This is a genomic window from Paenibacillus sp. VTT E-133291 (assembly GCF_002264395.1).
GTDB classification, from domain to species: Bacteria; Bacillota; Bacilli; order Paenibacillales; family Paenibacillaceae; genus Paenibacillus_AQ; species Paenibacillus_AQ nitricinens.
Genome location: NZ_NFVA01000052.1, coordinates 1 through 49,140, shown reverse-complemented (window position 1 = coordinate 49,140; position 49,140 = coordinate 1). Strand labels below are relative to the sequence as shown.

Here is a 49,140-nt window from a genome sequence, read left to right as displayed (position 1 = left end):
ACACTGTACACTTGACAGGGAGCACTTCACCCACCCTGCGTCTTTAAAAAGATTCAATTATTTTCCGGGAAGTTGTCGTTAATTCGCTTTTAAAGCACAGTGATTGCATCCTACCCGTAACTTGCACTAAAGAATACTCCTTCATCTAGTTTGCCACTTCCGGCAATGGAATCCCTATACTTCTGTACCATCTACTCATAAGCAAATCTCTTGCATCTAAATCAATAAAATATCTGTAATTATTGCTGTTATCTTTAGTGGGCCTAACAATATCATGTTACTCGTATAACCTCAGTGTATCTGCAGTTACACCGAGAATAGAAGCAAATTCTTTTTTTACAATTCAATAGTATGCAAAAAATCACGCCAGTCCAAACCAGTGAACTAGGGTAAATCCAACGAAAGACAATAAGACTGAACCTATAAGCCCTGCTGCAAAAGACTTCATCCCTAGTCGTCTAAATGCCGCCAAATCAACGTTTAAACCAAGTCCAGCCATCGCCATAGCGATTAGCATATAAGCAATCGTTACAATTCCATTTGCCACTGATGCTGATACGACCCCTAATGAGTTCACACCACTGACAAGTAAGAAACCGAGGATAAACCAAGGAATAGGAATGCTTTTCCATGAGGCTTTGGATTGGCCGCCCTGCACCTTTCTTTCCGCACGATTCGTCCAAATCCCAATTATTATGGCAACCGGAACGAGTAAGGCTACCCGAGTCAATTTAACGATAACCGCCATATCTACTGCTGCATTCCCACCAGCATCTGCTGCTGCGATGACGTGAGCAATTTCATGTAAGGTAGCTCCTGAGAATACACCGTAGCCTAGATCTGACAAGCCTAGAAAAGGATACAAAAAAGTGTATAGCAACGTGAATATTGTACCTAAAATAGCAACTATAGCTGCGCCAATAGCAGTTTCGTCGTCTTTGGCTTTGATTTGTGGAGCAATCGCCACCACCGCCGCCGCACCGCAGATCGCTGTCCCGCAAGCCGTTAAGATACCAAGTCGTTTATCTACCTTGAACAGTCGGGTAAGTCCGTATACAACTGGGATCGTAAAGCCGATTACAATAAGCGCCAGTAGAAATACCCGCGGACCTGCAGCAACAATATCCATTAAATTCAGCCGCATACCCAGTAGGATAATTCCTAGACGTAGCAGCTTTTTGCTGGAAAAATCAGTGCCCTGGGTGATCGTACCCGGCACTCCTACGGTTGCCCGCCAAATAATTCCGATTAAGATGGCAATGACCAATTGGCCCATAATAGAGAGAAATGGAAAGCCTGCTAAATATTTTGCGATTAATGCAATGATTAAGGTTAATCCAATCCCAAGTGCAAAACCAACTTGTTTCTTATTGTTTGATTGGTATAATCCCTGTGAATCCCCCATGTCGTATACACCCCTTGTATGAATCTCTAGATGACGGAGGTATGTAATTCCCTTCCCCCATGAATCAACAATAATACGCCATGGCTCGAAAGTTAAATACCAATATACTATCCGTAAGATTAGGAATCCTTATGCTTGAATTTACATAAAAAAAACTCCTTCGAGAAGCAGCATGCCGGAGCATCCACCTCACCAAAAGAGCGATTGTGTTCCTATATTAAATTTTTAAATTTACACTTCAAGCTTCTGAAGCTTAGTTCCCTTCGGGAGTACAGAAGTTATATACTCGTGAACGGGATGTTGTCCTTCAGCTTCCGCAAGTACCGTCACAATTCCTTGGTCCGTACCCGTTCTGATCAGACGTCCCATTCCTTGTTTAAGTCTTAGCAGCATGTAAGGTAAATCCACATCTTCAAAAGGATTGGAAGTCTCCACACGTTTTGCCATAAATACAGGGTCAAGCGGAGGATAAGGTAGCGACCAAATGATCACATTAGATAGTGAAGGTCCTGGAATATCTAATCCTTCCCACAGTGTCACCGCACAAAGAACACTATGCTCATCCCGTTGAAAAGCTGAGATCAGATAGCTGATCTCCTGATCCCCTTCATAGAGGAAAGAATACTTGCTGGATTCTGCACTCTGCGAGTTGAGCTGCTTGAACTGCAGAAGTTCTTCGCGAGTACGGAATAATAGCAGAGCCCTTCCTTCTGTCTGCTGGATAAGCTTCATAGAGATCTCCATTTTCTCAGCAAAATCACCGCTCTGAAGCTCTGGTACATAGATATTCATCTGGTGCTCATAATCATAAGGTGAGTCTACAGAGAAAGACAGGAAGTCGTGTATTCCAAGACTATCCTTCAAGTATTGGAATGATTTATCCACGGATAATGTAGCCGAAGAGAAAACGATCGGCATTTTTTGCGTGAACAAGCTATCTTGGAGTACTTCCTTAACATTACGCGGCATGACCGACAGTGTTAAGCCATCGCTATCTTCCGTCGCCCAGCAGATTAACGCACCTGAATCCTCAAACAATCTCAACGCGATTTCTATGGTCTCCAAACGTTCTTCGACTATTCGTAACTGATATTCATCAATCGTGTACAGTCCACTTTCGAATACTAATTCTTCTTCGATAGCAGCAATTACACTACGCATGCGATGTACCTCACGGATTAGCGATGCATTTAGCTCAATGCTTTTTCGATCCGATCCAGGAATGGTGCGGCATTGACGACGAATGTGTTTAAACATTTGCTCACTTTGCATAATCGCTTCATCGATAAGAACAGCAAGCGTTTCACGAATCTCATTCTGTAGCAGACGAGAGATTAGTTCTTCAAAGACAACATGCTTCATTTTATAGCCTAACGCCTTCATGGCGGCAGATTCTAACAAATGCCCTTCATCAAATACAACTGCACAATGCTCTGGAAGTAAAGGAATTTGCCCTTCTCGCTTACGCGCTTCATAAGTCCAGACATGCTCCATGTAATAATCGTGGGAACAAATGATCAGGTCGCTTGATTTCCGGTAATGATCACGGGACAACGTTTGTCCACAGCGATGACGCATATCACAAGTAAAACAATCCTGAAACGTATCCCAGTTAATCTTATTCCATTGTTCGTCGTTCAGATCTGGATAATCCCTACGGTCGCCATAGGCATGGAACTGCTGCATCGGTGCATGAGAATGTACAAAATCAGGTAAAGTACCATACAAACTCTCCAGCGGCAAGCTCCCATCATCATTGTTGCGAGCATGATCCAGCTTTTTCAGACACATATATTTATCTGGAGATTTCGCCAGCCTGGCATCGATATTCATATTCAGATGCATCGCAAGCTTGGCAATATCACCCTCTGGCTTCACCAACTGCTCAATTAAGGACTCGTCCGCACAGGCGATAATCGCAGGTTTACCCATATACCGCGCATAGCAAATGCTATATAACAAATACACTAAAGTCTTACCCGTACCGACCCCTGCCTCAGCAAAAATCGTCTTCTTCTCAGCAAAAGCTCGCTCCACCTGAAACGCCATGTAAATCTGTTCATCACGAACTTCAAATCCTGCCTCAGGAAGAATTTCATAGAATACATCGCCGACCCATTCCCCTACTTGCTCCATAAAAGGTCTGGTCCGATCGTATTCAAAAGGATACTGTGTCGCCAACAAGCCTACCTCCAATATTTGATCAGGCATAGCTCGTATGCCATGAAAAATAGAATCAACGGAAAAACTCTATTATCTCATAACTTTGGAGGAATTACAAAGTAGTTCAATTGGAAACGTATTAAATGTCGAGTTTACTTAGACAAAATAAAAACTCCCCTTCAAGTAACGGTTATTTATCAAACCCCTGTCTACTTGAAGAGGTGCTTATCAAAATCAGCAGCCTGTTACGTAATTTATAATAGTGAGGTTACGAACTTCACCTCCGGAAAGCGGCTATTCGGTCCTTTCATTAAGATTCCGCCTTGATTTTTCAGATACAAATCGAAGAAATCAAGCATATAGGCATTGATAACGGAGTTTGCTCTTTCGGGAGCAATCTTTCCGGTAATGCCCAGTATTTTGAATATTGGAGAAATGAACTGTATGTCGGTAAAATTCAAATGCTCCGTATTTTCGATATAGAGGACCTGTCCCCCTTCGTCGACTGTTTGGCGCATCCGTTCAAGCTCCAACTTTTTATCTTCCGTTACTTTATCCTCCCACTCTCTTGTTGAGCCCATACGGTTAAGCTCTGAATCCGTGTAGACCCGGTTATCCATCACCATTTTTAATTTTTCAAATTCGCTTTCCGAGTTGATGAACAAAAACGGCTTACGCAGACCCTCTCTGTCACGCAAACGATAAAGCCCACCATCAAAGTCTATTCCAACCGCGATTCGCGGATCGTAAGAAGCGTCATAGGCCGTCGCTCCGCCGATGGAATGACCGAATACACCGACATTATCGAGATCTATTCTCCCTTTTAGATGACTTGGAATCTTCCCCGATTGGATGAGCTCCAATTGATCCAGTACAAACGCCACATCGTCGGTTAAAACTTTACCTAACTTGTCGCGATTCCCTCTTTCCGTCTGGTAATCATGGTCAGGCGAGAATAAATCGTTGGTTGTGCTGGTCGTGATTCTACCGTCCGGAAACTCGGTTGCAAATGTATTGTAGGTGTGGTCAATCACTGCCACGATATATCCGTGACTTGCGAGATATTCAGCTTGCGCCGTGTGGAGGAACCTGGAAGAGCCGAAGCCGGGATTCGCAAGGATCAGTGGGTATGAAGTTTGTGCAGAAGAGACTTCAGCCCCCGAATACGCATGACTGGATACGTACTTTAGGTGTTGTAAAGTAAACCCGGGAAGGCCATAGTTCGTAGCCATATAACGTAAAATCTGGGTATCTGGAATAAAGGGAGCGTACTTGCCTGTGCCATCTTGAGCCGGATACCATACCTGAACCATCAATTCTCTCTTGCCTGTCGCGGTTTTACTAAATGTTTCCTCCCGGTTTTGGTCTATGAAATGAAAGATTTTCGTGCCTACCTGCAACTCGCCGGATGGTGCCGGAATGTCGGATACAGGAAACACATATAGGAAGCACCCCGTTGCAATTAGCCCAATCACGATAAAAAAGCGGCCCAACACCCTACGAATTCGCGAGGCAGTCCGAGCGACTTTCCGCTTTATGAAAACGTCTGTAAGCGAAAGCATAAGCATCAGGATCGTAAATCCGTATAAAAATACAAGCTGAACCCTGTATCCTTCGACAAGCAAATGTATCACTAAAAAAATGGAGCCTGCTCCGCTTGTCAGGAGCAAAGCAGGTCTTCGAATACGTTGATTTAAAATGAACTGGAGTGCCAAAAAACTAACACTTGAAAAGAATAACAGCATTTCAAAAAACCTCACGACCAACTCCCCCTTTAAATTAATCCTATCAATGGATTAGTATAGAGAAGCTGCTAGGTTGATGCCATTGATCTAGATGACAGTCACCTAACACTTTTGTAAGGTTTCATGACGAGGGCATTAACATTTAAAGCAAGCAAGATATTTTTAGTATTAGGCAAAAGGGAGGGGATAATCATGCATTGGAAAAAGTATTTTATTCTATTGCTGCCAACGATATTAATTGGGCTTTTTTTATTTTACATTCTTCCAGCAATCCAAAGACCTTATGTTTTAATAGTTCCTATGGTATTTTGGTTGATCTATTACTCTTGGACATATTTCAAAAGAAAACAAAAGAATAAACGATAAAGAGCTCATTCATTAAAAACGGCAGCCTAGGACTTTGGTTCACTCGTCCAAGACTGCCTCTCTTTATAGACTAGTCAATTACAGTATCTGCTTCCAAAAATCCGTTCCAGCAAAAACAAACTCTTTATCCAGCGCTTCTTCCCCTTCCTCAAAGCAATCCGACCAGGGAACACGTTGCTTTCGCACATTAGCAGCATCCTTCACGCCAAATTCCTGATAACTTACGGTTAGCTCATTAGCAACATTATTCCAGTTGTCCCAGCCCAAAGGATGAATATGCGAACCCATCTTGCAACCCACAAATGCAGTCTTAGCGTACTCACGCCAAGGACGTCCTAGGAACACTGGAGCAATATCAGGGATGGCTGTTAAGAAGCAATTCTTGAAAATATAACCATGTGCCTGTCCCTCGGGTGTGGAGGCAGCTGTTATATACCCTGTATTGTTTTCATAATGACGTAAACTACGGATTTCACATTGGTCAAAATAAGCCGTTGCACCGCCAAAAATAAAATCGATCGTTCCTTCTATATAGCAATGCTGATACAACTGGCGATACTGGGCATGATGTTCTCTCAGCGGAACGCCTCCGAATGCCCCTCGCTCTCGTGGAGTAGGTGGCAAAGGCCCTGTGAACAACGTGTCTTGATGCCCTTTGAAGGTACAATGTCTGAACACGATTTGGTCACAATGCACATAAACGGCTACCCCCTGACCAATATGTTCTCCCTGCCCAGCACTGTTTGTAATCACCAGGTTCTCTAATTCCAAATGGCTGCCGCCCAGAAATAACGTTGGTGTAGCAAACGTATTGATTTCTTCGCCCGCTTCATCACGCTCTTTGGCATAACGATTCATGGTGATTTCCACGGAGCCAATCCCTATAATCGTTAAATAAGAACGATAAATCCAAACTGTCTCATTATAGATGCCTGACAAAATATAAAGCGTATCTGCTTGGCCCGATGGCTCGCGCTCTAGCGAATCTATCGCCTCTTGAATCGTGTGATAGTCGCAAAAGGATTCTTTGCCTACTACTAGCATCGTTGGTTCAGTTCCCTTCTTTGGATTTTATAGATGCTTCGTCAAAAATTTCTGCCATAAAGTCCGCATTTCCACAGTCTCCATATGCCCGCCACTTGAAATGACAGGTTGCCAATGTTCTGACTTCCCTGCCGTTTGATAAGCTTCGGACAGCCCCCTATCCAAGAGTTCTACTCCTTCAGTGGGACATAGCCGATCATTTCTGCCTACGAGGCTCATTCGCGGGCGGGGAACGATCCGCTTTTGAATATCGAGCGTTGTGAAATGCTTCAATAACCCGGGTACATAAGAATAGTAACCATGGTGATCTAGTCCTCTTACAGCCATTAGGGTATGCGCATCTACTTGACTACAAATATCGACAATCACCCCGACTCGTTCGTCTAATGCAGCCAGCCACCAGGCCATCAAACCACCCATGGACATGCCGACTGTTGCGATTCGAGCTGCATCAATATCCTTACGCTGGCCCATGTAATCTATCATACGAATATTGTCATAGAGCATCATGCCCCACATGACCTGACCCTGCCACAGCATTTCCTTCACTAACTCACTCTCCGTTTTGCCACCACGCTCATTAAACCCCCACATGTCGATGCAGCAAGCCGCATACCCCAACTCCGTTAGCGCTTTAGCAAAAGAGGGCTGTTGTAAATAGGGACTACTCCGAATAAACTCATTGCGTCCATTCGCGTAATTCCCTCCATGAGAATGATTAAAGACAACCAGCGGAAACGGCCCTTCTTTATGTAAAGGGATTGCTACGTAAGCAGGCACCTGTTCAATCCCATTAAGATCCAGTAAAAGGGATTCCAGACTATATCCGTCCCGCTCCTCTTGGTTCATCACAGTTACGGCAATCGGCTTATCCGCCGGAAGATCACCTAACAGTTCCTTCAGTTTATCAGGCTCCATGGTTCCCTCCCTTACGGACACACATTCTGTTCTGAGGGCGAAACCGTAACTTGTTCTACTAGTTTTTCTGGCTTGCTCGTGTTCTTCGAATGACAATTTATGATCTTTATAGCTTCGCCATTTTCAATATAAAAAGCAGGTCCTTCATGATTCTCGATGGTCACCTGATGAAATTGCACATCCCTTGTATTGCCCAGAAAAAATCCGCGATTGTTCATGTTCTCGATCCCTGTCATCATATCCGGTTGCCCGGGAACTGCATTGCGTGCCATGGAGATATCAATATTTGTAAAAGTAATCTCCGATACATACTGCTCTGCAAGTCCATATAAGAATCCCGCAGATGCATGGACATTACGTGCGGTAATATTGGCGAAATGAATTCGTCTAAAGCATGGCGTTTCATCTGTAATCGGATAAGGGTTTTTGTCCCACACATACTTCTCTTTCCCGCGAGGTCCACAGAAATAGTATAGATTTAGTGTGAACGGACAAATGACGTCTTCCATTACAATATTACTGATCCGAATATCTTCAATCGTCCCTCCGCGTCCACGTCTTGATTTCATACGTATGCCCCGATCGGTTTGTTTAAAGACACAGTTACTGATGGTTACATTACGAATATCTCCGCTCATTTCACTTCCGAGTACAACTCCCCCATGCCCATGAACCATGGTACAATTGGTGATCGTGATATTCTCGCATGGAATGCGCTCTTTCGTATCTTCAGTTCCCGCTTTGATAGCAATGCAGTCATCACCCACATCAATATTGCAGTTACTAATCCGAACATTCATACAAGATTCTGGATTAATACCATCTGTATTCGGAGAATCAGCCGGGTTATTAATGGACAGATTATCAAGCGTCACATTGTAGCAGCCCACAGGATTAACGGTCCAGCTTGGAGAATTCACTAGCGAGACATCCTTAATCGTTACACGCTGACAGCTATCAAATCCAATCAAAGTCGGACGGGGGTACTTCAGCTCTTCAGGGCGGTTCCGAAATACATCCCACCATGCATTGCCATTACCATTAATAGTTCCGCTTCCGGTAATCGATACATTGACTAAACCTTTGCCATGAATACAAGGCGTATGAACCTGCTGCTTCACTCCTTCCCATCTACATTCCACAGCTGGGTAATTCACCGGATTCGTACTGAATGAAAGGATCGCTCCTGGATTTAAATTTAATTCAATATTGCTTTTCATAACAATCGCACCCGTATAGTAAGTACCTGCTGGCACATACACAGTTCCTCCACCAGCCTCACTTGCCGCTTCAATCGCACGCGTAATTGCTTCTGTCGCTAACATCCCGCTATTCTTAAGCGCTCCAAAATCCTCAATATTATATACGGACATTCTATAGCCCTCCTATTCTATATCAGATCCAGCCTCTTAATTGCTCGTACTCCACACAAGCTTGCAAGAAAGCACCGACACCCTTTTGGTCGTTAGTGACAATAGGCTCGCTAATGTAATAAGCAAAAGTGCCGTCGCGTTGATCTGCTCCACCTAACCCTGCTACTTGGCAATTCTTATTTAGATTGACCCAGCCTTCTTTGGTTTCGAGTACAAATTCGGCGATAAGTCCTTGGAAAGCGCAATCTAACGGTTCGTACCAACTAGCCTCTAATACGCCTAATCGAATACCTTTTGCCATAGCGTACACGATCATACTGGAGGCGGAAGCCTCTAGATAGTTCCCTTTGCGTTCTCCCAGATTCATCACTTGATACCAGACTCCGGACTCAGTATCCTGATATTTCTTCACAGCAGATAAAGTATCGTTTAGAATACGCACCAGCTCTGGATAATCGGAGTGCCCACTCGGCAATAATTCTAGAACATCTACTAGTGCCATAAGATACCAACCCAGTGATCGCGCCCAAAAGTTAGGGGAGCAGCCTGTTTCGGGGTCACACCAAGGCTGAATACGCTGTTCATCCCATGCATGGTATAGCAGGCCTGTTTCCCAATCCTTCGTATGCTTCTCACACAAGATAAACTGTTTCGTCACGTCTTCAAGCCCCTGCCCTTCTTCAAAAGCTTGCAAGTAGGCTAAATAGAAAGGCGCACCCATATAAAGACCATCTAACCAAATTTGATAGGGATAAATATTTTTATGCCAAAAAGCACCTTCCGAGGTTCGTGGATGTGTTTCTAGCTGCTTTCTAAATAACACAGCCGCTTGTTTATATTTTTCCAGCTTGGTTTCTTTATATAGCGTAAATAATAATTTCCCGTTATTGATGTGATCGATATTGTACTCATCCAAATGGTAGCCCTTAACACTGCCATCCTCCTGAATAAAGTAATCCAGCTGACCTTGAATGAATTGCAGATACTTCGTATCCCCGGTTAGCTTCCACAGCCATTCAAATCCATTCAATACAACACCATAGTCATAGGTCCAGCTTCTGTTGTAGCCTTTATCTTCATAGAGCTTTGGTGTCCTTGCCATGATAGAGTCTGCTGTACGGATTGCCCAATGTGATCTCTTCATCCCAACCCCCTGAATATCATTAAATTTAAGGATACACATGAATCACTCTTGGATTAAGCTCTCCATCTCAACACAAGCCATCACCAACGCGCCTACGCCATGTAAATCATTTTTAACTTTAGGCCGCGTGACGTAACTCTCGTAATCCCCGGCCGAAGTACCAATACAAATGTCTGGCAAGATTAATCTATCTTGCTCATCCCACTGAATGGTTCGGATTAACCCTTCATAACCTTTTCTAGCCGCGGCTGTAGCAACTTCCACATCGCTTACAACGCCATGCTTCACTGCTTTGGCAATTGTGTAGACGAATAAACATGAACCTGAGCTCTCCAGCCAATTATCCGGCTCATGCCCCTTATCTACGACCTGATACCAAAGCCCACTTACCGGATCTTGATAACGAATAAGGGCATCTACGAATTCCCGTAAAGTAGAAGATAATTCAGCTCGTGCTGGATCTTGGACGGCCAACAGATCAAGAAATTGTGATAAGGCGAGACCATACCAGCCCAGCGATCTGCTCCAGAATTCCGGTGAGCACCCTGTCTCCGGGTTTGACCATGGCATCCGGCGGCTCTCGTCCCAAGCATGATACAATAACCCGGTTGCCTCATCTTTCATATACTTACGCATTAACATCTCTTGATGGAGAACCGTATCACGCAAGCTAGGATCACCATAGACATTCGCATATTTTAACGAGAATACGCCTGCCATATAAAGCCCATCTAACCACATTTGGTTAGCATATTTATCCTTATGCCAATACCCACCTTCAGAGGTTTTGTTTAACGTAAGCAATAAATTCTTCAGCTTCTCGGCAGCAATGCGATACTTGAGTTTACCTGTCCGTTTATGAAGATTAAACAGCAGTTGTCCAGCTTGAACAGCATCCAGCTCATCGCGGGCGAAATAAAAGTTACCATATTCATCTACCAAATCATCCACGTATTCCTGAATATAGTTAATATAGCGATCTTCATGATAAGCCTTCCACATAAGCTCCATACCACACAGAAATACACCTTGATGGTAATGCCAACGATGTGCTGGAGGAAGCTCTCCCGCTCTGTAAGTATCCATTAAAGAATCGCATGCCTTTTTGGCCCAATCCATTGGTGTTGTTGGTATCCTGCCAGTCATCTCCAAGCTCCTTCCAAAGAATAATCTCTCTCTTCCTCTTATTAGCCCTTCATAGAACCTAACATGGCACCTTTGGCAAAATGCTTCTGCAGGAACGGATACACCATGAGAATGGGCAGGGTAGCTACCACGATGACAGCCATCTTAATCGTTTGATCCGGTGGTGGAACGGTTGCATCAAGCGTAGCGCTATGGTCCATACCACTTGCAAGGACAACGATTTGTCTGAGCAGCACTTGAATTGGCCATTTCGCACTATCATCCAGATACAGAATAGCGCTCATGTACGTATTCCAATACGTAACCGAATAGAACAATCCAATAGTCGCTAAGGCTGGCAGGGATAAGGGCAGGACAATCCGGAACAAAATGCCGAAGTCGTTGCAGCCATCGATTTTTGCGGATTCCTCCAAGCCCTCAGGGATATTTTGAAAAAAGTTCTTTAAGATAATCATGTTAAAAGCACTAATGGCTGAAGGTAGAATGAGTGCTGCATAAGAGTCGATAAGACCTAATTCCTTTACTACCAAGAACGTTGGAATCATTCCTCCATGAAATAGCATCGTGAATACGACCAGGAAGTTAACCACCTTACGTCCATCCAGATCTTTTCTAGCCAGCGCGTAAGCCATCAGAGAGGTAATAAACATACTGAAGATTGTTCCGATTACTGTGACCCCGATGGAAACTCCCATCGCTTTAAATAATGTGTTCGTAGAAAAAATGAACTTGTACGCTTCGAGACTCCATACTTTTGGAATTAGCACAAATTTATTCGCTGCAATCTCGGCACTAGTTGTGAAAGATCCTGCTACAACGTGCACAAAAGGGAGCACCGTCACCAAAGCAATAATGGCTAACAGCGTAAAATTTATTGCTGCAAAAATTCTACCACCGATTGTTTTATCCTCTACCATTTCGATTCCTCCTACAACGTATCAATAAACGCCTTCTTCTCCCATTTTCTTGGAGATTTTATTCACCGTCATGACCATGATCAAACCAACAATAGATTTAAAGAATCCGATAGCTGTGCTATAACTAAACTGTCCTTGTCTTAGCCCTGCGGTGTATACATACGTATCAATAATTTCCGCGACCTCTCGATTCATGGAGTTAAGCAGCAGATAGACATGTTCAAATCCAAGATCCAGAACGGAACCGATTTTCAAAATAAACAAGGTGATAATTACGCCTCGAATCGCTGGAAGTGTAATATGCCAGACTTGTCTGAGCCGGCCAGCTCCATCCATACGTGCTGCTTCATATAGTCCTGGATCAATTGCAGCAATAGCAGCCAAATAAATAATCGTTCCCCAGCCCGCTTCTCTCCAAATGACCTGAATAATGTACATCGGTCTGAACCAGCTTGGGTTAAGCAGGAAGTTGATTTTTTCAAAGCCAAAATAAGCCAGCAGTTCGTTGACAATGCCTCCGTCCATCGTAACCATAACGAAGGAGATGGAGACGACGATAACCCACGACATAAAATGGGGTAAATAGAATAGGGTCTGAAACGTTCTTTTGAAAAATGTACCTCGAAGCTCATTCAGCATCAGGGCTAATATAATCGGTATTGGAAAATAAATAAGAATATTCAATCCAAACAGGATCAGTGTGTTCACTAAAATATTTAAGAAGTCCGGTTCTGTGAACAACCTGCTAAAATGCTTCATCCCTACCCAATTGCTGCCCGTGATTCCTTGGTAGGGCTTGTAATCTTGAAAGGCGATAATTAATCCATACATAGGTAAATATTTAAAGATAATAAAGTACAGTACACCCGGCGTTAGCATGACATAGAGCCATTTATTTCTCCACAGCCGCTTTTTTAGTTCACTGTTACTCTTATATATACGCTTTGGTTGTGGGGCTGGCTGTGTGGTGAGTTCCTGCATGGTTCTCTTCCTTTCTCCTTCTTTATTCAAACTTTTCATTTCACCATGTGGTTAAAAAAAGGTTGTTGAAACAGGATCAACAACCTTTTTCTGCGAGAATCTATTTCTTGTACAATGCGTTATACTCTTCAATGATTTTAGCTCCGCCACGGCTCTTCCAATTCTCCACTTCTTTCTCAAATCCAGCCTTATCGATCTGTCCATAGATATACTTGTAGGTCGCATCGGTAATGATTTGTTGGAGTTCAACACCTTTTTCTGTATAAGTAGGAGAGTCCATAGCAGCAGTTGGGTCAGGTACACCCACCTTCACATTCTCAAGAACTAATTCTTCGGCGTGGATTCGACCTGGCAGCACGTTATAGCTTTGGTACATGCCATTCGTTTCATATTCTCCAATAACGCTATCCTTAAAGCCCTTTACCTCACGCTCAATCAGCTCTTTATCATCGCCAGGCTTCGCTTTACCGTCTTCAACGGTATAATGAACGCCTTCAATGCCCCAATACATCAAGTTTGCAACTTCAGGGGTCATCATCTGATCAAAGAAAGCAAGAATCTTCTTCAGCTCTGCTTCATCTTTTACAGCAGATTTAGGGAACAAGACGACGTTGTTATACCCAGGAATCATCCATTGCGCAAACTTTCCATCCGGTCCTGCAACCATACTATGTGTGTCCAGAACTGCATCCGGGAAATTCTTGATAGTATCTTTATTCAGAGAATCGATATCCTGCATGGAGCCCCCGATATAAAGGCCGCCTTTACCACTGGTGAACATATTCACCGCATCTGTTTTACTTGTAGCCGCGAAATCTTGGTTCATGTAGCCGCCATCACGTACTTTTTTGAAAAAATCCATCGTATCGATATACTGCGGGAACGTAAAGTCAGGTGCTAATTTGCCATACACTTCGCCCCATGTGTTCGGTGTACCAAACCAGGAGGATACTGTTTTGAAAGCACCGTAGGTTAATTCATTCCGGTCAATAATACCAGTGGTGTCCTTCTTGCCATTACCATCTGGATCTTGTTCTGTGAATGCTTTAGCCATAGCCAGTAATTCATCTACATTAGCCGGTGCTTTAAGTCCCAGCTTATCTGCCCAGTCCTTACGGTAAATGATCCCTTGGCGTGCTAGTGGGCGGCCGATATACAAGGTGTACAGCTTGCCATCCACTTTCGTGTTATTCAGAATTTCCGGTTTCAATTTACTCAAATTAGGGAACTCGCTTAAAAGAGGACCTATTTCCCAGAACTGACCGTCTTTAATCGCGTCTTTCATTTGAATAAAGGTGGTTTGATTCTTCAAATAGGTTACTTGTGGCAGTGAACCCGTAGCAAAGGATGAATTCAGCTTTTCTTCATACGTATCTGCCGGATAGAATTGATAAGTTAACTTGGTATTAGTCAATTTTTCAAGCTCAATTTTTATTCTGTCGGGTGGTGTTTCTGTAGTATTTAATGGAAGCATAATCTTAATTTCTGCCGGTCCTGCTTTCACTTCTTCTTTAGGTACTTCTGTCTCAACCGGCTTAGCAGTGCTCTCACCACTTGCAGTTTCAGAACTTGCTTGATTGTTGTTACCACCACATCCAGCTAACAATGTGCTGAACGCTAACAGTGCTGTCAACAACATGGTGAAGGATTTCTTCTTCATACCATTTTGACCTCCATAATTTGTATTGGTTACGAGTTACACGTTACATCGCCCGCAAGGTTACGAAAACAATCATTTCCCCATAAAGCCCTGTTCTTAAAGGGATCTGAGCAAATGATTATGGTGATAACACAAAAAAATCCACCGCGTCATCCGCAGTGGATCAAACTAACCCATTTATTTTTCTATCCCAAGCTCAGCCTCACCATATTCCTTAATAATCAGATCTCCTCCGCTAGCTCTCCACTTCTCAACTTCCTTCTGAAATCCCTCAGCGGTTATATTGCCTAATATGTAATTGTACGTAGCATCCACAATAATGGTAGACAATTCTACATTCTTCTCATCATAGGTAGATGAACTTAGAGAAACTGTCGGATCATCGACCAAAAAAGATTCATTATCTTTACTTAGCTGATCCGCAAGTGAGGTCAATTGCTCCTTCTGAGCCACCTCCATAATGTTCTTATTACTAATGTCTGCAATCATCAAAGAATATAACGGATTCACTTCCTTCACCCGCAGCTCTGAGGTCTCCTCGGGAAGAATGATTTTTCTCTCCTCAAGCTTATAATGGCGTCCTTCAAACCCATACATCATTATATTCGCTACATCTTTATCCATGGTTCGATCAAAGAATTCGAGTACCTGGCGGAGTTCATCCTCCGTCGCAATGGCTTTTTTGGAAAAGAGATAGAGTCCGTTATAATTGGGAATCGACCACACTTTATATCCTTCAGGCCCTTTGATCCGATTGATTAACGTAAGTTCTGCTTTCGGATTCAAATTCTGAGCTTCAATAGAAAGCCGCTGAACATCTGTCATACTGCCAATAAATACGCCAGCAATGCCATTTATGAACTTATCACGTTGCACTTCTTTGCTCGTTAGGGCAAAATCCTGATTTATGATTTTCTCATCATATAATTTCTTCATGAAATTCATGGTGTTCTTATACTGGGCGGTCACAAATTCAGGAACGAATTGATGGTTCTCTAGTTTCCAATTATTCGGTGTACCAAAATACGAACTTAACGTCTTGAATACCCCATACACAAGATCATTTCGATCGACTAGTCCAAGGGTATCCTGTTTGCCATTCTGATCTGGATCGTTGTATGTAAATTGCCTCATGACCTCATACAGTTCATCCAGTGTTTGTGGATTATTTAAATGGAGATTGTCGAGCCAATCCTTACGAATAATGACTCCCTGTCTGGAAGAGGGGCGTTCCGTATATAGGCCATAGATCTTACTATCTACAGAAGTCTGCTTAAGAATGGCGGGGTTCAGTTGTTTAAGATTGGAGAACTCCTGAAGATAAGGTCCAATCTCCCAAAAGGCATCCGAACGAATAGCATTTTTCACCAGATTATAGTCTGAAAATTTTACAAATGTGACCTTTCCGAGGGAATTAGTCGTCAAAGCAGTGTTCATCTTATCCGTGTAGACCCCCTCTGGAACCCATCTTATATCGAGCTTCACGCCTGTCAATTTTTCAATCTCCGCCATAATCTCTTTCGAAGGCTGTTGTGGAAAATGAAGGGGTGCCAAAATTGAGATACTCGGCCGAGCCGCATCTTGAGCGGATCCGGTAGACTCTTTATCGTTGCAAGCGCTTAAAAAAGAGAAGACGAGCATGGTAAATAAGCAGAAATACAGTGTTGCCCTTTTACCCATAGATACTATAGACATTTCTGTGGCCTCCTAGGTATTGTAAGGATTATCACTCTATATCTTGAAAATTTTACAATTTATAAGCATAATTAGAGCTAATGATTATCACAGAACGAGATGATTATTGTTATTTCCTACCAAGTTACATACACTTAGATCAAGTGTCTACTTCTACATAAGTAAAGGTGCTGAGTCCCGTGAGACCATTAAGCTTTCTAAGTAAGCTAACGATATTTGCCTTTGTAATTAGCACACTGCCTGTGTTGTTCATCGGTTCTTTTTCATACTTCACATCATCAAAAGAAATTCAAAAAAACGTTAACAACAGCAAAATGGAATTAATCTTACAAATCACCTCAAATGTAGAACATAAGTTAACAACTGTCAATCAAACATTAAACCAAGTGATCAACTCTAGTGTATTAAAAAAAGCACTAAACAACCCTTTAAATGAAACCGATTTCATTTTATACAATGATTTAAGAAACGAAATTCGCAATATGCAGTCCTTCGATACGAAGCTGGAAGATGTCATCTTATTAAATCAGCAGCAAAATTGGATGATCAAAAATTCTGGTGTTTATCGCTTAAATGAGTACAAGGACCATGCGCAGCTCACAAACTTAATGAATATTGCCGAAGATACCTCTTGGATCCTGAACCCGTCCTCCATATTTTACAGTGAGGAAAGTATTAACGTCACAGGCTGTAACTACAGCATTAGTCTCATCAAGAAACTCCCAACCAATAAGCTGCAAAAATATGGGCTCGCCTTAGCTAATATTCCTGTCTGCAGTCTTCAGGATTTCATTAACTCGGATGTACAGCTCCTCGACGATATTATCGTTCTGGATAAGACAGGTCGATTCCTGCTCCATCCGGACCGCAACTTGATCGGAAAACCAATGAAAGAAGGCGGATTCACTGAAGATTCTTTCATTTCTAATCCATCTAAACTTTCAGGTCAGTTTAAGACCATGATCCACAAGAAGGATTACTCTGTCACTTACATGCGCTCTCAGATGAATGGCTGGGTCTATCTTTCGGTCACATCCATGGAAAGTTTAACGAAAGAATCCAAAAAAATTAGCCTGTTTACGATATTCGTGTGTACCTTTATGCTTCTATTGTCTATTCTCTTGGCATGGATCGGATCAAGACGGATGTACACCCCCATTGAAAGACTGCTCAATCAAATGGGCCAACGCAAACCCGACATCAAATCCAGACATACGAATGAGTTTCAGATTATCGGAGAACAAGTTCATTCTTTATTCCAATCCAAATCACAGCTGGAAAAAGAAGTCCGTCAGCATATCCAACAGGTTCGTACCTTCTTCCTAATCAATGCTTTCCATGGCAACGTCAAGAAGCGTGATCTGCTTGAAGAACTGGAACAATTCGGCTATCATAAGCAGCTTGAAGAATGGAAGACGATGGCTGTGATTACGTTGTCGATCGATTTTGCCGATGATTCCAGCTATGAGAAAAAAGATCTTAATCTCTTATTATTCGCTGCCCACAATATAATTGAAGAGTTAGTCTGCCCTGAACAACGACTGGCTCCTGTAATTATGGATCATGCAGTTGTCGTCTTATTAGGAAGTCCAGACAGTGATACTGAGTCTTTTCACAAGACATTATATTCGTTAACTGAGAAGCTGCAGCAGGAGATAAACAACTACCTAAAGCTTCAGGTGAGCATCGGTCTAAGCCTTCCCTTCAACACCTTTGACAAATTATCCACGGCTTACAGAGAGGGACTCGAAGCACTGAAGCACCGGATCAAACTTGGTAAAGGTGTCATTATCCAGTATGAAAATATTAACTCTGGCAAGCACTATCTGAATTTGAACTACCCTACTCATAAAGAAAATGACTTACTGGACGCTATCAAATTAGCTGAAACAGATAAAGCAAAGGAACTCATTCATTTGCTCTTCAAATCTATCTTTGCTCATGAGCTTTCACCACAGGAATACCAGATTCCGTTGACGCGCTTACTCAATAATTTACTCATAATGATGCAGGAATCCGGTATTAGCTTAAATCAGATTTATCATGCCAATGGTTCCATATTTGAGGAGCTGCATGACCTTCATACTGTAACGGAAATTGAAGATTGGTTCTGGAGCATGGTCATTTATCCGATGATCAAGATTTTTAACAGTAGACAAAATGCTCAATATCACAACATCTCCGAGAAGATCATTGATTTGATACAACATGATTACGATACAGATCTTACTTTAGAAGAATGTGCTTCACGTCTGCATTATAATGCCAACTATATCAGCAGTGTCTTCCGCAAGGAGACCCAGTACTATTTCAGTGAATATTTAACGATGTACCGATTTAAAATGGCGAAAAAATGGCTGAAGGAAACTGATATGCCCATTAAAGATATTGCAGCCAAACTAAGATACAACAATTCTCAGAACTTCATACGCTCTTTCCGAAAGCAGGAAGGCATGACACCCGGACAATACCGGGATCACAACGCTGGCACAAAACTTAAATCCACCTTCGACGAATCAATGTAAAAAGAGATGAATATGGTTCAGGTGGAATCCAAAAAAAGAGTCTCTCTTTTTTTCTCAAAATATGTTAACGTGTGCATATAACCTTTTAAGGAGGCAAGGAGTATACCTATGACACCCACATTATTTATCGCAGGGGATTCCACTGCGGCTATCAAAGGTGCTGGAGAGAAACCTATGACTGGCTGGGGAGAATACCTGCAAGGCTATTTTGGGACTTCTGTTCGAATCGATAATCGCGCCATCAATGGCCGCAGTACCAAATCTTTTATAACTGATGGTCGCCTGGATGCCATCCTTAAAGACTTCAAAGCCGGTGACTACCTCTTCATTCAATTTGGACACAACGATGAGAAAAAAGAAGATCCTTTGCGTTACACTGATCCCGACACTGAATATCGCCGCAACCTAATTCAATATATTGAAGCTGCTCGGCAATTAGGTGGGACTCCGGTTCTACTAACCTCTGTAAGTCGCCGCCGCTTCAACTCCGATGGAGAGCTTGACCCGCTTGCTGTAGGCGCTTATCCCGAGGCTATGAAGCAGGTAGCTGAAGAAACGCATACACCGCTGCTTGATATTTTCGCAGCTTCGCAAGTGCTCTATCATTCATTAGGCGAAGAAGAATCCAAGAAATTATTCATGCATTTGCCTGAAAAAGCACATCCGAATTACCCAAATGGAGTTATGGATGATACTCATTTCTCTGATCAAGGTGCTCAGCACATCGCCAGACTTGTGGTTCAGGCTATTGAACAATCTACTGCCTTACCATTAACAGACTTACAACAACTAATAAAAGGAGTGATCACATCACATGGGCATTCCCCTGCATCTGGGTGTTCGAGCACATGATTTCACACAAGTTCCATTGAAGGATTTAATTGAAAAGATTCAGTTTTATAATTTCGCTCATATTCAGTTTGCACTTAAAAAGTCTTTTCCTGACAGTACTCCGAGTCTGACTGCTATAAGCCCTGGAACAGCTAGTTATTACGGAAATGCCTTTAGACAGGCTGGTATTCAGATGGCGGTGCTTGGCTGTTACGTTAATATTATAGACACTGATCCATTCAAACGGGCACAAGCGTTAGCCGAATTCAATACGCATCTTCGCTTGGCCAGGGATTTCGGCGCTAGCCTGGTAGGAACAGAGACCGGAAGTGTAGGCCGGGGCTATACCACAGCTAATTTTACAGAAGAGGCTTTTCAGGAGGTCGTTACTTCGGTAAAGGTAATGGTTGCAGAGGCCGAACGTTTTGGTGTGACGGTAGGTATTGAAGCAGGACTTCATCATCCGCTGTATTCCGCTTCCTTAACTCGCCGACTGCTGGATGAGATTCCTTCTAATAATCTTCAGGTCATATTGGATTGCGCAAATCTAATGTCACCTACAAATTACTTACATCAGGAAGCTATTATTATGGAAGCTTTGAAGCTCTTAGAAAATCGAATAGCCATCATTCATTTAAAAGATTTTATCGTGCAAGATGGAGCCATCAAAATTGTTCCTGTAGGTCAGGGCTGGCTTGAGTTTGAGCCGATTCTTCGTTATATGAAGTACGAGCGTCCGCATATTCAGGGCATTTTAGAGAGCACTCCTGAATCGCATCTAAGAGAAAGCATCGCTTTTTTACAGCGGATATATGAAGACGTGTAAATATAAGATCTCATACAAAAAAAATCCACGGTACACCTCATTACCTTGTACAGTGGATTTTTATATTCTGTTTAACATCCGTTTGACCTCCATGAAATAATAGGCTGTTATGATCAAGACATCAAGAGTACCTGGGAGGGGTTCTATGCGTCTTGCTTTATTTACAGACACATTTCTTCCGCAAACGAATGGTGTCTCACTTACGCTTCAGCGCTTAACCACTCATTTGAACCGGCGGGGTATCGAGCATCTGCTATTTTCGCCGAAATCTGCTCCTGAAGACAGTTATGCCGATCCCATACGTCCCATTACCAGTATCCCCTTTTTCTTATACCCAGAATGTAGACTCGCGCTGCCGAATATGTCCTCCATCCAGTCAGAGCTAAAAGCTTTTCGACCCGATCTGCTGCATTTGGCTACTCCGTTCAATATCGGTCTATGCGGCCTTCGCTATGCGAGAAAGCTTGGCCTGCCTCATGTCGCCTCCTACCATACCCATTTTGACCGCTATCTTGAATATTATCGGATGAAAAAAATTGTTCCTCTTTATTGGAAGTACATGAAGTGGTTTCATCGGTCCTGCGATGCTACCTTCGCGCCCTCCAACGAGACACTTGATTCCCTCCAAGCTCAAGGTTTTCAACGTTTGAAGCTTTGGTCTAGAGGCATCGACTGCAATCTCTACACTCCGAAAAAACGCAGCCATCAGGTCCGTGATCGTTACGGAATTACCGCGCCTATATTACTTCTGTATGTGGGAAGGATTGCTCCTGAAAAAGATATCAACACCCTTGCTCTCGCCATGCAGCAATTGCCCGAGTCTATGCAAGCTCAGGTGCATTGGTTAGTTGTTGGAGACGGTCCCTTATTATCAGAAATGCGGGCACAGGCGCCGCAAAATGTCACGTTTACGGGCTACAAACACGGTGAAGAGCTTGCCCAATTGTATGCCTCAGCTGATCTATTCGTCTTCCCTTCCAGTACGGAAACCTTCGGTAATGTTGTCCTTGAAGCCATGGCCTCTGGACTGCCTGTCCTCGCCGTAAATGAAGGCGGGGTGAAGGATCTGGTTACACCCGGCCGCACCGGAATCATCGCCCCACCTCGTTCCCCTGTTGCTTTTATTCGTGAGATTTGTGCCTGTATAGAGCAACCCCAAAAGCTGGCTGCTATGGGTTATGAGGGGCGACAGCTGGCGCTCGGCCGCTCGTGGGAGAGCATTTTTGATGGACTCATTCGCGATTATGAAGAGATCATTGAGAATAGGCGCTTCGATCTTATACCGGCTTTACTACCATTAATATAATAATGACGATAGTGAGCACATGTACAGCTGCTTCTAACGGAGCGATCTTGTTCATTGCGGCGTTGTAGCCTACAGGGATTTCGTCGCCTTCACTCGCCATCACGAGCTGGGTCAGCTTTTTCAATCGGGGCTCAACAAATCCAATAATAATGACTTCTATCACGATAAAAAATAATAACGAAAGATTGATCCACAACACCGACAAGCCCATTTTATCAATGATCATTAACAAAATGCCTGTAACGATCAGGGTAATCCCACCCGTTTTAGGGAATCTGTTTATTGTCTTCATCATGCCAAATACAAAACGAAGCTGGCTGCCTGTCTTGGCAGAGCTTGTCAGTATTGGCAGCACAAAAGCTGGTCCAATTCCCACAATGGCCGCTATAACATGTATGACTACCACAATCTTAGAGATAATCTCCGTCAATTCCATGATTACAATCCTCCCTATCATTCGTTGTTTAGATTCATATGACGATGATAGTGAAAATAGTCTTGCAGAATCCTTTAATTCTTAGATAATCTCGAAAAAGCGCCTAGCCGGATATTACCGACGTAGGCGCATTTTTAACTATTGCTTAGTTATTTTACCGTGACTTTCATAACTGTACTTTCACTTACGCCTTGATTATTCATCAGTTCTACACGGTATTCATAAACACCTGGAGATCGATTCGTGATCGAAGTAGAAGCCATTTGGGCATTCGGAGTATTTGCTGTTAAAGTTTGTGTATCGATAAGCACTCCATTCTCATACAAGCGATACACTTTGCCGTTCATCCCCCACCATAGATTCATGGTCACTTTATACTCTCCATCACCATCCCAGTTGTCATTAGATAACACTGGCTTACCTGGTGCAGCATCCTTCACAATAACCATATGAGAAGTAGATACCGTTGTTCCAAATGAATTAGTTAGCTCAGCCGTGTAGGTGTAGGTACCGTTTTCTTTTCCAGTAACACTAGTCACTGCGGTCTGTGCGGTTGGGGAGTCATCGCGTAAGGTTTGCGTGTCTATTAAAGTACCGTTCTCATATAGCTTGTAGACCGTACCATTATTGCCCCACCACATGTTCATTGTGATTTTGTAATCACCATCCAAGAGTCCTGTATCCTGCCCATTGTTATTGGATAGGACCGGTCGCCCCGGAATTCCTGTAGCCTTCTGCGACCCATTTACGACTATAATTACTTGTTCTGTCGTCGAGAGTCCAGCGTTATTCACAGCTGTTGCGATGAACGTATGTGATCCCGTAAGTCCTGTTAGGGCAATCTCATCACCATAGGCAACTTCTTTTCCATCAAAGGTGATATCCAAACTACGAACACCCGATTCAGGATCTTCTGCTACGACCTGTATTTTCAAAACCTCCGATTCACTCATTTGAGTAGAAGGTAAACCCGTAATTGCAGGTGGTGTAGTATCTTCTGTTTCCCCCGGTGAACCAACATATTGAATTTTTGGCGCCGCAGGTTGTTCCATGCCTTCGCCAAGAAAGAATCCAGGATGCGGAGGTTGATTATAACCCACGTTCTGCCAAGCCACTCCCAGTCGGTAGATCGGATCATGCATCAAAGTGCGAATACGATAATCTGTCATATCCGTTGTTGTATAGATTCGTAATTCAGAACTGTCCGTTGCGCGCCAGATCACTTCTTCACGCCAATCCCCGAACAGATCCGCCTGTAAGCTTGGGTTCGCCTTAGTGCCATTATTAGAAGAAGCTCCAGTAGCCGTCAACAAATTAGCTGTTGTCTGGTTGGTGTAATCCCACTTATCCACTCGATTAGAATCCAGCAATTCCCGTAAAAGATCACCATCCCACCAAATGCCGAAATTCGTAGAGGAAGGCAGCTTATTCGTAATTAGCTCTCCCTGAGCACTGTATACGCCTGTAACAGGGATCTGCACTTCATTGGTGATCGTTGCAGCCCATACCTCTTCCCCAGCATAACGCGGGTCAATATCTGCTGACATTCCGCGTCCAGTATCAATTCCTGTGAACACACCCCATAAGGTTTCCCCTGTAGCTGCATCACGCATTTCAATACCATACTTGGAATCGGTATGCTCATGTACATCAAAGACCTCCAGCCCCGGTCTGGTTGGATCAAGATCTCCGAAATGGATCGCATCCCCATGACCAAGCTTTGTATTGTACAGCGGCAATCCATCATCATCGATGGCCATCGCGCCGAAGGTTATTTCGTCCTTACCGTCACCATCTACATCTCCTACTGAAAGATTATGGTTCCCTTGCCCTGCGTAATCGCCATACCCTTCTTCATTACTATCAAATCGCCATACCTTCTCTAGCTTACCTACGCGATAGTTATACGCTGCAAGTACAGTTCTAGTGTAATAACCACGACTGAAAATCACGCTTGGCTGTTCACCGTCTAAATAAGCTATAGCTGCCAAAAAGCGGTCCACCCGATTACCATAGGCATCGCCCCAAGCGCCCACATCACCACGCGGCGGATCATAACTAACCGTATCCATTGCCCGGCCTGTTGCCCCTTCGAACACTGTTAAATACTCATTGCCGAGGAGCACATAACCCGAGCTGTTGCGATAGTCTGCACTAGCATCACCGATCAAAGTACCTTGACCATCAACCGTACCATCTGCTGTCTTCATCATAATCTCAGCACGCCCATCACTGTCCAAATCGTAAACCATGAACGGTGAATAATGTGCACCAGCACGAATATTAGGCCCTAAATTAATCCGCCATAAACGTGTGCCATCTAGCTTGTAAGCATCCATATAGACTAGTCCTGTATAACCTGCCTGGGAGTTATCTTTGCTGTTCGAAGGCGACCATAACATGATGATTTCGTAGACCCCATCACCATCCACATCCCCTAGACTTGCATCCCCTGCACTATACGTATAAGGCTGACCGTCTTTAGTGTAATCATCTGCTGGTTTTTGCAAGGGAACTGATAGGTACTGCTTCTGCCATACGCTGAATTCTTCTGAAACAGATTTTTCGATTCCATTGTATACCGATGTGATTCTATATTTGGCATCAGCTGTGCCGGAAGGATCGAGATAGTTCGTGCTTTGCGTAATCAACGAATCATTTAGCTTCTCTTCCCCGCGATACAGATTGAAACCGATCGATTCCGGGTCCAGACCTAACATCCGCCAGCTGATATAAATGCCCTCATCTGTCTTAACCGCTACAGGCGCACGATCCAGCGCCTCCATCTTCCGATATAGTGTTGTCACTGCTGAGGTTTCCAGCGTAGCGGAAAGATCAGAGATACCGCCTGCATTTACCGAGGCAACTTTGTAATAGTAAGGAATTGTACTTAGAATGGTGGTGTCTGTGTATGAAGCTTCGAATGATTTGCCGATTAGAATGAACTCACCATCCGCGGATTTCGCACGATAAATGTTGAACATCCTTGCATCCGATACCTCATTCCATGTAAAGGTCACATCATTTTTGTTCGTAGATTGTACTGCTAGACCACTAGGTACGGCTGCTTTTGCTACAGATGGATCAATCATAGAAACCTTTAAGGCATTAGATGTTACGGATTCCAGTCCCGTGCTATCTACCGAAGTTACCGTATAGATGTATTCCATACCGATATCCGCAGTGGTATCTGTGTAAAGCGGCTCTGTTGTCTCGCCCAGCAGCTCTGCACTGTTCGAAACCGTTGCTTGACGATAAACTCGGTATCTCAGCGCACTATCCATACCATCCCAAGATAGTTTAGCTGCGATAGGCTCATTGTTTAAGTCCAGACTACCTAGTTTCAGATTCGTTGGGGCTAATAATAGAGGTGTGATTTCAAGTCCATTGAGATGAGCCGTTGTGCCGCTAAAAACAAGATTCATCTGACCGTCTTTGACAGCGATCTGGTTATACAGCTTCTCAGCAATATTTTCCTTACCTGAGGAGACTGTTCCATAATCTTTGCCTTCAATCGCTACGTTCGTCTTGGTAGAACCAATCCAATCTCCGGTATAAGTCTTAACGGAATAATAACCATTCGGTAAATCCACTTTAAATTCATACGAGCCTCCAAAATAGATTACGAAATCTCTACGAAGTGCATCAGTCGCACTACCGCGATCTCGATCACTCATACCTTCACTTGAGGACAAGCCATAACCACGTTCTGTTGTATAAAGTACATTACGGTTCACTTCCGTATAACCGGCGGCAACGGGTGAGCCAACAGGTCCAAAATCATAACGATATTGTGCGGACTTCGTAGTCAGCTTAACTTCATCTGAAGGCTCAGACTCACCTAACCCGTTTACTGCAGTCACTCGAACGGAGTAGCTGTTACCTTCCGCCATTCCGCTTAATGTTAAAGCTGGAATAGTGGCAGTTCCCGCCAATACGTAAGCAGTTTCAGCTTCTGACGCCAGCTTACGATAGATTTTATAAATATCAGCGCCCTCTACATTATCCCATTTCAGTACTGCACCTGCATTACTGATACTTCCCGCTACAAGACCTTTTGGCTTGGCAGGCACTGTTTCTGGCTGCTTAATGTCCTCTATAAAACTGGAGAGCGGAATGTTTAATTGCTCTATTCCTTTGGCCAGCAGACGAGCCATTTGAATCGCTCCGTACTCTTGAAAGTGAGTATCGTCTGTCGACCCATTCGGGAAAGCACCATATATCCCTGCATCGAGGTGAAGGAACACCGATCGTGTAGCTGCAAAACCGATCGCGTTGTAATAAGCGACACTTAGCGCGCTAAGATCAACCAATTCCACATGCAGCTCATTCGCTACCTCTTTCATCGCCTGCACATATTCAGGGAAACTCACATTAAATTGTTCCGTGGCAGCATTATAATCTCTACGTCCCATCGGGGTCACCAGAATCGGAGTCGCTCCTCTTTGTCTGGCTCCCTCGACATACGTTTTTAAATAATTTTTATAATCTGCTGGAGAGGCATACCGATCAGGAACGCTGATCGTTGCGTCATTGTGACCAAATTGGATAAGGAAATAATCACCTGGCTGTATCTTTCGCAGTACTTCATCCAGCCGCCCCTCTATAATAAATGACTTAGAGCTGCGGCCTCCTATAGCGTGATTCTTAAACGTTACTTCCTCACTAAAGAAATCAGGAATCATTTGTCCCCAGCCAGCCTGTGGTATCCAGTAAGGATCATAAGTCTGCACAGTTGAATCACCCGCAATATAAACTGTAGGCAATTCATTAGCAGGACGGTCTGGCTGCTTAGTAATCACCAGTGCATTGATATTAGGCTTAGTGCCAGAGAACGCCAAGTTCATTTGTCCATCCACCAAAGCGATGTCAAAGCTCATTTCCAAATACTGACCTGATGTTTTGCTCGTCTGTTGAACTTTTTGAATGGATTCTACTTTGATGCCAATGTCCGTATCTCCGGCGCTATCTCCAGCGATAAGTGACACAGTATAGTCACCATTCGGTAAATCTACATTAAAGGCAGTATCCTTAGGGACCACCAAATCCGATCGTAAAGGATCAGAGGTTCCCCGGTCTACAGCAGTTACCTTTGATATATCCGTAAATCCATATTTAACCGCAGAGGAATAAGATACTCCCGCATCGACCTTAAGATAACCTTCCGCCGCAGCACCTGGGCCAAAATCAAAGGAATATACATTTCCTTCTGGCAATGTTACAGGTGGCGTGTATACCATACTTTCCACTTTGTTAGATAACTGGGATTGTCCTTGGCCATTAGCAGCTTTTACCCCAAAATATTGACGCTTAGAGGTATCTACTGCTACATCCGTAAATGTCGTCTTTTCCGACTGCCCAATCTCCTGGAAGGATCCATCTGCTGAATCAGATCTTAAGATTGTATAACGGGTAGCTCCCGCCACGTTGTTCCAACTTAGCTGAACAGAACTCGCACCTACGCTGACAATCGAAAGGCCCGTTGGTGCTGCCGGAACCTCTGCCTCCGGAATTTTATCTACTGTCACAGATGCACTCCAAGCAGACTCCTCACCGCTGCCTTTAACAGCAGACACATTATAAATGTAGCCACTGCCTTGATTTACGTCTGAATCCACATAGTTGGTCGCAGGAACTTGACCAATCGATTGAATAGCCCCGCTAGGAAGCTCTGTCCGATATATATTGTAATAGACTGCTTCTGTCACGCTGCTCCACCCGAGGGAGACCGCAGCGGGCGAGAGATTCGTAACCGCTAAGCTCTCAGGAGCCTGCAGCGGACCCGGCACGATTTGCTGAATCATAAGTCCATTTAAATACCCGCCAACCCCTGTACCCGTAATGCCAACGGTCAGTTGACCGTCATGGACAGCCGTGCGGTAGGTGGCTTGATTTACAGCCTGCTTGCTGCTTATTGAACCAGCCGTAACACCTTCTAAGGTAATCGTAGTTTTAGTTGTACTTGTGCCTGCCAATAAATCTCCTGAGAATACAGTCACATCGTAATCCCCATTAGGAAGATCCACTAGAAAGGCGTAAGACAATCCCAATACAAAATCATTAGTCAGTTCATCTCCGCCCGAGCGATTTCTTGAGGCAACCGCCTGATCTAGACCATATCCTAGCTCCTTCGTATACAGCTTAGATTCATGCACAGCTGTATAACTACTCATTACAGGACTTGTTGCCGTTCCAAAATCATATCGCAAAGTTATTGGACCTGAATCCGCACTGGCTGGTTGCACTCCAAAGGTTGTAGAGGGAAATAGAGATGAACAAATGAAGACCCACGACAATAACACAATAAGTATTTTATTCCCCATTTTATTTCTCTTCATCTTCCGTGCTTCACCCGCTTTCTTAGGATTGAAAGAACTTAGTACGCATCTGGCCCTGCTGTAGTAAACGCTTACAATAAGCTTCATTGTCATTCGTTCTTCAAACATAAGTTCTCTTCGTGCGCGTATCCCCTCCTCCTTGCTCAGACACTTTTCTGGATAATCATTTCCAGATGCACTCATATCCAACACGATACTACCACCTAAGTTTCACTATGAACATTTAAAAAACAGAGTTTATCGTACACTAAACCGTTCATTTCACTCGCCTCTAGTTATAAAATCCTACGATTTCGTGACAAGCTGGGACATAAAACCCAGAATACATCTATACATTTTTAATTTCATATGAGTAAAATCATTTCAAAAAACAGCAAAAAGACCTCCTTGGTTTTCCAAGAAGGTCTTTGAGTTATGGTTAGATCTTACCGTTTAAGCTGCCACCCGGAGCAAATAATCGTTCGATATGCTTTTGAACCGCTTGATCCGGAATTAATGGTGGCGCTTGATGAGGTTTTACACGCGCGTCAATAATCACGTTATCACATGACCAATGCTTATACTCCGTTGAACTGTTCACGCCATATATATCATGAGAAGGATTGCTGCGCGTGAACGTCGCCCATAGGAAATTCTCAATTCTATCACTTAAGAACTCGCTATCATCACACACAATAATCATCGGACAAGATGGGAGTGCTCCCTCTTCTTGAATCGCTTCGCTAAGCTTGTTCATTTCCTGCGCTGCTTCAGCGTAAGTAGTGAATTTAGAGCCTTGAAGCGCCACGAGACCCGGCATCACCATACGCGTATGTTCAAATCCTTGTAGTTCTTGAAAAATGCCAGGAACCTCTGTACATAGCTCTCTTTTCTTCTCCCCAACTGCAGCGAAAATCACCTTACTCCCGCTGTTTAATCCTGTGCCGGAATAATCAAGGGTATCAATCGTTGTATTCGTATAGAAATGAATATCTCTGCGAAGATTAATTCGCTCCAGAATATACGTCAAGAAATCTTCAACATCTTGTGTACTAATAGGCTGTTGTTCTTCGGCTGTAATAAATAAAAACTTAGCTAAACTAAGCTGGCCTGTACCCAAAATCCGATTTGCAATGGTAAGAATCTCTGCTGGCTGCTTCACTTGCTGATAAGGCGTATAACGTTCACTGCCAATCGCAAATAAAAGGGGATGAACTCCCGCAGCATCAACGGCGTGAACTTCTTTGACACCCGGGATTTCTTGTCGAATAGCTCCGCCCGTCAACTCGTGAATTAACTCACCAAAAGCGGTATCCTCTTGTGGTGGTCTGCCGACAACCGTAAATGGAAAGATGGCATTCTTTTTAGCGTACACTTTATGTACTTTCATAACTGGAAAAGGATGAACTAAGCTGTAATATCCTAAATGATCACCAAAAGGCCCTTCCGGCTTCGTCTCACCAGGATGAATTTCCCCTGTGATCACAAAATCTGCATCATTACTAATGCAATATCCATCTACATAGCTATAGCTAAAATGACGTCCCGAAAGTAAACCTGCAACGATCATCTCACTCATTCCCTCTGGCAAAGGCATTACAGCCGATAACGTATGCGCTGGAGGTCCGCCGATGAAGCAGCTCACTTTAAGGGGTTCTCCTTTTCGATTGGCTCTTTCTTGGTGAACGCCGATACCGCGATGAATCTGATAATGAATACCAACCTCTTTATTGAGTTCATAATCATTGCCATTCAACTGAACGCGGTACATGCCCAGATTGGAATTCATAATGCCTGGCTTGTCTGGATCTTCGGAATACACTTGCGGCAATGTGACAAAAGCGCCACCATCCTCTGGCCAATGTGTGATCAGCGGAAGATCAGAAATACTGATTTCCTGAAAACCACTTGGCAGACCCCCTGGCTTTTTGATAGGCAATGCTTTTCTCGCGGATAGTCCTGTCCCTACATATTTAAAAGGATTTTTGAGTGCTTTCATAGGATCGTTACGAAGTGCAATTACGTTATGCGTGGAGTTCCAGGTACGCCGAAAGATAAACTTACTGCGCTCAATCGTTCCAAAAAGGTTAGACACCGCACGAAACTTCGAGCCTTTTACATTTTCAAATAATAATGCAGGCCCACCGGCTTCATAAACCTTCAAGTGAATTGCGGCCATCTCCAGATAGGGATCCACTTCTTCACGAATACGAACCAAATGTCCATGTTTCTCTAAATCATTTACACACTCTTCTAAATTGCTATATTTCATTTCATTACTCCGATCTCTAGAAGGTTATTACAAGATTTCTTGGATGTTTTAATTATACCCTGTAACTTATTAAAATAAAGCGATACCCTATGTACTAGAACATCCCGCCGTTATCTTGTATGTTCAGGTTTAGGTTCATCTCGCAAAATATTTCTGGCAGGAATCCCTACGGCCGAAGCATTATCCGGCACATCCTTAACCACAACTGACATCGCTCCGATATTAACATCATTCCCCAGCGTAATCGGGCCAAGTATCTTAGAACCTACTCCGATAAATGCTCTATCACCAATCACAGGTTCCCCTAAGTTATTTCTCCCCCCAATGGTCACTTGGTGAAAAATAGTAGCGTTGTTGCCAATCACCGCTTTAGGACTAATGATAATGCCATTTAACCCATGCGGTAAATGAAGCGCATCACCAATTTGCGCTTCTGCATGAAGCTCTCCACTGGCAACAATTCGAACAAACAGCACATCCATTATTCGGTATAGGAGCCACAAAGGTTTGCGGATCAGGCCACTTTTCACCCGATAATACACCCAATTTCCAAAACGATAAGTAAACAAAGCCATAATCGTTTGTGGATTTTTTAGATTTGCCTTCCAGTCCATTTTGAATGATTTCATCATTGTATCATCCTCCTATAGGGGCAAGATATGAACTATATTCTCGTGAAATGAAAGCAGCTATGAGGTGAAAATTAACTGGGAGGTTCGCAGGATGGAGAGTCATTCGGGTGATTGTGCTTTCACCAGTGTAAGTTAGATTCAGAGATTCATCAAGAAGTGGACAGTTCTCCCTATATAAACATCAACCGATTACAAGCCTTCCTAAACAACAACACGCGCCGAGGTGATATCGGCGCGCGCTCAATGCTATCTATTCTATTAAATAAGGTCCAGAACAATCACGTTCACAGAATGGGCAGCTAGATTTACAATTGCAGTGTCTTTATTAAACATGATTTCTGTTTCAACCGGAGTAACCTTCTCATCATTTTTTCTGTTCACATTAGGGGTGTGAATCAGCGAAGCATCGCCTGTTAAAGTAATCCATTTACCGGTAGTAGCTACGTTTAAGCCTTTCAATTCAAGCTTCGTTGCTTTCTCTACACGATCCGCATTCACAAGCTTCATATAGAGATGCTTATCATCTTTAGTAACGGAATTGTATACTTCTCTGTTATACGCTTCGAGCTTATAATCAAGCACTTTACTTGTTGTCTTGCCATCTGTGTAAGAGCAAATCAAATGCTTGCCATCTGCTCCACCATAATTAACAGTGATGGTATATACCGTATGATCCGCCAGCTCTTCATAGCAACTAGCTCTCAGGTTACCTGCTGCTGTACTAGAGGAATAATCGCCGAGCGTATAAGCCTCAATCCCTTGCTTGTACACCTTGACTCCTGTGGCATCGCCATTATAACCAATCGCATATTCGATAACATCTTTATTTTCTGGTGAAATGTCTGTCAGACCTGCACCTACATAGAAGCCATCTTCGCCGGAAGCTCTTTCAAGAACAACCTCTACTTTATAATTAGTCCACGTGTCATTGAGGATATACAATCCATTCAGCCCGCTGTTCTGTGCCTTCAAGACTAGACCTTTGGAAGGATCAATCGTATATCCGGCAGAGCCAGGAATAACTTTCCAAGCTTCATGCAGCGGTTGTGTAAAATCTTGCTCAAACATAACGCTTCCATCCGTATTCGAAGTAACCTCCAACCGCTTCACAACCACTGATGCTTTTCCGGCAGCCACTTCAATTCCTCCGTGAGGAATGAGGTCTACCTTTTCCCCGTTGCGATAGGTCGAGAACGATGTGCCAACCACTTTGGTGCCGAGATATTTAGCGTACAGCTGTTGAACATAGTAGTTCGGCGTGTACCATACAGTTTCATCATCAAACCAAATGCAATCTGGTGTCCATCTGTAGGTGCCATCTGTTAATACCTTATTGAACAAAGGTGCCGTTGCAGCTAGTCTAATTACATCAGCGTTATTCTCAAAGCTGGACATGATCGCCGCCTCAGCAATCGCTCCTGCTAATGTATTTTTATCTGTCGAAGCATATTCACCCACAAAAACCTTCGAAGTTTCAGCCTCGTCCAAACTGCCGTCTTCTTTATAAGCTCTGTAATAGTAATTGTAGCGATCCGCATTCTCTAACAAATACTCGTTGGAACGGTAGTAATGCTCGTCCGCAATGGTATCCATGTAGTTCTTTTGTTTCTCATACCAGGTAACCGTCTCTTCAATACTCGATGTTCCATCCGTGAAGCTGATCTGTTCCGAGCCCTGTAGATTTCCGCTTAGGAATTTCCAGCCTTGTTGATAGGCATCATCATCTGCTTGTGCGCCAACCGTAGAAAGAATGGTCAGTTCATGATCAGGGTAGTTCTTCACCATATATTCATCAATTGTTATTTTAAAATATTCGAAGTTAGCAAAAAACTCTGTTCCCCAGTTTTCATTCCCCACACCCAAGTAACGCAGGTCAAACGCTGCTTCATGGCCCATCTTTTTACGCAAAGCGGCCCACTCGTTATTGTCAAAATCCATGCTTATCGCAAAATCAATCAGATCCGTAAAGTTCTTCACATAATAGTCTCTTAATGCACCACCAGCAGGATTCGCATAATCCGAACGTGCTTGACAGAGTACCCCGCAGGCCATAACAGGAAGTGGTGTTGCATTCAAATCCTCGGCCAATTGGAAATACTCCATATAGCCAAGCCCCATCGTCATCATGTAGCCCCATACATTATAGTTCTCTTTGCGAAGCTCAATGTCGTTGACGGATTCTTTCCAATCGTACACATTCTCCCAAATATGAGACCCTTCAGAAATACAGCCTCCAGGGAAACGCAAGAACGTCGGATGAAGATCAACGAGTGCATTCACTAAGTCTTTTCTAAGTCTATAGTTCGGATTCCCTTTATAGTTCGCATGAGCTGTAGCAGAACGTTCTTCTTCCCCAGCGCCCCAAACCTCTTCCGGCATTAAGGAGACCATATCAATGGAAATCTCACCGTTAAAGGTTAACGCCAGCTGACCGAGTACAGTTTCAGATCCTGTTAATACAAGCTTAGAAGCCACGCCATATTTCTTCCAGTTACCGTCATCGTTCACCTCAACCACCGCCGTATCGCTAATGGCTTTACCGTCTTTGTCGAGCAATTGCAGGGTGATTGTTCCCGCTGCCTCTGCCTTCGCCCAAATGGTGAAGTTATACTTAGCATCCTTCTGAATAAACATGGAGCAGTGCTGATTGGAATCCGCAAAGCCTCTATTCTTAATCGTCGCGCCATCTGCTACTGTCACATAATGAGCATTCATATCTTTATCTTCGATTCCGAAGAAATCATTTAATCCGCCTGTATGATGAACCGTCATTTTATCCGTGTCACCAGACCATGCATGCAAAGGTGTATAATTTCTTCCCGTTGAAGTCCCATGTACCCCACATACATGTGAATAGCTGTCAAAAGCAAATGACTCAAAGGAACGATTCTGCACTAGCTCTGCATAAATCCCACCGTCTGCTGCATTATTAATATCCTCATAGAAAAGGCCATATAGAACATCGCTAACATCCAAAATCTCAAGGTTCCCATCGATCGTTAAAGTGTAAGGTGGCAACCCTTCTGGGAGCACAGACACATTGAAGCTCTTTTCTACTACACTGTCACCTTTTTTCAAAAGCGCGGTAAGCGTTACACCTTGCGCAGATTGGACTGTTTTATTCAGAATGCCCTCATTTGAAAGGATTGCTGAATCGCTGGACACCCAAGACACGTTAACTTTTCCGCCCATGAGCGTAGCGGGCAATTCGATATCTTTGGTGATGATGGAGCTAGTGAAGGTTAAATATTTATCTTTTGCAAGCTTAACGATATCTTCATCAGTCAACGATTCACACATAATCTCAATCACTTCGTCCTGCGTTAAACCCGCTTTATATACACGGAAGTCCGCTAGAGAGCCTCCGAAATCCACATCTGCACTGTACTGAGACCTTCCGATCGTATTGTTACTATAATTTCCTTGGTCCTCAAATGTAGCAAACCATGTGCGCAGCTTAGCATATGTACCGCTGGAAGTCTGACTGATCATTCCGTCCGCAACGACCTCACCATTTATATACACTACAGGTCCTGCACTGCTTAGTGTTCCACCTTTTGTTCCAGTGACCGCAAAAGCGACATGTACCCATTCACCAGCAGTAAAGGATTTCCCAGGATCTGCGACTAAATCTTCCCCTGCAAAACAAGTTCCCCGGAAATTTCGTGTTAAAAAAATATAAGGACCCGTCTCGCCTTTGCCGAAATCAAAAAGTCTTTCCCATAAGCTCCCACCACTACTTACATGCATCCAAGTCGATACAGTAAGGCCAGTTTGGTCGCTGACCTCTTTAAGAAGATCATCCGGCAAAGAAATATAGGATGTGCCATGTTCTCCACCCGCTAGTGAAACAGCACTTCTACCCGCTACCGTCTGAATGGAGGGCAGCTTAGTCCCTGAAGCGGTTCCATCGTTCCCATTTCCTGAGTAATCTTGACCTACATGATCGGGGTTATCAAACTTATAATACGCTATCAAATTACTATTAATAGATTTGTTACTGTTGTCATTGTTCATAGAAGATCACCTGTCATCTTTTGTATTAGAAATCATAAAAGCCTAACCAATCTACTGATTACTACGACAGAACCGTTCCAACCGTGAATCATTTAACCTTTATACGAAACATAATAACACACTTTATAATCAATTAATATATTAACTAATTAATATTTTTATGAAATAAAAGAAAACTTTTTTATAATTAAAATTTACCAAATAGACCCTTTTATTCATGATAAAATGAATTAGAATGCATGAAGGAGAGATGAAATATGAATACCCATGTAGGTTATGAATCAACAAAACGCGATTTATTTACCATTGAATGTAAAGATATCCTGTTACGAGAGTTTAGCTTGGAGGATTTAGATGAGTTTCATGCACTTACCACGCAGCCTGAAATCATAGAATTTCTGCCCGACTGGAATGTCCCTAAAGAGCAACGGCTAGATTGGTTAATAAACTATGAAATAAAAGAAAACCAACAGTTTCTGCAAGCAGTCTCAGCGGATGGAAATATCGGGGAGCTTCGTCTTCGCTTAGGCATTATTTTAAAAGAGACGAATGAGTTTATCGGTTGGTGTTGTACAGGTATGAAGGATGAATTACCCGCTCCGAACAGAGAGATTATGTATGCCATATCCAAGGATCATCGCGGCAAAGGGTATACTACACAAGCTGCCAAGGGACTGATTAAGTTTTTATTTGAGCACACATCTACCGATGTATTAAACGCTATTGCTCTGGTACATAATACACCCTCAATTAGAGTCATACAAAAATGTGACTTTGACTTAATTAATGAAATTACGATTGAAAATGAAAGCTATAATTATTACCAGCTTTCTAAGCGGTAATGGAATAAGAAAGAGCTGCCTGAATAATCTCAGGCAGCTCTTTCTTTAGTTCCAATTAGTTCATAAATTTAATCAATTGCAGTGATTGCTTGAGAATCTTAACCGCTTGCGCACGAGTAGCCAACGCTTTAGGAGCGAAGGTCGTCTCTGTCATCCCATTCATAACCTGACTAGCTAATAATTCGGAGACCGATTCCTTAGCCCAGCTTCCAATGGCACTATTATCCTTGTAAGAAGCTAATAGAGTGTTCTGATTCGTCGCAACAGATGAAGTATAACCTGCATAGGTCAGTGCACGAAGCGTCATCACTGCCATTTCCTCACGGCTAATCGGTGCTAATGGGTGGAAGCTGTTATCTTCAAGCCCATTTACAATCTTCGCATCTGTTGCCGCGGCAACAGCGCCATAGAACCAATCACTCGCCTTCACATCCTTGAACTTCACCGTTGTCCCTTGAGCATCCAGCCCAAGTGACCGTACTAGTAAAGCTGCGAACTCCGCTCTTGTAATTTGCTGTTCAGGTGCAAAATGTGTAGAAGTTTCACCCTTAACAATTAATTTAGAAGCAAGAAGCTCGATATCGCTCTGCGCCCAATGTCCTTTAATATCATTAAACGTAACATCAGAGTGAATGACTGTGTAGATGCTGTTTCCATTTCGTTTCATGTCTGCCAAAGTTTTGTTGCCTGTCACTGTAAAGTAAGTAGGCACGAATACAAGCTCTCCACTTGCTTCGTCAAAACGGACTCCGGTACTAATTCGTGGATCAAGTGCTGTATCCAGCGCTATCCCTCTGGACACATAAGTCGTACCAAAGTTATTAATCTTAACCGTCTTTCCATTGCCTTCAGCAGTGATTTCAAACTTAAATGCTGGACTTAGCAAGCTGCCACTCTTTTGGTTGGCTGCTTGATTAATAATTCCGGTTTGTTGCTCATCCACTTTTGAAATCATTATAGTGATGTTGATATCTTTAATATCCACACCCAGACTTCTTAATAGCTCTGCCGTAGGAATCACACTTGAAGGAAGATTATAGAAGAACTGACTGCTCTCAATCTTCAGACTGGAGTTCAATCTAGAACCATCCGTTGGTGCAAACGCCTGTAATGGCAGTTCGATTTTAATAGGATTCGTGGAAAGCTCCATTCCTAGAACCGCTTGCATATGCGCTTGAAGTGCTTTGGTAAGTGCATTGGCATCGACAGATACTTTATCGTATGTCACACCATCCTTACCCACTTCAGTTATCGTTGCAATCTTAACGTTATCCAACTGTGCCGCATGATCTGTAGGTACTGATGTTGCTGTTGGTTTTGCAGTTGGCGTTGGTGATGGTGTCCATACCGATACTGGTGACGTCGGATCTGGAGACGGTGTCACTACTGGTGTTCCTGTTGGTTCTACCGTCGGTGTCGGTGTCGGCGTCGGCGTTGCTGTCGGCGTCGGCGTTGGCGTCGGCGTCGGCGTTGCTGTCGGCGTTGGCGTCGGCGTTGGCGTCGGCGTTGCTGTCGGCGTTGGCGTTGCTGTCGGCGCTGGCGTCACAACTGGTGTTTCCGTTGGCGCTGGCGATACTGTTGCCGTAGGTATTGGTTCATCGGTACCTTTAGCCAGTTCCTTCGTATTCCGCACACGGATGCGAGTTCCTTCCGTATTCTTGCCGGTAACTCCCACAGCTACCAATGTATCGCCGATAGCCAATACCGGAACAGGACCACTCTGTTTTACGATATACCCATCGGCAAAGACCAGAATTGGACCCGAGCCATCATCAATAACATAGGAGTTCTCATCGAATTGTGAACGAACCTTCCCCGTCACTTTTACTAACAGCCCTTGGTTACTATCCAAACTAGCCTGAGCTGTAGTTAATGTAAGTGATTGTATCGGATCCGTATGTCCTGTTTTAATTACGTCCATCGCGAACGAATCAAATTCAAGTTCATAGTTGTTCTCGAATAGCTTCGTTTTTCCGTAAATTCGTACGGTATCCCCTTCAACCAAACTTTTCTCAGGAACTTCTTTAAAGGCCATAATCCCGCCAGAAGCATCCTGAACATAGAACGCATCGAAGAAGATGTCCGAGCCCGTAACGACTGTTCCCTCAACTACTCCAGCTGTTCCTTCTGGTTGTGTTTTAAGACTAGCGATCGTGTCGATCTTCGTTTCTCTGTGAGCCAGCCAATTGATAGAATTCAATCCAAGCTCATTGTTGCCCTTAGGATTATAAGATTCATCCAGCTGCTTATCATTCACAAAGTTCATACCGGAGACAATAATACGTCCCTTTTCTACTTCTTCTGAAGCTATTGCAGGAATTGCAGAGCCACCAACACCGTCATCGACGATATCATAAACGTATCCGCCGGCAGCGGTCTTATCTTGAAACGTCGTTTCATTTCCTGTAACAAGGACGGTAACTTTATCCGTATCTGTTAATGCTTGATGTCCGACTTTTTCCAAGCTGGCCCCACTGTAATACTCAACGGTCAATGCCCGGTCTGTAATATAGTTTTTCACTAATCCTGGATGTAATCTAACTGTATACGTGTTCGTTCCTATAGGTTGAGACCAGAAGTTACCCTCAGGACTTGTGTCAAAAATACCGTCATTACTCACCTGGATCGTAGATCCTATCTTCTGTAATAGCTCATTACTAATCGTAGGCTTTGAGCTACCATTATTACTCTTCTCTGTTAAGAACAATGAACCTCCGCGCGCTACAAAATCTTTTATCGCCGTGCTTTCAGCATCAGTCACAGCGGCCGAAGGATGTGTAAACATTAGTACACTTACATCGGTCAATGTTGCATCTGTGATAGCTCCGGTGTTCTCTACGACAGTGTATCCTTCCTGCCGAAGCTGTGTGGTGAAACTTTTCAGATTGTCTTTATACGTACTTCCATCGGTCGATGTATTCTCATTTTTATGCGAGGCATCGATCAATACTTTAATTCCCAAGGAAGCCTTGATAGTCACTTCCAATTCGAACTGATTATCATCGGGTGAATCGCCAGGCGGCGCATCTACAACTGCAATTAATTTATGATTGCCTTGAACTGGATTGGACCATAACACTTGCGCCGTTGCCGTACCTTTTGATAATACGGAAGGAACTACAACTTCATTAATCAAATGAGCCGAGTCCACAACATCATAATAGAAGTGAACTTTAAGATTACTTAGATCCTGTGATCCAAGGTTAGTTAATCCCGCTTCCAAGGTAGTCGGACTACCGGAAACCAAGCTGTTGCCTACAATATTAATACCGCTAATCTTAATATCTGTAGTTACATCTTGTGACCAAATTGGTGCGGAATATGTTTGCTCACCATCCATTTGTGTTACCTTAACCACGAACCATTGCTGACCGCCCGTTACTTCAACAGAAGGACTCCAAGTGAAGTCTTTGGTCATTGGTGATACTGTTTTAATAATCTTATTGCCATTAGTGATCAACTCTACCTTAGCCACTCGATCATCCGACTTATAGGAACTGCTAAGATAGCTATATTCAGGTTTACTCTTATCTTCTGCAACATCATCTTTTCCTGCGATGGAGAAGTTAAGGGTATTGCCCTTTACGGTTGCTCCCATGTAACTGCCATTCGCAAGAACATCTAAAGTAAAGTTTGGATCTTCACTCATGTACACGCGCATATTGCGCATCGATTGCAGCAAAGATTCCTGCGACAAATCATCGGATACGATGACTGTTCTCGCATTGGTCTGTCCCCATGTACCATCATGATTATCTTCACCATAAGTTGGGGCTACATGCCATCCCAAATCCAGCGCTTTGAAGTATTTACTTTCTGCATTCGCATAACCATAATGACCTGATCCATTACCCACCTCAAACATGGTGAACAATTTATCAACATTTTTGTCATAGGGTGCGAAATTATTAAAAGCGTTCGCTGACATATCGGGATGATTGAACTGGGCCACGATATCGTCATACGTCAATACCCATGCATAATACTTACTCAAATCTTGGTATTGACCTGAGTTTTGTTTACGATCAATAAAATTATCGGTTCCAAATACATTGGAATGCCCCCAAGTAGTTGAAGTCATTTCAAACGCTGGGAATACAACAAAGCTATCATTTTTAGTGTATTGCTTCGCTAGATCCTTCGTTAATTTCCAGTCTTCTCCCCCCGTACGTTCCGGTTGACCTTTATGATCTACGGTATCCGAGCCTACCATCGCTGCATCAATATCATGCGAATGGTCTGAAAAAGCGAAGAAATCATAGTTATGTGCTTCGGCCGCCTTCAAAGCGTCTTCAGGGGTACCCGCAGCATCATGTGAAATATTGGTGTGGTTATGAGTCGTTCCACGGTAGTGATTACCGCCTGTAAAAATAGGTGTAATGGTAAAAGTCCATTTATACGTTCCGGCATTATGCTTGTTATCATTAACATTCACGATAACCGTATGATCACTAATCGCAAGTTCGGAACTATTAGTAATATTAATGGTATCTCCGTTAATGCTAGCTGGAACAGTCTTTCCATCCAGCTTGACGACTAAAGAGGATGCATCCAAACCGCTTGGCTCATCATATTTCACAGAAATGGCTGGTTGTCTATCTTCGATCTTCGTACCTGACATTGGAGTCTCTTCGAAAAACTCAGGTGCAAATGTATCCTCAACTACAGAAACCTTAAAGGGTGCATCCAGTGTGCCCGACTGCTTAGTAACTTCACCCATCTTAGCTTCTATGTAATACTCAAAACTATTACCTGAAGCAACAAAGCTAGAATTCAAATGTGCTGTGTAGCTGCTGCCATCAGTAGTACTCATAGGTAATGAAGCATATACCCCACCAATGGTTCTGTAGTGAATAATTACAGAATCAGCATTTTTAGCTTTAGCGGCAAATTGAATATCTGCATTCGTATAAGCCTGTGTAATCGCTTGATGTGTAAGTGCAAGCTCTTTAACTTCTTTCACATCTTCGGTGGATCTAGGAAATACCTGATACCCACTCTTAAAAGTAGTACCTGACACATACTGACTGAATATCCCGGTAAATGTGTAGGTTAAATCCTTCTCCAGTTTGGTCGGAACATCAATTCCACTAGCTGTAGTAACACGAACCGTAATCGTTTTGTTCGTTACTGTCTCAGCAACGGTAATGTTATACCCATTACCAGCCATCGCTGGAATGTTAGTGATTTTACCTGTGAATTGAACTAATGTTCCTTCCAGTGGTTCTGCCTTTGTGTAGTTGATTAAATCTAACAAAGTAGATTCTGTAGGAATAGGAAGAGCGGCTTTTCCATTCTTTACAACTTTCGTAGGGGTTATTTCTGTTAAGCCATTATAAAATTGAATCGCACCTGTGACTGTAACTAAATCACCTTGTGTCACTGTAACACCCGTTGGAAGGGTTCCAAAGACCGCGATTCCTCCTGTAGCATCTTGCATATAGAATGTATTGCTTGCAGTCAATTCATTATTACCAATGACTACACCTTGAATCGTAAACACTTGATTAATTTTATCCGATTTACCGTTGCTATCATTCGTGTGTGTCGTACTGATCGGTGTAATAACCGATGTGTCTTCTTTAGTAACTACAGTTCGAGACCCCTCCAAATTTCTACCGTTAGAGGTGACGGTCAACTGTGCTACATAAACATCATCCATACCACCTGTGAAAGTAAAGGTGAACGATCCATCTGCTCCAGCAACAACATAGTCTTTTCCATCTGTTGTATTGGAGTTACGGCTTCCAGTTGTCGAGCTATTGTAGCTGTAGATTGTTGAATTAGGAACAGCAGCACCTGCAGCTCCTACAATTCTACCTCCGCCTTGGGAATCAAGATAATAGTTAAGCTTGTCCGGATTAAGAGCTGCACTAGGCACAGCCAAACGAATAACTACAGGACTACTTGCACTTTTATCCAGATCTTTAGCCGTTAGGTAAACTTGTGTACTGCCGCCAATATTATCAAAGGTTAAATTATTAAATGCCCCTGACGCATCTGCATAAACAGCATTCGTAACCACAACTGAACCTGTACTTGGATCTTTTAGATATAAGGATACATATGTATCTGCTGTAACAGGAGCAATATTTCCTGTGACCGTACCTACTGTACCTTCATTAGTGAATTGAATGTTCTGTCCAAGCGGTTGTGAACTTTTGGTAATCACATAGCTGGTGTAGCAGAGTTTCTTGGAGCTAGAACGGGGCCCACAACGAAATCCGTACTGTTGTTATCAGTATCTAGTCCAGCACCTTTACCTGGTCCAGTATTACTTCCATCCTCTGATTTCCGTTGTGCACTGGTTGAATTGCTTAGGGCAGATAATTTCGTTCCTTCTGACTCGTTGGCACCACCGAAGCCTAGAAAGTCAACCACACTAGAATCTGAAACGCCAGAAATGGCAGCCTGTTTGCTTGTGAGTGCAACCTTACCATCCGTTCCTGATAAATTTATATTTCCAATCACATCTGCTGGAACAGGAAGATCTGCCGGAGCATTAGCTCCCTTGGCACCCTGTATTAGTAAGAATCCATGTGATTTAATCATTTTACCTGTGAGTGGTGTCATACTTACGGTCCCTGAGGTAGCAGCCGTAAATACTCCCGCCTTTGCAGCATACTGAACAGCATAATCATTCAAATCTACATCATAGTCAGTCGGGTTATACAGCTCTATAAAATCATAGGAATATGGAGCTCCATTATTCCCTCCCCCACCAAATACTTGGCTGATTACTACATGCGCAGAAGCAGCTCCTGCAGCCTTAGGCAATAGCAAGCCTTGCGGAATCATAGACAAGAACAGCAATACAGCTAATGCTAAACTTGTCCGTTTTTTCACTTTCTCAAACTTCAAACTCATGAACAAAATTCCTCCTCGTGTTACTAATCAGTTAGACTTTCATCATAAACCTCCTTTGTAAACGAGTTGTCTTCGTTTTATTTCTTTTTGTAAATTTTAATTAAAAAATAATTAGACTTTTTAAATTTTATTAAATAATTCGCTAAAAAACTCCCTCATATTATCTTTTCACTTAACACTCCAATGACAATTTAAGATTATGATCAACTGTAATAACATCATTAAATACATATTTATCTTCAAGGGGGAACAACTTTGTCAGCTCGTAAGAATCGCTCCAATCTATTAAAATCATTAATCTTTATTGTAATTTTCCTTATTTCCATGACTTCTTCTCAACTAACGGCTTCCGCACATCCACTTAGTGCCAGTTATACCACCGTTACTTTTGATAAGGACAAGACCGATTTTTCATTTTCATTGGACGTCATTTCGATCATTGAAAGCATGGATAATGTGGATATAAACGGAAATGGAATATTGGAAGAGAATGAGATTGAGAGTAATAAGCATCGTTTAGAAGAATGGATCGAAGATAGCGTCATCTTGGAAATGAATGATCAACAGCAAGCTCCAGAGCTTCAAGATCTCTTCCTTGATAAAAAAGGGGATAAAGAGGTTCTTACCTGGAATTTTACCTATCCTGCCTTTGAGCCTGGACAAACCATCGCGATCAATGACGGCCTTTATTCACAAGCTACAAGTTCACCGTATGTCAATTTAATTACTGCACATAACGGAAATCAGACTAGCGAAACGGTAATGCAAGGAAAAGACCGGACGTGGACCCTGCTGCTAACAGAGGATCAACAGGAGCAGCAATTATCATCATCCACCAATTCGTCCTCATCAGGTAGTTCTGGGTCCTCATCCGATTGGTTTTCTTTTTTCAAACTGGGAATGAACCATATTCTTACGGGTTATGATCACTTGTTATTCTTATTCGCTCTACTATTAAGAAAACAAACGCTCAAACAATATGCTGCAATTATCACAGCATTCACTTTAGCACACAGCATTACGTTAACACTCGCAGTTCTGGGCTGGATTTCCTTACCTTCACGAGTTGTTGAATCTGTCATTGCACTCAGTATTTGTTATGTAGCGCTTGAGAATATTTTCCGTAAAAAAATCCGTTTCCGCGCGCTCATAACTTTCCTGTTCGGACTCATTCATGGCATTGGCTTTGCGGATATTCTTCAAGAAATGAACTTGCCAAAAGCACATTTGGCTGTGGATCTGGTGAGCTTTAATGTAGGCATTGAATTCATCCAATTATGTATTGTGATTGTTTTGCTTCCGGTGCTTATTTTTCTCCAAAAAAGAAATTTCTACAAACCGGTTATCGCTTATGGTTCGTGGTTAATTACTGCACTTGGCGCCTTTTGGCTAGTGGAGAGATTGTTCTTTTAGAATAAGTCCTTTAGTCTTATGCAAAAAACCTCTGCATGGGAAATGGAGATACGATCCATTCACCTAAACAGAGGTTTTTTTGAGCTGATTCATGATTGCCGCTTCAAGCGAAGCATTTGCTCTAGAAGCTGTTCCACATCTTTTTCCGGGAATGCCGTCATTAGCGTGTCTTTAAAGGTTTCTTGTGCACGGATGAGCTTGGCCTCACCAATGGAGGTTAAGGAGGTATAAATACTTCTGCGATCACTATCGCATGCTCTTCTCTCTAAAGCTCCACAGCCCTTAGCTTCAAACCGGCTAACTAGTCGTGAAACGGCACTTTGGCTTAAACCAACCATAGATTCGAGCTTCTGCAATTTCAGTTTTTTCTCTGGGGCTTCCGACAAGAATAATAATAAATAGAACTCTTTTAAAGATAAGCCATGATTCGCTTGCAAATTAACTTCTAATTCATTCGTCACATTCATTTGTATGTGGGTTAACGTCAACCAATTCGCGATAAGGTCATTGTTAAGAATTTTGTCCATCTATCTCTTCATCTCCTGAGCGTATGACTATTCATGAATTTTTTCTTCTATATAATAGTACTACACTCCACATCCATTGTGCCAAGCTTAATCCAAAAAAGAGAAAAGACCGTTTCTCCAAGAAGTCGGTCTTTCCAAATGATACAATTCAATTTCGTAATTCCTTAGCCTTTAATTCTAGGAAATCCAAAGGCATACTGCTGAGGAACACCCGGGTCTTGCTGAAGCTCAACCCCAGCCTCCAGCGTCCAATATGGATTTCTCAGCATCCCCCGACCAACTGCAACAAGATCTGCTTCCTCATTCCCAATGACTGCATTAGCAAGAGCGGGTTCATCCAATCTTCCTACAGCAATCACGGGTACATTCAAACCATATTTGATCTCTCTTGCCAAAGGTACTTGATACGCAGCATGTGTTCCTGGCTTGCCAGCAGCCGCGATAGGACCTTCACCGCCTGCACTGATATGGAAAATATCTGCGCCAGCTGCTTTATAAGCTTTACTAAAGGCCAAGCTTTCTTTAATGCCATATCCTCCCTCAACATATTCTTGAGCTGAGATGCGCATGATCAGTGGCATTCCTTCTGGCATTTCACTTTTCGCTGCATGAATGATTTCAGTACCAAACAAGGTCAAGTCTTGGCCATATTCATCTGTTCTTTGATTCGTTAATGGTGAATGGAACTGATGAATCAGATAACCGTGCGCACCATGAAGCTCTATAACATCAAACCCCGCTTGAATCGCACGCTTCACGCCCAAACGGAATTTCTCAACCATACCCTTCACTTCTTCAGTCGTTAGGGCACGTGGTGTTTTGGAGTCAGCGTCAAATGGAACGGCAGAAGAGGATACAGGAACTGCTGCATCTTCAGCCTTACGCCCAGCATGAGCAATTTGAATTCCTACTTTAGCACCATAAGCATGACAAGCTTCAACAATTCGAGCCAGAGCAGGAATTTGCTCATCAGACCAAATACCAAGGTCAAAATCAGTAATCCGTCCATCAGGATCCACGTCTGTCATTTCAATAATAATCAATCCAGTTCCGCCAACGGCGCGGCTTACATAATGATTATAATGCCAATCGGTAGCGATTCCGTCCTTGTTAGTCACTGAATACTGACACATTGGAGGCATAACCACGCGGTTCTTCAATTTCAAATCCTTCATTTCATACGGGGTGAACAAGTTCTTCATGATATCTCTCCTCTTTATAAAAAACTAAATTTATTATGAACATTAAAAACATGTTTTAGCAGAAATTAATTAATGTATGCTCATGCATGTATATTATTATAGAATATCTATGGTGTCAACCATGAATGTCTCCTGCGGCTTAATAACTCCACGTATTGTTGAAATCTTTGCCGCAAGGTAATATATGGGTATCTATTTTACAATCACATAGTATCTTTCCTACTCTGAATATTGAGCAGACTGCCGCTTATTATAGTCAGTACTTAGGCTTTCAAGTTGTGCCCTATTTAGATACGGAGGAACCGCATATTTGCCTGTATCGTGATGATACAGAAATTATCCTTACACAATCCCAAGGACAAAGGGTTATTCCTAATCGAGAATTGTATGGCTATGGGTACGATGCCTATTTTATTACGGAACAGCAAGAGCAGTTGGAGAAAGAATTCGAAGCCGCTGGTGTTAATATTGTCCGAGCATTAATAAACACCGACTATAATAACAAGGAATTTGTTATTGAAGATGTCGATGGACGCTGGATTGCTTTTGGAATCAAAGGATAAAAAAAACGGCCCTCAGCCGTTTTTCTTGTTTTTCAAAAGAGTCCAAATCTCTTCTTGCAGCTATTTTTACGTGAAGGATTCAGAACATCGGTAACCCCGATTTTATTTAACTTATTAAGTAATTCTTCCTCGCCATGCTTAACTTTATAATCTAACTCTTCTCCAAAAAGCGGAATTAAAGTATAGAAGTGCACCACTTTCTCACTGTTCATTTCCAAATTAAAAAATCCGGATTGATCTTCAACTTCTGGCACCCACACAAACATCCCTTTAAATCCTGTATCCTCACTATAAGGCTGTACTGGATTACCGTTGACTAGCGTATGCCCCATATAGAGCCATGTATTATATTCATGTGGAAACCTAGCCGTCGTTTTTAGGGCACGTATAGGCCAATAATTTCTTTCATCCTTAAAAGCCTCATCAGACAGCTTCCATGTAGGAGGAAGGCAAATCATTAATTCAGTATATTGATATTCTTCTGCGCCATCCGGAACCTGCATCGCAAATTCACTCATACCTGATGTAATTAAAGTATAGTAATTCCGCTCAGGCGTCGGGTTAACAATTAAAATATCAATGGACAGAACGTCTGAAATAACCTCTTTAAAAACATTATCAATTACCCCTATGTATTGTTCAATATGATTGCATATCATCTGGTTAGACTGATCAGAATACATTTATAATCCCTCCCTTATATGTTTATCGGTATAAAAGAGAGGTTTTTATTGCTAATTTACAGAAATTTCATCTCCACTGCCATTGATCCTACAGAAATCACTATGATTTTGGCTAATGAATGTAGAATAGTCCTTCCCTTGATCTAATAAATGCTCTTGAAAAAAATTAGCAACAAGCTCATTTATCTGATTATGAATCCCACAAGTTCTCTGATATAAAGTTTCGTCCTCCTCAAAAAGAGGCATATCACTAAAGGACATATGCGTCGCGTTTCGTATTTTCAAAAAAGATTTATATCCATTCCAATTCCGGAAAAGCTTCTCTTGTCCTTTGATGAAATCCTTTGCTATTTTTTCCTGTAAAATATTGCTTAAGGCTTCTAAAGCAGAAGCCTTTTGCCTTAATACAAGTAAGGGGACCGTATTATTCTTCACTTCATTCTCAATATATAAATGCATGCTTGCATCTAATAAAACTGCGGCTTTAATTCTATCATCTTCCATAGTTAAATCTAATGCAGTAGCACCGCCAATTGAATGGCCAATCATTCCAACCTTATCCATATCAAAAATTCCCATTCTTGAATTCAGGTTGGATAGGTGATCTAATACATGTTGTATGTCCTTTTTCCGAATAGAAATGAAGTGATGTAATTCGGTATAATCTGTAGCCTGTATTGTCCTCATCACCTCTGATTGATTCATAAATTCTCCAATTGGACAAACGGTAAACATCGCTTCATAAGCAGCACTGACGGTTACCACTATAAATTCTTGCTTTACCAGCGCTTGTATATTGTAAATATACATATCTCTATCTAAGCCTAGTGCAGGAGAGTAGATAATGACAGGATAGGATCGTTTGGATTTTTGTTGCAATGCTCCCTCGCTGATTGAGGTAGATAATCCATCTATGATATCCATATTCATTCCAATATCTTGTAGAATTTCTCTTGCTTGTTGTTCACAGGGCCGGAAAAGATCCATATATTTCATTTCAGATTCATTGTTTTCGAGCAATCCATCCGGATCCGGATAATAAATACTTATCACGATTTTCCTGAACTCAGACTCTTCTTGGAACGTACCTTTTCGCGTGTAATCCGTTAATATTTCAACTTTTCGAAAAACTCCCATGGTTCCACTCCATTCCTTCTCGTTCGCTATATTTTAATTTATTTTCCTGTTTATTGAAATGAATTCTCCATAATGTCCATACTAATGTCGATTGCTATGAATGGAATCAAGTTGAATGAACGGTTATAATACCTAAGTGCAGGTGAATCTCCAAGCGTAAACGCCTTCGGCGTCCTTATAAGGACGG

30 protein-coding genes are annotated in these 49,140 nt (G+C 42.7%); 7 read left to right on the top strand and 23 right to left on the bottom strand.

Annotated features, from left to right (window positions below; genetic code table 11):
• Positions 1 to 361 precede the first annotated feature (361 nt).
• From CA598_RS19690 to CA598_RS19630, 12 genes are all read right to left on the bottom strand, one after another.
• Positions 362 to 1,405, bottom strand: coding sequence for a YeiH family protein (locus CA598_RS19690; protein WP_094877585.1), 1,044 nt, complete (start codon positions 1,403 to 1,405; stop codon positions 362 to 364).
• Positions 1,406 to 1,636: 231 nt separating this feature from the next.
• Positions 1,637 to 3,616, bottom strand: a complete 1,980-nt coding sequence (locus CA598_RS19685) for an ATP-dependent DNA helicase (RefSeq protein WP_256990562.1) — start codon at positions 3,614 to 3,616, stop codon at positions 1,637 to 1,639.
• A 206-nt stretch (positions 3,617 to 3,822) separates the two neighbouring features.
• Positions 3,823 to 5,328, bottom strand: a complete 1,506-nt coding sequence (locus CA598_RS19680; protein WP_094877584.1) for an alpha/beta hydrolase family protein — start codon at positions 5,326 to 5,328, stop codon at positions 3,823 to 3,825.
• 429 nt (positions 5,329 to 5,757) lie between these two features.
• Positions 5,758 to 6,723 (bottom strand): pectinesterase family protein, encoded by a 966-nt coding sequence (locus CA598_RS19670; RefSeq protein WP_094877582.1) that lies wholly within the window; start codon positions 6,721 to 6,723, stop codon positions 5,758 to 5,760.
• Between the two features lie 27 nt (positions 6,724 to 6,750).
• The gene (locus tag CA598_RS19665) at positions 6,751 to 7,641 is read right to left on the bottom strand and encodes a dienelactone hydrolase family protein (protein ID WP_094877581.1); all 891 of its coding nucleotides are present in this window, start codon (positions 7,639 to 7,641) and stop codon (positions 6,751 to 6,753) included.
• A gap of 11 nt (positions 7,642 to 7,652) precedes the next feature.
• Positions 7,653 to 9,014 (bottom strand): glycoside hydrolase family 28 protein, encoded by a 1,362-nt coding sequence (locus CA598_RS19660; protein ID WP_094877580.1) that lies wholly within the window; start codon positions 9,012 to 9,014, stop codon positions 7,653 to 7,655.
• 22 nt (positions 9,015 to 9,036) lie between these two features.
• Positions 9,037 to 10,158 (bottom strand): glycoside hydrolase family 88/105 protein, encoded by a 1,122-nt coding sequence (locus tag CA598_RS19655; RefSeq protein WP_094877579.1) that lies wholly within the window; start codon positions 10,156 to 10,158, stop codon positions 9,037 to 9,039.
• Between the two features lie 42 nt (positions 10,159 to 10,200).
• Positions 10,201 to 11,304 carry a glycoside hydrolase family 88/105 protein gene (locus CA598_RS19650; protein ID WP_094877578.1) on the bottom strand — a complete coding sequence of 368 codons (1,104 nt, stop codon included), beginning with the start codon at positions 11,302 to 11,304 and terminating at the stop codon, positions 10,201 to 10,203.
• A 41-nt stretch (positions 11,305 to 11,345) separates the two neighbouring features.
• Positions 11,346 to 12,221, bottom strand: a complete 876-nt coding sequence (locus CA598_RS19645) for a carbohydrate ABC transporter permease (RefSeq protein WP_094870936.1) — start codon at positions 12,219 to 12,221, stop codon at positions 11,346 to 11,348.
• A gap of 21 nt (positions 12,222 to 12,242) precedes the next feature.
• On the bottom strand, positions 12,243 to 13,202 hold the full coding sequence (locus CA598_RS19640) for an ABC transporter permease (RefSeq protein ID WP_094877577.1): 960 nt from the start codon (positions 13,200 to 13,202) through the stop codon (positions 12,243 to 12,245).
• Positions 13,203 to 13,302: 100 nt separating this feature from the next.
• Positions 13,303 to 14,862, bottom strand: a complete 1,560-nt coding sequence (locus CA598_RS19635; RefSeq protein WP_094877576.1) for an extracellular solute-binding protein — start codon at positions 14,860 to 14,862, stop codon at positions 13,303 to 13,305.
• A gap of 177 nt (positions 14,863 to 15,039) precedes the next feature.
• Positions 15,040 to 16,557 (bottom strand): extracellular solute-binding protein, encoded by a 1,518-nt coding sequence (locus tag CA598_RS19630; RefSeq protein WP_256990559.1) that lies wholly within the window; start codon positions 16,555 to 16,557, stop codon positions 15,040 to 15,042.
• Between the two features lie 179 nt (positions 16,558 to 16,736).
• On the opposite strand from CA598_RS19630, the gene CA598_RS19625 reads away from it, so the two are divergent.
• The 4 genes from CA598_RS19625 to CA598_RS19610 all read left to right on the top strand — a co-directional run bounded on the left by CA598_RS19625 (position 16,737) and on the right by CA598_RS19610 (position 22,045).
• Complete coding sequence (locus CA598_RS19625; protein WP_094877575.1) at positions 16,737 to 19,082, top strand: helix-turn-helix domain-containing protein; 2,346 nt, start codon at positions 16,737 to 16,739, stop codon at positions 19,080 to 19,082.
• 108 nt (positions 19,083 to 19,190) lie between these two features.
• Positions 19,191 to 19,934 (top strand): rhamnogalacturonan acetylesterase, encoded by a 744-nt coding sequence (locus CA598_RS19620; RefSeq protein WP_094877574.1) that lies wholly within the window; start codon positions 19,191 to 19,193, stop codon positions 19,932 to 19,934.
• Positions 19,897 to 20,739, top strand: coding sequence for a sugar phosphate isomerase/epimerase family protein (locus tag CA598_RS19615; RefSeq protein WP_094877573.1), 843 nt, complete (start codon positions 19,897 to 19,899; stop codon positions 20,737 to 20,739). The genes CA598_RS19620 and CA598_RS19615 overlap by 38 nt, the downstream gene beginning before the upstream one ends.
• 145 nt (positions 20,740 to 20,884) lie before the next feature.
• A complete protein-coding gene (locus CA598_RS19610) occupies positions 20,885 to 22,045 on the top strand; it encodes a glycosyltransferase family 4 protein (RefSeq protein WP_094877572.1) in 1,161 nt (386 codons plus the stop codon).
• Here CA598_RS19610 and CA598_RS19605 read toward each other — a convergent pair.
• From CA598_RS19605 to CA598_RS19585, 5 genes are all read right to left on the bottom strand, one after another.
• Complete coding sequence (locus CA598_RS19605; RefSeq protein WP_179283714.1) at positions 22,017 to 22,481, bottom strand: DUF2269 family protein; 465 nt, start codon at positions 22,479 to 22,481, stop codon at positions 22,017 to 22,019. The two genes, CA598_RS19610 and CA598_RS19605, sit on opposite strands and share 29 nt — an antisense overlap.
• A gap of 149 nt (positions 22,482 to 22,630) precedes the next feature.
• On the bottom strand, positions 22,631 to 29,002 hold the full coding sequence (locus tag CA598_RS33360; protein WP_306440479.1) for a rhamnogalacturonan lyase family protein: 6,372 nt from the start codon (positions 29,000 to 29,002) through the stop codon (positions 22,631 to 22,633).
• Between the two features lie 235 nt (positions 29,003 to 29,237).
• Entirely contained in the window at positions 29,238 to 31,070 is a 1,833-nt protein-coding gene (locus CA598_RS19595; RefSeq protein ID WP_094877570.1) for a UbiD family decarboxylase, read from the bottom strand.
• A 110-nt stretch (positions 31,071 to 31,180) separates the two neighbouring features.
• Positions 31,181 to 31,702 (bottom strand): serine O-acetyltransferase, encoded by a 522-nt coding sequence (locus CA598_RS19590; protein ID WP_094870953.1) that lies wholly within the window; start codon positions 31,700 to 31,702, stop codon positions 31,181 to 31,183.
• A 258-nt stretch (positions 31,703 to 31,960) separates the two neighbouring features.
• Positions 31,961 to 35,719 carry an alpha-L-arabinofuranosidase C-terminal domain-containing protein gene (locus CA598_RS19585; protein ID WP_094877569.1) on the bottom strand — a complete coding sequence of 1,253 codons (3,759 nt, stop codon included), beginning with the start codon at positions 35,717 to 35,719 and terminating at the stop codon, positions 31,961 to 31,963.
• 257 nt (positions 35,720 to 35,976) lie between these two features.
• Between CA598_RS19585 and CA598_RS19580 the strand changes: the two genes are divergently transcribed.
• Positions 35,977 to 36,561 carry a GNAT family N-acetyltransferase gene (locus tag CA598_RS19580; protein ID WP_094870957.1) on the top strand — a complete coding sequence of 195 codons (585 nt, stop codon included), beginning with the start codon at positions 35,977 to 35,979 and terminating at the stop codon, positions 36,559 to 36,561.
• Positions 36,562 to 36,616: 55 nt separating this feature from the next.
• Here CA598_RS19580 and CA598_RS19575 read toward each other — a convergent pair whose 3' ends face one another.
• Positions 36,617 to 42,733 carry an S-layer homology domain-containing protein gene (locus CA598_RS19575; RefSeq protein ID WP_094877568.1) on the bottom strand — a complete coding sequence of 2,039 codons (6,117 nt, stop codon included), beginning with the start codon at positions 42,731 to 42,733 and terminating at the stop codon, positions 36,617 to 36,619.
• The gene (locus CA598_RS19570) at positions 42,730 to 43,428 is read right to left on the bottom strand and encodes a lamin tail domain-containing protein (RefSeq protein ID WP_094877567.1); all 699 of its coding nucleotides are present in this window, start codon (positions 43,426 to 43,428) and stop codon (positions 42,730 to 42,732) included. Before CA598_RS19570 ends, CA598_RS19575 begins: the two co-directional genes overlap by 4 nt.
• A gap of 255 nt (positions 43,429 to 43,683) precedes the next feature.
• On the opposite strand from CA598_RS19570, the gene CA598_RS19565 reads away from it, so the two are divergent.
• Positions 43,684 to 44,841 (top strand): HupE/UreJ family protein, encoded by a 1,158-nt coding sequence (locus tag CA598_RS19565; protein ID WP_256990558.1) that lies wholly within the window; start codon positions 43,684 to 43,686, stop codon positions 44,839 to 44,841.
• Between the two features lie 89 nt (positions 44,842 to 44,930).
• On the opposite strand, the gene CA598_RS19560 is transcribed toward CA598_RS19565, so the two are convergent.
• Both CA598_RS19560 and CA598_RS19555 read right to left on the bottom strand, forming a co-directional pair.
• A complete protein-coding gene (locus CA598_RS19560) occupies positions 44,931 to 45,368 on the bottom strand; it encodes a MarR family winged helix-turn-helix transcriptional regulator (RefSeq protein ID WP_094870961.1) in 438 nt (145 codons plus the stop codon).
• A gap of 164 nt (positions 45,369 to 45,532) precedes the next feature.
• Positions 45,533 to 46,570, bottom strand: a complete 1,038-nt coding sequence (locus CA598_RS19555) for an NADH:flavin oxidoreductase/NADH oxidase (protein ID WP_094877566.1) — start codon at positions 46,568 to 46,570, stop codon at positions 45,533 to 45,535.
• Between the two features lie 155 nt (positions 46,571 to 46,725).
• Between CA598_RS19555 and CA598_RS19550 the strand changes: the two genes are divergently transcribed.
• Positions 46,726 to 47,133 carry a VOC family protein gene (locus tag CA598_RS19550; protein ID WP_373455839.1) on the top strand — a complete coding sequence of 136 codons (408 nt, stop codon included), beginning with the start codon at positions 46,726 to 46,728 and terminating at the stop codon, positions 47,131 to 47,133.
• Positions 47,134 to 47,165: 32 nt separating this feature from the next.
• On the opposite strand, the gene CA598_RS19545 is transcribed toward CA598_RS19550, so the two are convergent.
• Together CA598_RS19545 and CA598_RS19540 are read right to left on the bottom strand one after the other, a co-directional pair.
• Positions 47,166 to 47,816 (bottom strand): suppressor of fused domain protein, encoded by a 651-nt coding sequence (locus CA598_RS19545; protein ID WP_094877565.1) that lies wholly within the window; start codon positions 47,814 to 47,816, stop codon positions 47,166 to 47,168.
• A 51-nt stretch (positions 47,817 to 47,867) separates the two neighbouring features.
• Complete coding sequence (locus CA598_RS19540) at positions 47,868 to 48,953, bottom strand: alpha/beta hydrolase family protein (RefSeq protein ID WP_094877564.1); 1,086 nt, start codon at positions 48,951 to 48,953, stop codon at positions 47,868 to 47,870.
• Between the last annotated feature and the right edge of the window lie 187 nt (positions 48,954 to 49,140).

Coding starts and splice junctions, on each gene's coding strand:
- CA598_RS19690 (WP_094877585.1), bottom strand. CDS start 1,405: ATGGGGGATTCACAGGGATTATACCAATCAAACAATAAGAAACAAGTT.
- CA598_RS19685 (WP_256990562.1), bottom strand. CDS start 3,616: ATGCCTGATCAAATATTGGAGGTAGGCTTGTTGGCGACACAGTATCCT.
- CA598_RS19670 (WP_094877582.1), bottom strand. CDS start 6,723: ATGCTAGTAGTAGGCAAAGAATCCTTTTGCGACTATCACACGATTCAA.
- CA598_RS19665 (WP_094877581.1), bottom strand. CDS start 7,641: ATGGAGCCTGATAAACTGAAGGAACTGTTAGGTGATCTTCCGGCGGAT.
- CA598_RS19660 (WP_094877580.1), bottom strand. CDS start 9,014: ATGTCCGTATATAATATTGAGGATTTTGGAGCGCTTAAGAATAGCGGG.
- CA598_RS19655 (WP_094877579.1), bottom strand. CDS start 10,158: ATGAAGAGATCACATTGGGCAATCCGTACAGCAGACTCTATCATGGCA.
- CA598_RS19650 (WP_094877578.1), bottom strand. CDS start 11,304: ATGACTGGCAGGATACCAACAACACCAATGGATTGGGCCAAAAAGGCA.
- CA598_RS19645 (WP_094870936.1), bottom strand. CDS start 12,221: ATGGTAGAGGATAAAACAATCGGTGGTAGAATTTTTGCAGCAATAAAT.
- CA598_RS19640 (WP_094877577.1), bottom strand. CDS start 13,202: ATGCAGGAACTCACCACACAGCCAGCCCCACAACCAAAGCGTATATAT.
- CA598_RS19635 (WP_094877576.1), bottom strand. CDS start 14,862: ATGAAGAAGAAATCCTTCACCATGTTGTTGACAGCACTGTTAGCGTTC.
- CA598_RS19630 (WP_256990559.1), bottom strand. CDS start 16,557: ATGTCTATAGTATCTATGGGTAAAAGGGCAACACTGTATTTCTGCTTA.
- CA598_RS19620 (WP_094877574.1), top strand. CDS start 19,191: ATGACACCCACATTATTTATCGCAGGGGATTCCACTGCGGCTATCAAA.
- CA598_RS19615 (WP_094877573.1), top strand. CDS start 19,897: ATGGGCATTCCCCTGCATCTGGGTGTTCGAGCACATGATTTCACACAA.
- CA598_RS19610 (WP_094877572.1), top strand. CDS start 20,885: ATGCGTCTTGCTTTATTTACAGACACATTTCTTCCGCAAACGAATGGT.
- CA598_RS19605 (WP_179283714.1), bottom strand. CDS start 22,481: ATGGAATTGACGGAGATTATCTCTAAGATTGTGGTAGTCATACATGTT.
- CA598_RS33360 (WP_306440479.1), bottom strand. CDS start 29,002: ATGAGTGCATCTGGAAATGATTATCCAGAAAAGTGTCTGAGCAAGGAG.
- CA598_RS19595 (WP_094877570.1), bottom strand. CDS start 31,070: ATGAAATATAGCAATTTAGAAGAGTGTGTAAATGATTTAGAGAAACAT.
- CA598_RS19590 (WP_094870953.1), bottom strand. CDS start 31,702: ATGATGAAATCATTCAAAATGGACTGGAAGGCAAATCTAAAAAATCCA.
- CA598_RS19585 (WP_094877569.1), bottom strand. CDS start 35,719: ATGAACAATGACAACAGTAACAAATCTATTAATAGTAATTTGATAGCG.
- CA598_RS19580 (WP_094870957.1), top strand. CDS start 35,977: ATGAATACCCATGTAGGTTATGAATCAACAAAACGCGATTTATTTACC.
- CA598_RS19570 (WP_094877567.1), bottom strand. CDS start 43,428: ATGAGTTTGAAGTTTGAGAAAGTGAAAAAACGGACAAGTTTAGCATTA.
- CA598_RS19560 (WP_094870961.1), bottom strand. CDS start 45,368: ATGGACAAAATTCTTAACAATGACCTTATCGCGAATTGGTTGACGTTA.
- CA598_RS19555 (WP_094877566.1), bottom strand. CDS start 46,570: ATGAAGAACTTGTTCACCCCGTATGAAATGAAGGATTTGAAATTGAAG.
- CA598_RS19545 (WP_094877565.1), bottom strand. CDS start 47,816: ATGTATTCTGATCAGTCTAACCAGATGATATGCAATCATATTGAACAA.
- CA598_RS19540 (WP_094877564.1), bottom strand. CDS start 48,953: ATGGGAGTTTTTCGAAAAGTTGAAATATTAACGGATTACACGCGAAAA.